This is a genomic window from Nonomuraea longispora (genome assembly GCF_004348345.1).
GTDB lineage: Bacteria > Actinomycetota > Actinomycetes > Streptosporangiales > Streptosporangiaceae > Nonomuraea > Nonomuraea longispora.
In genome coordinates, this window is sequence record NZ_SMJZ01000063.1 from 1 (window position 1) to 41673 (window position 41673).

The 41673-nt window shown below is 70.3% G+C and carries 44 protein-coding genes and 1 pseudogene; 22 read left to right on the plus strand and 23 right to left on the minus strand.

Going from position 1 to position 41673, the window contains the following annotated elements:
• Positions 1–126 precede the first annotated feature (126 nt).
• Entirely contained in the window at positions 127–519 is a 393-nt protein-coding gene (locus E1267_RS47275; RefSeq protein WP_281283655.1) for an SLC13 family permease, read from the plus strand.
• On the plus strand, positions 489–1073 hold the full coding sequence (locus E1267_RS47280; RefSeq protein WP_220449546.1) for an ArsB/NhaD family transporter: 585 nt from the start codon (positions 489–491) through the stop codon (positions 1071–1073). Before E1267_RS47275 ends, E1267_RS47280 begins: the two co-directional genes overlap by 31 nt.
• Positions 1074–1423: 350 nt before the next feature.
• On the opposite strand, the gene E1267_RS18165 is transcribed toward E1267_RS47280, so the two are convergent.
• On the minus strand, positions 1424–1786 hold the full coding sequence (locus E1267_RS18165; RefSeq protein WP_132333762.1) for an IS3 family transposase: 363 nt from the start codon (positions 1784–1786) through the stop codon (positions 1424–1426).
• Positions 1787–1865: 79 nt separating this feature from the next.
• Positions 1866–2297 (minus strand): alpha/beta fold hydrolase, encoded by a 432-nt coding sequence (locus E1267_RS18170; RefSeq protein ID WP_220449547.1) that lies wholly within the window; start codon positions 2295–2297, stop codon positions 1866–1868.
• 228 nt (positions 2298–2525) lie between these two features.
• Here E1267_RS18170 and E1267_RS18175 point away from each other — a divergent pair, with 228 nt between their 5' ends.
• Positions 2526–3584: an FUSC family protein gene (locus E1267_RS18175; RefSeq protein WP_132333763.1), complete on the plus strand. Its 1059-nt coding sequence runs from the start codon at positions 2526–2528 to the stop codon at positions 3582–3584.
• A gap of 68 nt (positions 3585–3652) precedes the next feature.
• Positions 3653–4640: pseudogene (locus E1267_RS18180) on the plus strand (IS5 family transposase).
• Here the strand turns inward: E1267_RS18180 and E1267_RS18185 are convergent.
• From E1267_RS18185 to E1267_RS18200, 5 genes are all read right to left on the minus strand, one after another.
• Entirely contained in the window at positions 4528–5259 is a 732-nt protein-coding gene (locus E1267_RS18185; RefSeq protein WP_220449548.1) for an ATP-binding cassette domain-containing protein, read from the minus strand. The pseudogene E1267_RS18180 and the gene E1267_RS18185 sit on opposite strands and share 113 nt — an antisense overlap.
• Positions 5142–5522, minus strand: coding sequence for a hypothetical protein (locus E1267_RS45680; protein WP_220449549.1), 381 nt, complete (start codon positions 5520–5522; stop codon positions 5142–5144). Before E1267_RS45680 ends, E1267_RS18185 begins: the two co-directional genes overlap by 118 nt.
• A gap of 252 nt (positions 5523–5774) precedes the next feature.
• A complete protein-coding gene (locus tag E1267_RS18190) occupies positions 5775–6605 on the minus strand; it encodes a TIGR03943 family putative permease subunit (RefSeq protein WP_132333765.1) in 831 nt (276 codons plus the stop codon).
• Positions 6606–6615: 10 nt separating this feature from the next.
• Positions 6616–7305, minus strand: coding sequence for a TIGR03943 family putative permease subunit (locus E1267_RS18195; protein WP_165959669.1), 690 nt, complete (start codon positions 7303–7305; stop codon positions 6616–6618).
• Entirely contained in the window at positions 7302–8237 is a 936-nt protein-coding gene (locus tag E1267_RS18200) for a permease (protein WP_425465085.1), read from the minus strand. Before E1267_RS18200 ends, E1267_RS18195 begins: the two co-directional genes overlap by 4 nt.
• 328 nt (positions 8238–8565) lie before the next feature.
• Here E1267_RS18200 and E1267_RS18205 point away from each other — a divergent pair, with 328 nt between their 5' ends.
• From E1267_RS18205 to E1267_RS18215, 3 genes are read left to right on the plus strand one after another with little or no spacing between them, the layout of a single operon-like run.
• On the plus strand, positions 8566–9588 hold the full coding sequence (locus E1267_RS18205) for a FecCD family ABC transporter permease (protein ID WP_132333766.1): 1023 nt from the start codon (positions 8566–8568) through the stop codon (positions 9586–9588).
• Entirely contained in the window at positions 9588–10385 is a 798-nt protein-coding gene (locus E1267_RS18210) for an ABC transporter ATP-binding protein (RefSeq protein ID WP_132333767.1), read from the plus strand. Before E1267_RS18205 ends, E1267_RS18210 begins: the two co-directional genes overlap by 1 nt.
• Positions 10382–11362 carry an ABC transporter substrate-binding protein gene (locus E1267_RS18215; protein ID WP_132333768.1) on the plus strand — a complete coding sequence of 327 codons (981 nt, stop codon included), beginning with the start codon at positions 10382–10384 and terminating at the stop codon, positions 11360–11362. The genes E1267_RS18210 and E1267_RS18215 overlap by 4 nt, the downstream gene beginning before the upstream one ends.
• Before the next feature lie 41 nt (positions 11363–11403).
• Here E1267_RS18215 and E1267_RS18220 read toward each other — a convergent pair whose 3' ends face one another.
• Positions 11404–11802, minus strand: coding sequence for an ABC transporter ATP-binding protein (locus E1267_RS18220; protein WP_132333769.1), 399 nt, complete (start codon positions 11800–11802; stop codon positions 11404–11406).
• A gap of 62 nt (positions 11803–11864) precedes the next feature.
• On the opposite strand from E1267_RS18220, the gene E1267_RS18225 reads away from it, so the two are divergent.
• The 3 genes from E1267_RS18225 (at position 11865) to E1267_RS18235 (ending at position 15084) form a co-directional block, all read left to right on the plus strand.
• Positions 11865–13094 (plus strand): MFS transporter, encoded by a 1230-nt coding sequence (locus tag E1267_RS18225; protein ID WP_132333794.1) that lies wholly within the window; start codon positions 11865–11867, stop codon positions 13092–13094.
• 2 nt (positions 13095–13096) lie between these two features.
• The gene (locus E1267_RS18230; RefSeq protein WP_132333770.1) at positions 13097–13564 is read left to right on the plus strand and encodes a hypothetical protein; all 468 of its coding nucleotides are present in this window, start codon (positions 13097–13099) and stop codon (positions 13562–13564) included.
• Between the two features lie 320 nt (positions 13565–13884).
• Positions 13885–15084: a coiled-coil domain-containing protein gene (locus E1267_RS18235; RefSeq protein ID WP_132333771.1), complete on the plus strand. Its 1200-nt coding sequence runs from the start codon at positions 13885–13887 to the stop codon at positions 15082–15084.
• Between the two features lie 400 nt (positions 15085–15484).
• Here the strand turns inward: E1267_RS18235 and E1267_RS18240 are convergent, their stop codons facing one another.
• Entirely contained in the window at positions 15485–16135 is a 651-nt protein-coding gene (locus tag E1267_RS18240) for an SRPBCC domain-containing protein (protein WP_246063988.1), read from the minus strand.
• A 34-nt stretch (positions 16136–16169) separates the two neighbouring features.
• Positions 16170–16538 (minus strand): ArsR/SmtB family transcription factor, encoded by a 369-nt coding sequence (locus E1267_RS18245; RefSeq protein ID WP_132333773.1) that lies wholly within the window; start codon positions 16536–16538, stop codon positions 16170–16172.
• Between E1267_RS18245 and E1267_RS47285 the strand changes: the two genes are divergently transcribed.
• From E1267_RS47285 to E1267_RS18250, 3 genes are all read left to right on the plus strand, one after another.
• Entirely contained in the window at positions 16533–16667 is a 135-nt protein-coding gene (locus E1267_RS47285) for a hypothetical protein (protein WP_281283653.1), read from the plus strand. The genes E1267_RS18245 and E1267_RS47285 overlap by 6 nt on opposite strands.
• Before the next feature lie 418 nt (positions 16668–17085).
• Positions 17086–17232, plus strand: a complete 147-nt coding sequence (locus E1267_RS44410; protein ID WP_165959670.1) for a hypothetical protein — start codon at positions 17086–17088, stop codon at positions 17230–17232.
• A 73-nt stretch (positions 17233–17305) separates the two neighbouring features.
• The gene (locus E1267_RS18250; RefSeq protein WP_132333774.1) at positions 17306–17563 is read left to right on the plus strand and encodes a hypothetical protein; all 258 of its coding nucleotides are present in this window, start codon (positions 17306–17308) and stop codon (positions 17561–17563) included.
• Positions 17564–17625: 62 nt separating this feature from the next.
• On the opposite strand, the gene E1267_RS18255 is transcribed toward E1267_RS18250, so the two are convergent.
• The 4 genes from E1267_RS18255 to E1267_RS18275 form a co-directional block, all read right to left on the minus strand.
• Positions 17626–18495, minus strand: coding sequence for an SDR family oxidoreductase (locus E1267_RS18255; RefSeq protein WP_246063989.1), 870 nt, complete (start codon positions 18493–18495; stop codon positions 17626–17628).
• A 270-nt stretch (positions 18496–18765) separates the two neighbouring features.
• The gene (locus E1267_RS18265) at positions 18766–19512 is read right to left on the minus strand and encodes an SDR family NAD(P)-dependent oxidoreductase (RefSeq protein ID WP_132333775.1); all 747 of its coding nucleotides are present in this window, start codon (positions 19510–19512) and stop codon (positions 18766–18768) included.
• Positions 19509–20186, minus strand: coding sequence for a VC0807 family protein (locus E1267_RS18270; RefSeq protein ID WP_220449550.1), 678 nt, complete (start codon positions 20184–20186; stop codon positions 19509–19511). Before E1267_RS18270 ends, E1267_RS18265 begins: the two co-directional genes overlap by 4 nt.
• Positions 20183–20809: a TetR/AcrR family transcriptional regulator gene (locus E1267_RS18275; RefSeq protein WP_132333776.1), complete on the minus strand. Its 627-nt coding sequence runs from the start codon at positions 20807–20809 to the stop codon at positions 20183–20185. Before E1267_RS18275 ends, E1267_RS18270 begins: the two co-directional genes overlap by 4 nt.
• A gap of 111 nt (positions 20810–20920) precedes the next feature.
• Between E1267_RS18275 and E1267_RS18280 the strand changes: the two genes are divergently transcribed.
• Complete coding sequence (locus E1267_RS18280) at positions 20921–21205, plus strand: Tn3 family transposase (protein WP_165959671.1); 285 nt, start codon at positions 20921–20923, stop codon at positions 21203–21205.
• A 16-nt stretch (positions 21206–21221) separates the two neighbouring features.
• On the opposite strand, the gene E1267_RS18285 is transcribed toward E1267_RS18280, so the two are convergent.
• Both E1267_RS18285 and E1267_RS18290 read right to left on the minus strand, forming a co-directional pair.
• On the minus strand, positions 21222–22220 hold the full coding sequence (locus E1267_RS18285; protein ID WP_132333778.1) for a phosphotransferase family protein: 999 nt from the start codon (positions 22218–22220) through the stop codon (positions 21222–21224).
• A gap of 205 nt (positions 22221–22425) precedes the next feature.
• A complete protein-coding gene (locus E1267_RS18290; RefSeq protein ID WP_132333779.1) occupies positions 22426–23661 on the minus strand; it encodes a GNAT family N-acetyltransferase in 1236 nt (411 codons plus the stop codon).
• Positions 23662–23731: 70 nt separating this feature from the next.
• Between E1267_RS18290 and E1267_RS18295 the strand changes: the two genes are divergently transcribed.
• Entirely contained in the window at positions 23732–26473 is a 2742-nt protein-coding gene (locus E1267_RS18295) for a helix-turn-helix transcriptional regulator (RefSeq protein ID WP_246063992.1), read from the plus strand.
• 319 nt (positions 26474–26792) lie between these two features.
• Positions 26793–27260 carry a dihydrofolate reductase family protein gene (locus E1267_RS18300; RefSeq protein WP_132333781.1) on the plus strand — a complete coding sequence of 156 codons (468 nt, stop codon included), beginning with the start codon at positions 26793–26795 and terminating at the stop codon, positions 27258–27260.
• A 29-nt stretch (positions 27261–27289) separates the two neighbouring features.
• Here the strand turns inward: E1267_RS18300 and E1267_RS47290 are convergent, their stop codons facing one another.
• Positions 27290–27415, minus strand: coding sequence for a hypothetical protein (locus tag E1267_RS47290; protein ID WP_281283654.1), 126 nt, complete (start codon positions 27413–27415; stop codon positions 27290–27292).
• 20 nt (positions 27416–27435) lie between these two features.
• Between E1267_RS47290 and E1267_RS18305 the strand changes: the two genes are divergently transcribed.
• The gene (locus tag E1267_RS18305; protein WP_246063990.1) at positions 27436–27726 is read left to right on the plus strand and encodes a hypothetical protein; all 291 of its coding nucleotides are present in this window, start codon (positions 27436–27438) and stop codon (positions 27724–27726) included.
• Between the two features lie 71 nt (positions 27727–27797).
• On the opposite strand, the gene E1267_RS18310 is transcribed toward E1267_RS18305, so the two are convergent.
• Positions 27798–29348 (minus strand): FAD-dependent monooxygenase, encoded by a 1551-nt coding sequence (locus E1267_RS18310; RefSeq protein WP_132333782.1) that lies wholly within the window; start codon positions 29346–29348, stop codon positions 27798–27800.
• A 61-nt stretch (positions 29349–29409) separates the two neighbouring features.
• Positions 29410–30432, minus strand: coding sequence for a glycoside hydrolase family 113 protein (locus tag E1267_RS18315; RefSeq protein WP_132333783.1), 1023 nt, complete (start codon positions 30430–30432; stop codon positions 29410–29412).
• A gap of 101 nt (positions 30433–30533) precedes the next feature.
• Between E1267_RS18315 and E1267_RS18320 the strand changes: the two genes are divergently transcribed.
• Positions 30534–31187, plus strand: coding sequence for a TetR/AcrR family transcriptional regulator (locus tag E1267_RS18320; RefSeq protein ID WP_132333784.1), 654 nt, complete (start codon positions 30534–30536; stop codon positions 31185–31187).
• A 20-nt stretch (positions 31188–31207) separates the two neighbouring features.
• Here E1267_RS18320 and E1267_RS18325 read toward each other — a convergent pair whose 3' ends face one another.
• A complete protein-coding gene (locus E1267_RS18325; protein WP_132333785.1) occupies positions 31208–32344 on the minus strand; it encodes an adenylyl-sulfate kinase in 1137 nt (378 codons plus the stop codon).
• A 99-nt stretch (positions 32345–32443) separates the two neighbouring features.
• Here E1267_RS18325 and E1267_RS18330 point away from each other — a divergent pair, with 99 nt between their 5' ends.
• The 3 genes from E1267_RS18330 to E1267_RS18340 are packed head-to-tail and all read left to right on the plus strand — an operon-like array spanning position 32444 to position 35532.
• A complete protein-coding gene (locus tag E1267_RS18330) occupies positions 32444–33340 on the plus strand; it encodes a class I SAM-dependent DNA methyltransferase (RefSeq protein ID WP_132333786.1) in 897 nt (298 codons plus the stop codon).
• A 36-nt stretch (positions 33341–33376) separates the two neighbouring features.
• The gene (locus E1267_RS18335; RefSeq protein ID WP_132333787.1) at positions 33377–34897 is read left to right on the plus strand and encodes an MBL fold metallo-hydrolase; all 1521 of its coding nucleotides are present in this window, start codon (positions 33377–33379) and stop codon (positions 34895–34897) included.
• Positions 34894–35532: a TetR/AcrR family transcriptional regulator gene (locus E1267_RS18340; protein WP_132333788.1), complete on the plus strand. Its 639-nt coding sequence runs from the start codon at positions 34894–34896 to the stop codon at positions 35530–35532. Before E1267_RS18335 ends, E1267_RS18340 begins: the two co-directional genes overlap by 4 nt.
• Before the next feature lie 7 nt (positions 35533–35539).
• Here E1267_RS18340 and E1267_RS18345 read toward each other — a convergent pair whose 3' ends face one another.
• On the minus strand, positions 35540–37933 hold the full coding sequence (locus E1267_RS18345; RefSeq protein ID WP_132333789.1) for an ATP-binding cassette domain-containing protein: 2394 nt from the start codon (positions 37931–37933) through the stop codon (positions 35540–35542).
• A gap of 310 nt (positions 37934–38243) precedes the next feature.
• Here E1267_RS18345 and E1267_RS18350 point away from each other — a divergent pair, with 310 nt between their 5' ends.
• The gene (locus E1267_RS18350; RefSeq protein WP_246063991.1) at positions 38244–39212 is read left to right on the plus strand and encodes a hypothetical protein; all 969 of its coding nucleotides are present in this window, start codon (positions 38244–38246) and stop codon (positions 39210–39212) included.
• 364 nt (positions 39213–39576) lie between these two features.
• Here E1267_RS18350 and E1267_RS45685 read toward each other — a convergent pair whose 3' ends face one another.
• Positions 39577–39879 (minus strand): PNPOx family protein, encoded by a 303-nt coding sequence (locus E1267_RS45685; RefSeq protein ID WP_220449551.1) that lies wholly within the window; start codon positions 39877–39879, stop codon positions 39577–39579.
• 339 nt (positions 39880–40218) lie between these two features.
• Positions 40219–41589, minus strand: a complete 1371-nt coding sequence (locus E1267_RS18360; RefSeq protein WP_132333791.1) for a glucose-6-phosphate dehydrogenase — start codon at positions 41587–41589, stop codon at positions 40219–40221.
• Positions 41590–41673: the final 84 nt, after the last annotated feature.

Genomic DNA, 41673 nt, shown 5'->3' on the forward strand with positions numbered 1-41673 from the left:
CGCTTCGAAACGTGATCACCCGAAGCGTCGAGGGAGCCCCACCGAGACAAGAACGATCTCTCTCGGCGAGTCGCTCACCTGGCAAATTTCACAGAGCAGGTCTGGTCAGATCTTCGAAGCGCCATCATCGCCTCGGTGACCACGGCGGTACTCAGCCTGGACGCCACGGTCGTGCTGCTGACCCCTGTGGTGTTTGCCACCGCCGCCAGGCTCGGCGTCCGCGCGAAACCGCACGTGTACGCCTGCACACACTTGTCGAACACCGCCTCCTTGCTGTTGCCGGTCTCGAACCTGACCAATCTGCTCGCGTTCGCGGCCAGCGGGCTGAGTTTCGTCCGCTTCGCCGCCGTGATGGTGCTGCCTGGCTGGTCGCGATTGCCGTCGAGTATCTGGTATTTCGCCGCTTCTTCGCCATCGACCTGGACGCGGGCACATCACCTCCACCCACCGTGCCGGCTCCTCCGCTGCCGCTGTTCGCACTGGTCACCGTGGCCGGCACGCTCGCGGGATTCGCCTTGACATCCGCGCTCGGGATCGACCCCGCCTGGGCGGCCGCCGCCGGCGCCCTGGTACTCGCAGCCCGGGCTCTGGGCAAGGGCCGCATCACCGTCGCCGGCATCGCCCGGGCCACTGCGGTCCCGTTCCTCGCCTTCGTCCTGTCGCTGGGCGTGGTGGTTCGCGCGGTACTGGACAACGGGCTCGCCGAAGCGCTGGACCACCTGACCCCCCGCGACGCCACGCTGCCCACCTTGCTCGGTGTCGCGGCGCTTGCCGCCGTACTGGCCAATGTGGTCAACAATCTGCCTGCAGTCCTTGTCCTGCTGCCGCTGACCGCGCCCGCCGGTCCGGGCGCGGTGCTGGCGGTGCTGCTTGGCGTGAACATCGGCCCGAACCTCACCTACGCCGGTTCTCTGGCGACCCTGCTGTGGAGGCGCATCATTCGCCAGCATGAACATATTGTGGATCTGAGGGAGTTCACCTGGCTGGGCCTGCTGACCGTGCCTGCCGCGGTGGCGCTGTCGACCCTGGCATTGTGGGTCTCGCTGAACGTCGTCGGAGGCGGATGTTCATGACCGTGGTCGCCTGGATCGTCGAGGGAACGTGATCCGCTTGTGTGGCCGCCGCCCGTCCTACGCCACGCAAGGTGCGGAGATCGTTCTCTGCACGTCGGCGGGCCTGACGTGCTCGGCATCGCGGCACGGTGTCTACGCGGGCCTACGCGGCCGCGCCTGCCAAAGCCCCTGCCGAGGACAACGCCGCGACCTCGGCCGGTCCGGCGTGTAGCACCTGGATCGCGATCAGCGGGAACGCGCCGAAGGTGAGCCACGCGGGGTGATGCCCCGGCCGCGCAGGAAGGTTCGCAGGTGGGGACGATCGTCGACCTGAAGTTGCCCCGGTTCGGTGGACACATCAGGGCTTGCGACTACGCGGCAGCACAGTCGAGATCTTGGGCGTTCTTGAGCTCGTGTCGGCGTTCGTATTCGGCGGGGCTGAGGTAGCCGTTGGCGGAGTGGCGGCGTCGTGGATGGTAAAAGCCTTCGATATAACTGAAGATAGCCCGTTCGGCTTCTGAGCTGGTGTGGAAGGTGCGCCGGTCGAGGAGTTCGCACTCCAGTGAGGCGAAGAAGCTCTCGGTGACCACGTTGTCGAAGCATGTGCCGGTGCGCCCTGTCGACGGGCGCACCTCGGCCTGCTCACACCGCTGGCCGACGGCGATCGAGGCGTTGCGACGACCAGTTGAATCCACCTTCCCGGGGCGATTCAGCATCCGCACCGCGCGGGCCATCTGCTCCCACCCGAGCGGGCGGCAGCCAGCGAGTGGCTCAGGCCCGCCCCTACCTAGCGGTTTCAAAACTGGCTCTCCCTCAGCCAGCGGGGACCGTCTCGCCGAGGAATCGGATCAGCAAGTCAGTTACCACCGCAGGTCGCTCCAGGCTGGGCAGGTGGCCAGCCCAGGGCAGTTCGAGGTGGCGGGCGCCGGCGATTCGTTCCGGCAGGCCGACGGCGATCTCTCGGAAGTCAGCGAGATCGTGCGCTCCCGACACAGCCAGGCAAGGGGCTGTGATCCGCGCCAGGTCGACCGGCGCGGCGGTCGAGGCGAACTTTGCTGCCGCATGCGTCTCGACCGCATGCCGGCACATCTGCCGGACCTGTTCCCGAACTTCTCCGCTGGCTTCAGGGCCCAGCCACGTCGTGACGTTCAACTCGACGGCCCCAGCGATGTTGCCCGCCGCCAACAGCGCGTTCTTCCGCTCGGTGAACGACCGCAGTTCAGGGCCCGGCACGTGTCCGGGCATCGCGGAACAGAGCAATGCCACGGCAGTGACCGCCTCCGGCCGTGTCGCCGCCACCTCCAGCGCGACCTCGCCGCCGTGGGAGGATGATCACTGGTTACACTAAGTGATAATACGGGATGCCAAACGTAGCTGTCGTAGCTGCGGCAGGCGGGGCGACATGCGGATGGGCGGGCCAAGCCACGCCGGTCGGCGAACCATGGTGCCTCCCTACGCGTCGCTGGAGGCGAAGTGCCGCAGGAGAAAAGGCAGGAGGGCAGGGCCAGTCGGCGAGTCGCGATGATCAGGGCCCGGCTCCGGGCACTGGTCGCGGTGGAGTGGCGTCCGAAGGCGAAGGCGGATTGGGGTGCCGGCGGCGCGGCGGGCTTGGCCCTGGCTGTGCCGCTGCTGGCCGGCACTGCGGTCGGTCACCCGGACGCGGGGATCGCACTGCTGTTGCCCGTGGTGCTGGTCGCCATGCCGCTGCCGCCAGGAGCGGGTTTGCGGGAGCGTGCCCGGCGCCTGGCCGTCCGGGCGGCATGGATCACCACTGCGGGGCTCTACGCATACGTGACCGAGGAGCAACCGTGGGCGCTGGTTCCCGCCGTTGCCGTCGCAGCAGGCGTCGGCGCGCTGCTGCCCAAGGCGGGGTACACACCCGCCCTCGCGGTCCTGCTGATCGGGATCTCCAGTCACAGCGGAGCGTTCGGGTTCCCGGGCTTGCCTCAGTTGGTGGGGGCTCTGTGGGGAGGCGTGCTGACGCTGCCTCGCTGGGGGAAGAGCGCACTGGCCGACCCCGTCCCGGCGCCCGGGCCGAGCGATATCGCGCGCCGCCTGCGCCATGCGTGGCGCACAGGACTTGTGGTCGGCGGCGCCGCTGCCGTGATGGCCGCACTGCGCGGACTCACGGGCGAGGGCCACTGGCTGATCACGGGCATTCTGCTGACTCTTACCCCCACGCCAACGGGGACCCGGCTCAAAGCACGCCAGCGCATCGTCGGCAACACCTTGGGCGGCGTCGCCGCCGCACTCGTCCTGCTCGTCGACCCCGGGCCGTGGGTCGGGGCAGCGGTGGTGGGCGTGTCCGGCATCCTCGCATACGGTCTGCGGCCGGCCAACTACCTGTACTGGTGTCTGGCCTTCCCCCTTCCCCTGCTGCTCATCACGGACTTCGGGCGCCTCACACCGTGGTACACGGCTGCGGTGCGGGCGGGGATGGTCCTCGCAGGCAGCATCGTGGCCGTACTGGCAACGCACTGGCTGTGGCCGACGACCCGCGAACCCTCGCGCAGGACCGGGCCCGGGAACTAGAGCCTGTACGGAGTTGAGATCAGGAGGATTTCCTGCGCTCCGGTCCGCGATCCTGGTAGGTCTTCGCCATGGCGCGTGGTGACCTCACTGACGAGGAGTGGTCCTTGGTCGAGCCTCGCTTGCCGCTGGGTGAGCGAGGTCCGATTCCGGACCTGGGGCAGCAGTTCAATGCGGTGATGTGGGCGGTTTCGGGCCGGCAGCCCGTGGCGGGATCTGCCCGCTGCTGAGTACGGGCCCTGGTCCGCGGTCTATGACCGGTTCCGCTCGTGGGCGGTGAGCGGGGTGTTCGAGCAGTTGATGCAGGCGGTGATCGCTGAGGCTGCGGCCCGTGGGCAGGCTGACCTGGACTTGGTCAGCGTGGATTCCACCACGGCCCGTGCCCACTATCACGCTGCTGGGGTGGCGCTGGACGGCGAGCTGGCCGCAGCGCTGGGTAAGGCGGCCGAGCAGGAAAAGGGGGCTACGCCAAAGGGGCAAAACGCCGGCGCGGATGGCCTCGGCGACGGAGAGGGGATCGCGCGCCGGCGCCTGCGACGTGGGCACAGGTTCCGGCTGAAGGTGGCCAAGCTGGGTCGCTCGCGGGGGGGGCTGACCAGCAAGGTGCATCTGTCGGCTGACCGGCGATGCCGTCCGCTGTCCTTCGTTCTCACTCCCGGTCAGGCGGGAGACAGCCCGCACTTTCGCGCGGTGCTGGAGCGCATCAGGATCCGCCTGCCGGTCGGCCGTCCGCGTACCAGGCCGGGCGCGGTGGCCGCCGACAAGGCGTACTCCTCCCGCGGCAACCGCGCCTGCCTGCGCCAGCGCAGAGTCAAGGCGGTCATCCCGGAGAAGGTCGACCAGGCAGCCAACCGCAAAAGGCGTGGTTCTCGTGGCGGCCGGCCAGTCCGCCATGATCTGGATCTCTCCAAGGAGCGCAACACCGTGGAACGGTGCGTCAATCGGATCAAGGAGTGGCGTGGGCTGGCCTTCCGGTTCGACAACACCCCCGACAGCTACCTGGCCGGTCTTCATCCCCCAGGAGCCGTCTTATGGCTCCGCAGCCTCCGGCCAGCCTAAAGATCTGAACTCCGTACAGGCTCTGGGGCAGCCGCTCCCCGGCCTGGTGCCATCTGACTGGCCACCCTCTACCTCGGCACCGCGGTCGGCAACGACCGTCCCATCTACGCCCTGAGCGGTGGCCGGGTCGAGGGCGGCGGTGGCCTCCGTCCAGCAGCACGATGGGCGTGTCCTTGAGCAGGGCGCGGGCGATCGAGACGGGCTGCTTCTCACCGACGGACAGGGTGGAGCCGGCCTCGCCGACGCGGGTGTGCCAGCCGTCGGGCAGGCGTTCGACGATCTCGTCCAGGCGGGCGACGCGGGCCACCCGGTCGAGGTCGGCGTCGCTCGCGTCGAGCGCGGCCACTCGCAGGTTGTCGGCGATGGTGCCCTCGAACAGGTAGACGTCCTGGAAGACCTGCGCGGTCAGCGGGGAGGCGCCAGCGCTGCCCAGCTCGTGCACGTCCCGGCCGCCGATGCGGATCGAGCCTTCGGTGGCGTCGAAGAAGCGGCCGAGCAGTTTCAGCAGGGTGCTCTTGCCCGCCCCCGACGGGCCCACGACGGCGGTGAAGCTGCCGGCGGGGATCGTCGCGTCGATGCCGTCGAGGACGGCGGGGCCGTCGTCGTAGCCGAAGCGCACGCCGCGCAGCTCGATGCCCTGCCGGCCGGCTCGGCCGGTTCGGGCAGCGGTGGCACCGCCAGCAGGGCGCGTACGCGGCCGATGGCGTCGGCGTTGATCTGCACAGTGCCGGCCAGCTCGCCGAGCTGGGAGATGGGGTCGAGCATGCGCAGGGTGACGATGAGCACGCCGATCATCACCGGGAGGGAGATGGAGCCGTTCAAGGTCAGGCCGACGGTGAGGGTGCGGACGGTTGTGACCACCTCGTAGTCGTTGCGCCGCACGATGACTCAGGGTGGCACGAGCGGGCGCCAGCACGATGGAGCTCGAGAGACGGGCATGCCTCACCCTTCACGGTCGATGTCCCGACGAGTCGAGCACATGATAATCATTGTCGAGGGATTTCGTAACCCGTCATCTTGCTCGTGTGGATCAGGGGTGTGGCGGGCAGTCCGTAGAATTCCAGAATGTTTGCGTAAGCAGTCCGTCGCGACTGCGAGGGCCAGGCCGGTGACGGCTAGGGCGGACAGCAAGGCTCATTCATACGGTTGGTCGGGCGCAGCTATCCGCTCAACACGGGAAGCGGTCATCTCGGGCGGAGAGTAGGCGTCCGTCCTTCGGACTTTTCGCGGATTCCAGGTGCCGGTGACTCGTACCCAGGAATCGGTCGCGGGCGCGGGGGCGCCTTTCACCATGACCTGCATGGTGAGGGCGTCGGCGGCGCAGCAGCCGATCCGCATGCGCGTCAGGTACCAGCCGTCGTCCCGGCCGGACGGTACGGCGAAACCGGTCAGCCGGACGGTCTTGCCCCGCAACGATTCGCTGGGGTCGTCCCAGGCCAGGTTGGCGAAGTCGAGCATGCTCAGCACGTTCACCCGGCCGTCCTTCAGTCCGGTGGGGCGGGCCTCGACGAGAGTGGGCGGAGGCGCGTGGGAGGTCTGCTCGGCCTGCCGGACGGCGAACGAGCCGAGGGCTGGAGGAGCGACCAGGAAGATCACCGCGAGCGGGGCCACCAGTAGCCACGCCACCCGGTGCCCTTCCATGTGCTCGCGTTCGTGCTCGCGTTCGTGCTCGTGCTCGTGCTGGTGCGCGGGGGTGACCGGAGCACGGCCGACCAGCGCCGCCAGATACGCCTCCTCGGCGGCACGCGCGTGGAGGAGTTTCCTCCGGCGTGCCGCGCTCCTGCTCCTGCGGCGGTCCAGAGTCAGAGCGGCTAGGGCGAGGACGACCAGCACCACGCCCGCCGCTATCACCAGCGGCCGGAATCCCGGCTTGACGTAGTTGGCGAAGTCCGCGGAGAAGGCGGAGATCTTCAACAGCGCTCCGCCGAGTAGGAGGAGCAGCAGGTTCTGCGTGACTCGATTCACCGGCGCAACCCTATTCGTACGGCTCCGCCGGCCGCTCGACGGCGGTCACAGCGGTCGCGGCCAGGGCCGGAACCACGTATTCATCGGGCACCCCGTCCCGCCACGGAACCCAGGTGCCCGTGACCGCCACCCACGAGTCCTCCGCCGGGGCGGCAGCCCCCTGGACCGCGACCTCCAAGGCGAGCGCGTCGGCGGCGCAGCAGCGGATCCGCATCCGGGTCAGATACCAGCTTTTGCCGTCCTCGGCCGGGACGGCGAAGCCGATCAGCCTGACCTTCCTGCCGGCGAGCGACGGCCCCGACCGCGCGTAGGCGCGCCCGATGAACTCGCCCAGCGTCAGCTCCATCACCTCGCCTCCCGTCAACGCGCTGTAGCCGCCGGTCCGGACGAGCGCCGGCGGGCCGTCGCCATGCCTGGCGGCGAAGGCGCCGAGCGCGGGCGGGGCGATCAGCACGATGGCGAACACCGGCACGGCCAGCAGCCACGCCACCCGCGGCCCACGCTGGTGGGCGCCGGGCCGGTCCACCAGCCCGGCGACGACGGATAGCAGGCCGAGAACCGCCAGCACCGCACCAGCGCCCACGAGCAGCGGCCGGAAACCGGGCTTGACGTAGTTGACGTACGTCGTGGAGAACGCGGAGATGCTCAGCACTGTCGCGCCGAGGATCAGCAGGACGGCGCCCTGCGTCTGGCGGCTCACAGTAGTGCCCAGCCTGCGACGAAGCTGACCCCGATGGCGAGGACCAGCGTGAGCGGCGCGAAACGCCAGGCGAAGGCCCGGCCGAAGGTGCCCGCCTGCAGGGCGATGAGCTTCAGGTCCACCATCGGCCCGACCACCAGGAACGCCAGCTTGGCCGTGGGGGAGAACGCCGTGAACGACGCCGCCACGAACGCGTCGGCCTCCGAGCAGATCGACAGCAGCACCGCCAGGAACGCCAGTACCAGCACGGACACGACCGGCACCCCGGCCACCGTGGTCAGCCAGTCGCGCGGGATCAGCACGTTCAGGGTCGCCGCGGCCAGCGCGCCGACCACCAGGAAGCCGCCGGCGTGCAGCAGATCGTGACGCATCGCGTCCACGAACGCGCCCGCCTTGCTCTGGCCGGTCCCGGCGGTTCGGCGGGGCGTCGGCAGCCACGCGGTGCGCCCGAACCGGGCCCAGATCCAGCCGGCCAGCACGGCCACGGCCAGCGATGCGGCGAACCGCGCGACCACCATCGCGGGGTCGTCGGGGAAGGCCACGGCGGTGGCCACCAGCACGACCGGGTTGATCGCCGGGGAGGCCAGCAGGAACGCCAGCGCCGCCGGAGGTGCCACCCCGCGCGCCATCAGCCCGGAGGCCACCGGCACCGACGCGCACTCACAGCCGGGCAGCACCGCCCCCGCCATTCCCGCCACCGGCACCGCCGCGTAGGTGCGCCGGGGCAGCGCCCGCGTCCAGAACGAGGCGGGCACGAACGCGGTGATGGCCGCCGATAACGCCACTCCCAGCACCAGGAACGGCAGTGCCTGCACGCACACCGCCACGAACACCGTCGCCCAAGTCTGCAGCGCCGGATGCGTCAGGTGGGGCGCGAGCAGGAAACGCCCCGCCACCAGCAGGGCCACGAGAACGATGAACGCCCAGGGCATCCGGAACCCGGCCAAGGCCCGTTGTAACCCGGACTCCGGCGACCGGCCACCGTCCGGAACCGGCCGGTCCGCCATACTTGGCTGCGACATCACCCTCCCCACTTGCACGCAGGTACGCGGCAGCAGACTAACGCGGCTGTCTCACCGCCTACGCCCCAATAGTGCGTAAGCCATGCATGGTGGTACGGTCTGGCGGAAATGATTCTCATTTTCTGGAGTGTCCTTGAGAACGTTGCGTGAGCCGGGCCCATCGGGCTCCGGCGCGGCATCCTCACCGACGGTCCCAGGAGCCGAGGACCCATCCACCGGTAGCGCGGCGGGGCCGGCCATGGCGCTGATCGTCGTTCTGCTGGCCGGTGTCCTCGCGGTGTCGGTGCTGCTGGCGATAGGGCTCGGCTCCGCCGCGGTGCCGCCGGGGGAGACGCTGCGCTTCCTGTGGGCGGCGGTGACCGGCGGCTCGATCACGGCCGAGGAGGTCACCGCGTACCAGATCATCTGGCAGGTACGGACCCCGCGCGTGCTGCTGGCGGTGCTGGTGGGGGCCGGGCTCAGCGTGGTCGGGGTGGCGATCCAGGCGATGGTGCGTAACGCGCTGGCCGACCCGTTCGTGCTCGGTGTGTCCTCGGGGGCGTCGGCCGGGGCGGTGCTGGTCAGCGCCACCGGCGCGCTCACCGCGCTGGGGATCTACGCGGTCTCGGCCGGCGCGTTCCTCGGCGCGCTGCTCGTCTCCGCGCTGGTCTACCTGGCCTCGCGCGGTGCCGGCGGGCTGATGCCGCTGCGGCTGGTGCTCACCGGGGTGGCGATGGCGTTCGGGTTCCAGGCCTTGATGAGCCTGATCGTGTACTTCGTCCCGGACGGGGAGTCGACGAGCACGGTGCTGTTCTGGTCGATGGGCGGCTTCGGCGCGGCGACATGGGGAGCGCTGCCGGTCGTGGCAGTCGTCACTTTGGTCACCGTCGTGGCGTTGCGCCGCTTCGCCCGCAGCCTCGACGTGCTCGCCCTGGGCGATGAAACGTCGGTGAGCCTGGGCGTGGACACCGTCAGGTTCCGCCGGGGCCTGTTCGTGCTGACGTCGCTGGCGACCGGCGCGATGGTCGCCGTCAGCGGCGCGATCGGCTTCGTCGGGCTGGTCATGCCGCACCTCGTGCGGCTGTGGGTGGGGGCGGCACACGTCCGCGTGCTCACCATCGCGCCGCTGGCCGGGGCGATCTTCATGGTGTGGGCCGACCTGGTGGCCAGGACGCTGGTGGCACCGCGCGAGCTGCCGCTGGGCGTGATCACGGCGCTGGTGGGCGTGCCGGTGTTCGTCCTACTGCTGCGCCGCCGTGGCTACCTGTTCGGAGGCCGCTGATGACCCGCCTGCTGCTGGACGATCTCTCGGTGTCCATCGACGGCGCCGCCATCGTCAACGAGCTGGCGCTCGCCGTCGGCGACGGAGAAGTGGTGGGGCTGGTCGGGCCCAACGGATCAGGCAAGACCACGGCCCTGCGCTGCGTGTACCGGGCGCTGCGGCCGTCGGACGGCGCGGTGTGGATCGACGGCCAGGAGCTGACGCGGATGCCGCTGCGCGACAGCGCCCGGGTGATCGCCGCCCTCACCCAGGAGGGCCGGGCGGACCTCGACTTCACGGTCGAGGAGGTCATCGCCCTCGGCCGCGCCCCCCACCTGCGCGGCAACCAGGCGCTCAGCGTCCGCGAGCGGGAGCTGTGCCGTGAGGCGATGGCGCGGATGGAGGTGCTGCACCTGGCCGAGCGCGGCGTGCTGTCGCTGTCCGGTGGGGAACGCCAGCGCGTCCTGGTGGCCAGGGTGCTGGTGCAGGAGCCGCGGCTGCTGGTGCTCGACGAGCCGACCAACCATCTCGACCTGCACCACCAGATCCGGCTGCTGTCGATGCTCAGGGGCGCCGGGCTGAGCGTGCTGGTCACCCTGCACGACCTCAACCTGGCCGCCTCCGCCTGCGACCGGCTCGCCGTACTCTCCCACGGCGCCCTCGTCGCGTGCGGCCCGCCCGCCGAGGTTCTCACCGAGGAACTGCTCCGCGAAGCGTTCGGCGTCGAGGCGAGCGTCGTCCCCCATCCGTTCACCGGGGTCCCCCAGGTGCTCTACGACCTGGGCACGGCCACGACCATGAAAGGAAACCCGAAGTGAAAGGACGCACTTCCGCCGTGCTCCTGGCCGGCGCGCTCCTGCTCGCCGGATGCGGCGCGCAGGTGGAGGGCGGCGGCAGCGCCGCGCGCACGGTGACGGTCAAGAGGTGCGGCGAGGACGTCCAGTACACCACCCCCCGCCGGGCCGTCGTCTACGAGGGCGGCAGCGCCGACAAGCTGTTCGCTCTCGGCCTGGCCCAGCATGTGCACGGCTACGTGATGCCGCCCGCCAACCCGTCCGTCGAGGAGTCGCCCTGGGCGGCCGAGTACGCCAAGGTCGAGTTCCTCAGCGACGACCTGCTCAACCGTGAGCTCGTCGTGGACGCCAAGGCCGACTTCGTGGTCGCCGGCTGGCGCTCGGGCTTCAGCGACCAGCGCGGCATCACTCCCGAGATCCTCGACGGGCTGAAGATCCAGAGCTTCATGCACACCGAGTCGTGCTTCAACTACCCCGGCTACCCTGAGCGGGTGGCGCCGTTCGAGGCCCTCTACACCGACCTCGAACGCCTCGGCAAGATCTTCGGCGTCGAGGCCAAGGCCCAGGAACTGATCGCCGGCTACCGCAAGCGCGTCGAAGCGGTCCAGGCACAGGTGCCCAAGGCCGACCCGACTCCTGTCTTCCTCTACGACTCGGGCACGGACAAGCCGTTCACCGCGGGCAGCCAGGTGCCGCCCACCGACATCATCCGCTTCGCCGGCGGCCGGAACGTCTTCGGTGACCTGGACGCGCGCTGGGGCGAGGTCACCTGGGAGGCCGTGGTCGAGGCCAAGCCGGAGGTCATCGTCATCCTGGACTACGGTGACAAGCCCGCTGCGGAGAAGATCAAGTTTTTGAAGGAGTTCCACACCACCAGCAAGCTGCCCGCCGTGGTCAACGATCGCTTCTACGTCCTGGACTACAACGAGGGCATCAGCGGGCCGCGCAACATCGACGGCCTGGAAGGGTTCGCGAAATACCTGCGCGAGCTCCGGACGTGACGGGTGAGCGGCACCCCCGGGGCGGTTCCCGGTCGTGTGTGTCAGGCCCGGTGAGGCAGGGAATTCCCTGCCTCACCGACACGGGCGTAGGCGACCGTCAGGTTGCCCAGCGGGTCTGTGGCGATATGGGCCTCGACTCCGAAGACGCTCCGCAGTCGTTCCGGGGTGCGGACCCCGTCCGGTGGCCCGTCGGCGATCAGCGTGCCGCTCATCAGGACGAGGCGGTCGCAGTGGCGGGCGCCCAGGGACAGGTCGTGCAGGGCCACCAGGATCGTCTGGTCGGTGGACGCCAGCAGGTCCACCAGGTCGAGCTGGTGTCGGATGTCCAGGTGGTTCGTGGGTTCGTCGAGCAGAATGCACCAGGGTTGCTGGGCGAGGGCGCGCGCGATGTGGGCGCGCTGGCGTTCGCCGCCGGAGAGCGTCTTCCAGTCTCTGGACATGTTGTAGACCACGAATCTCGTTCGTCCTGGTCCCCTGGAGGAGTCCACCTGTGATCGCACCGATGCCCACCGACTCGGACACGTCGCCGTCCGCGGCACGGTCCATCCTGCGCGAGAGGCGGTTCCTCCGGCTGTGGTGCGGCACCACCGCCTCAGGGCTGGCGACCTGGGCGCTGCCGTTCGTGCTGGGGCTCGCCGTGCTGGACCGCGAGCTCACCGCCGCAGGTCTCGGGATCGTGCTGGCCACCAGGACCGTCGGCTTCCTCGCCGCGGTGCCGATCAGCGGAGTCCTGGCCGACCGGTACTCGCGCCGCGCCGTCGTGTGGTGGGCCGGGCTGGCCGCCGCGCTCGCCACCCCGTTCATCGCGCTCGGGCTCGGCCGCTCCGTCCCGCTCATGGCCGTGGCGGCGGCGGTCGTCGGCGCGGGCCAGGGGGCGTGCCGGCCCGCGTTCCAGGCGCTCACGGCCGAGGTCGTGGACGCCGGCAGGCGCCGGCAGGCCAACGCCGCCATGACGCTGGCCGTGCGCGTCACCACCCTCGTCGCGCCGGCGGGCACGGCGTTGCTGGCCGCCCTTCTGAACACCTGGTGGCTGTTGATCGGCACCGGACTGCTGTGGCTGGTCGCCGCCGTACTGCCGCCCCGGGCGCTGCCTGCCCCGGCCCGCGAGGCGGACGGCGCACGGTTCTTCGCGGAGTTCGGCGAGGGTGTGCGCGAGGCGCGCCGGCATCCATGGTTCCTGGCCGGTCTTGGCGCGCTGGCCGCGGTGATCTTCACCGGCTACTCAGCGACGGGCGTGGCGCTGCCGCTGGTCAGCCGCGACCGCTACGGCACCGAGGCGGTGCTCGCGGCGGCGCTGACCGCCTACACGCTCGGCGCGCTGGCCGGGGCGCTGCTCGTGGCCCGGTGGCAGCCACGCGCGCAAGGCTGGGCCGCGCTGGCCGGCCTGGCGCTGTACGGCTTCGCGCCGCTCAGCCTGCTGCTGCCGGTGCACCCCGCAGTGGTGTTCGCCGCCTACGCGCTGGCCGGGCTGGGCATCGAGCTGTTCAACGTGCCCTGGTTCACCGCCACACAGCGCGAGGTGGAGCCACGCCTGCTCGCCCGAGTCTCCTCGCTCGACTTCCTCGTCTCCTACGGCCTGGCCCCTGTCGGCCTGGCCTTCCTCGCCCCCGCCATCGACGCCTTCGGCTGGCAGCCGGTCCTGGCCGGATGCGCGCTGGTGTGCTTCCTCGCCCCCGCCGCCGCGGCCCTGGCCCCCAGCAGCCGCGGTTTCTCCCGACCTGGGAAGCCCTGAAGGTGTCCTTCGGCATCCTCCCCGATCGTGTCGAGGGCCGGGACACCGATCGCGTCCGTCACCTGCTCACCGAGACAGGTGCGGCCATCCTCACCGGTCTCGCTGCCACTCGCCACGCGCTCGTCGTCACCGCGGCGCTCACTCTCGGCCACCGGTTGCGGCAGGTGTTCCCGTACCGCAGCAGGCCGTCCCGCGACGCCGACCCGGTGCACCTGCATGCCGACAGCTTCGACGTGGTCGTCGATATGGAGGCGTCCCTGTTCGCAGACGCGACCCCGACGAGGACTACGTCTTCATCCAGGCCGTCCAGACGCCCGCATCGGGCGGCGAGCCGTTCGTCGCCGACGCCCACCGCTTCGCCGACGACTGCGAGCAACGCGACCCGGGCCCTCCTCGGAGAGGCCGCCTTCGCGAGTTACGGAACGATTCTGAAATATCTCGCCTTCGAGGGATTCATCGCGATCAACTAGCTGCGCGCGCGTCGGCCAAGGGCCACGTCAGCGGGCATCGGCGCTACGCACGGTCAGGATCCGAACGAGACGCTCCCTGCTGTCCCCGTCGCGGCCGTGCCAGCAGCGGTAGTTGTCCAGTGCCAGGAATCTCGCCCTCGGCCAGGGCGAACCTGGGCAGCGCCGACTCCGCCTCCCGCACGGCCTCGTGGCCACGAACGTGCCCGCTCAACTTGTGGGAATTCTGCCTTCTCGCAAGTTGTCCACGATCACTGACTGCGGTGGAGATCCGAATTTCTGATTTATGTTTTCTGGAAAATAAAAAATGTTACGCTGTCACCGTGACAGAAGAGGTCAGTGTGGTGACGCCTTGTAAGCACTGCGGTGCGCCGATCGAGCAGCGGCGGGGGAGGGGCCGCCCCAGGGCGTACTGTCCTGAGAAGGACTGTCAGGCCGCCGCCAAACGCGAACGTGAATTGCGGCGGGCCACACCAGGGCTCGAAGGCGCGCTGGCCAGGGCAGAGCAGCTGTACGACCGGATGGAAAGCGGGCTGGCGTCGGCCATCGAGCCGTTGGCGCGGGCGCTGGCCGACGAGCTGAGCCCAGCCGGGGTCGAGGCGAAACTGAGCGCGGTGCAGGCGGAGGCGCACACGCGGGTGGCGATCGCGCGCACGGAGCGTGAGCAGGCGTTCGAGCAGGTACGCCTGGCCCGTGAGGCCACCGAGCACGCTCGCCGGCAGACAGCTGACATGCGGTCGCGGCTGGAGGGGGCGGAGCACGAGCGCGACACCGCGCTGGCCGACGCCGAACGCGCCCGCGAGCAGGCACTGGCGGCGTTGCGCGAGGCGGCCAGCACCGAAAGGCAGGCGCTGCAGTCGGCGGAGGAGGCGCAGCGGCGCGCTGAGGCGGCCGAGCGGCAGGCCGCGGAGGCGGCTCACCAGATGGAGGTGGCCGAGGAGGCGAGGGATCAGGCCGTACGGGAGCTCGCGGAGCGGGTGGAGCTTGCCGAAGGGCGGATCGCTGAGGCTGGGGCGCAGGCCGTACGCGCTGAGCAGGCCGCCGGCCAGGCACGGGGGGAACGTGACCGCGCGCGGGAAGAGACGGCGGCGGCCGTGCGAGCACGGGAGCAGGCCGAACGTGAGGCGGTCGGCGCGAGGGCCCGGGAGGCGGCGGCGGCGCAGGAACGCGACCGGGCCGTGGAGCGGGCCGTCAGAGCGGAACGGGCCGCAGCCGCGGCCGAGCGGGACCGGGCGGTCGCGCTCCAGGAGGCGGCGCAGGCCGCCGGTGAGGTGGAGCGGCTGACCGCCAAGACGGCGGGGATCGAGGAGGAGTCGGCGGCGGCGCTGTCCCGGGAGCGCAAGCTGGTCTCGCGGGAGAAGTCGCGGGCCGACGCGGCGGTCAAGGAGCGCGACCGGCTGCGGGGAGAGCTGCGGCTGGAGCGGGTACGGCTGGAGGACGTGCGGGCCGAGCTGGAGGCGGCGCGGGCGGAGGCGGCGCAGCTGCGGGAACGCGCGGTGGCGGCCGAGCTGCGGTCGGGCTGAAGGCGGGTCGCCGGGCCCGAGCCTCAGAGGCCTTGGGATTGGCCACACCAACGAACGGTTTCGTACGGTAAGGGCCTCCCCGCAGGCTCCGCTTGTGATCGCGATCCGCCGGGCGGGGCAAACGAAGCCACGACGGGTCGTACGTGAACGGCGGCACCGAGGGTTCAACCCTGGCCATGGACGACGGCCGGCATAGACCTGGTGCTGCCCGGTCCCGGGCGCTACCCCCGCTCAGGGGCCGGCGCGAACCACGCCGTACGGGCGGACTGAACGACAAGGAAGGCTGCCATGCGGATTCTCGTCTCCGGCGCCGGCGCCAGCGGTCCGGACGGCAAGCCGCTCAACGCTGCTCTGCTAACGGGACTTTTCGTTCGGATGCTCGTCATGCCCCGGGCGTACTTCATCGCGCGTCCCCGGTGGGCAGATAGAACGCGGTGGTGGCCTCGACCGCGGCCGCGACGTGGCCCGGTTCGCCGCCGCCGGCCAGGTGAGCCTCGCCCCAGGCGGCGGCGCTGCGCCGGCTGAACTCGCGTCCGGCGGGCGATGCCCTGAACTTTTCGTGGTCAAGAACCTCGCCGTCGCCCAGGAAGCCGGCGAGGGTGAGGAGATGCAGGTCCCAGCCGACGCCGCCGGCACCGGGACCGTAGGTCGGGAACATGGGCTCTCCGACGGCCGCAGCGTGGACCAGTTCGAACTCGGTGTCCCCGGCCGAGCCAGGAGACAGGCGCACCTCGACCTCGCTCGTGCCTGGCCACTCGTCCGCGCCGGGCCCGAACATCCAGGACACCCGCAGCAAGCGCGGCGGCTCGCACCGGAGGATCTCGCCATGCTCGCCGCCGTCCAGCTCGAATGCCCCGCCGAGGCGCAGGTCGCCGGTGACCGGCTTCATCCAGCGACTCAGTCGCTCGGGGTTGGTGATGGCGTCCCACACGGCATCGAGGTGCGCGTCGTAGCGACGCCTCAGCTCCATCGTGTAGGCCTCACCAGCGGGCAGGGTCGCCGTGCCCATCTTCCGGCGGGCCGCGGACAGTTCGTCGAGTACATCCTTCATCGTCATGCTCCGTTCGGTAGGGAACCTCTCGTGCCTACGCTTCTTCGTTGGGCCTGCCGGGCTCGTCGTTGGCGGGTTTCCGGGTGATACGCCTGCCGCGGGCGAGCTCGGTCTCCAGTGCGTCGAGTCGCTGGTCCCAGAACCTGCGGAACCGGTCCACCCACGCGTCAATCTCGCTCAACGGCCCGGCCTCCACGGCGTAGAACCGACGAGCCCCCTCAGCCCGGACCGACGCGAACCCGTTCTCACGCAGCACGCGCAGGTGCTGGGAGACAGCCGGCTGGGAGATGCCGAACTCCGCCCGGATGATCTCAGTGATTGCGCCGGAGGTCTGCTCACCGTCGGCGAGCAGCTCCAGAATGCGTCGGCGCACGGGGTCACCGAGTATGTCGAAGGCGTGCACGACAGCGACTATACCGGCTTTTGCTTATATAATAAATCGCTGATTCTTAGCGTCGCGCTGGTCTGCCGGCACAGCTTCGACCGCACCGCGCAGGCCCGGTTCCTGGACGAGAACGGCGGACTGCTGTGAGCCGCGGCAAACCTCACGCCAGGCACCCCGCAGGGCTTCACGACACGACGCGATGATCTGGCTGCGCTGCAACCACGGCCGCGAGGTCAGCTACGCCGACGTCGCCACCGGCATCGAGATCCCTGACGGTCACCGGCTGCGGGGGCCGTCAGCGTCGTCCGCGTCGTCCGCGTGGTCGCGGCCAACCGGGGCGACCGCCTGGAGCGGTTCATGCCCTCAGCCGACCCTGCCCGGTGCGGCCCTGACCAGCGCCGGTCTTTGTCACCCGTTACATGCGCTCAGGGCACGGCGATGAGTTCAGCGCCCGCGACGCCATGTCCGCCGCCCGCGCGCCGATGACGTCGGTCAAGGACATGCACCGCGCCACCACCTTCGAGGCCGCCAACCCCACTCCATCGCCCCCAAGGAGTTCACCACCATGGCCCAAGCCGCCGCCGAGTGCATTACCAAGGTCGCCGGCATCGAGGTGGCCGGCCCGCAGGCGGTCCGGCGCGAGAACACCAGCCTGCCCACCCAGATGATCACCGACCTCGAAGCCCGGCTCACCGAGCCGTCAGCAGGCTGACCAAGGACGCCTCCATGCCCTGTCACCATCCCCGAACGCGCCACACGCCCAACGGCCAGCCAGGAGCCCCGTCATGACCCCGCTCGAACGCACCCTCGCCCAATCCCTTACCGAGGTCGTCATCAGGCTGGACCTCAGCGACGACGACGCCATCACGCCTGCGGCCACGATGCAGGTGATCGAGCCGGTGGCCGTCCTCCTGCAGGACCTGTCCGAGCAGGACCGGCAAGCTCTCGCTGACCTGATCAACCAGTTCTCGCAGCAGGAAACCGACCCTGAGTGGCATCTGACGGCCTGGGAGGCGCCCGAAACCCTGGGCCTCCTGGCCTGAGGGCATCCCAACCCTTCAGGCTCCTCCGGCAGGTCACGGCTCACAGTCTTCCACCAGTACTGTCATTTGACCCAGCGCCGGAACCCGCCCTCGGAGTTGATCACCTGTCCGGTGATCCACGCCGCCTCGTCCGAGGCGAGCCAGCGGACCAGGCGAGCCACCTCCTCCGGCCGGCCCCACCGGCCCGCGGGCAACGCGTTGGCGACCTGCCGGGTCAGTTCGGGGCTGGCCCACCCAGTGTCAACCGGACCAGGATTGACCGTGTTGACGGTGATGCCGCGATCGACGAGCGCCTCGGAGAGGCTGGCCGTCATCTGGTGGATCGCGCCCTTGCTGATCGCATACGGCAATTCCAGAGACATCGGGGCCAGATGCTGACCGGACGTGAACAAGATCACCCGTCCGCCGGGCCGGCGATCATCATGCTGAGCAGCGAACGCCTGAGTCAGCAGCACGCTGCCGCGAGCATTCACCGCCCAGGCCAGATCGAGCTCGGCCGCGGTCACCTGCTCCAGTGACTGCTTCGAGCTGCGGGCATGGTTCGCGACCAGCACGTCAACGTGCCCGAACCGCTCGACAGCCTGCTCGATCACCCACGCCGGCTTCAGCGGATCGGCGAAGTCGGCCAGGACATGCGCCAATTGGTCGCCCAGCCCGCCCAGAGCCTCCAGCACGCCAGCCATCCCTGCCGGGTCACTGCCCCATACCTGATCAGCGTCATGAGGTGTCCAGGACTGCACCAGCACCCTGGCACCTGCGGCCAGCAGTTCCCGTGTCAGGGCGAACCCGATCCCGGCCTGCCGACTCACGCCGGTCACCACCGCAACACGGCCGGCCAGAGGACCTCGCTGCGCATCTGCGCTCTCATCAACGGTCATCTGGAGATGATCGCCGGTCCGGGAGAACGCCATCACCCCCTTGTCGTCAGACAACCCGGACCTCCGTCCGGCAGCACGGCCAACCACTTGCCTGACATGCCTTACAAGCCTTCATGCGGCTGACCAGCTACTTCGCTCGAGAAACTAGATAACGATGGAGCCGACTGGCCACGTCCGCCTCGGCTACGCCCGCGCCTCCACCGCCCGGCAGTCCCTCGACGCCCAGCTCGACTCCCTCGCCGCGAGTCCGCGGGGACAGCGCGCTTGTCCACTCGCTGGCCCGCAGTAACGGTAGCTCGAGCGGACCTCGGGACACCACCAAATTTATCGCCCGTGCCCGGAGGTTTCGCCTGTTGTGCCGGCGATCGTCACCCGCGGGTACTCGACAGGTGCCGCAGCCTGTCCCGCCTGTGCCACCCAGGCAAGCCCTGTGCGCTTGTCGGCCAGGATCAGTTCCACCGTCTCGGCGATCTGGTCAGGATCGGCGATCACGAGGCCCGCGTCGACGAGAGACTGGCGGAACGGCGCGATGATCGGGGTGTCCGCCAGGCCGGGGCAGAGCGCGTTCACCCGGATGCCGTCGGCGGACACCAGCATGGCGGCCGACCGCACGAGTCCGATCAGGGCGTGCTTGGCGGCGGCGTAGAAGATGTCAGGGGAGGAGGCCAGCCCGGCGAGGCTGGAAACCACGACGACGGAGCCGCCTCGCGGGCGGAGCGCGGGGACGCAGGCGTCGAGGCCATAGACGACGCCGTCCAGGTCGATGGCCATGGTTTCGCGGTAGCGCTCCGGGGTGAAGTCGTGGAGGCCACACTGGCCGGGGACGCCGGCATTGAGCACGGCCACATCCAGCCGCCCGTACACGGAGATCGTCTTTGCGACGGCGGCCTGGTTGTCCTCCGGCCTCGTCACGTCCAGAGGGATGAAGAGGCCGCCGACCTCTTCCGCGACGGCGGCCCCCGAGACGGCGTCACGGTCGGCCACGGCCACACTCATGCCGGCACGGGACAGCCTCCGTGCGATGGCCGAGCCGATCCCGCCGCCTGCGCCCGTGATGAGTGCCACGGTCATGACCGCTCCTCCTCGTCGAGCCGGTGGACCTCCACGCCGCCGCGTATGGCGAGGCCATGCTTGCGCAGGTAGCGCGGCCCCCAGAAGCGCTGCAGAGCGATCAGGGCCAGCAGGGTGACCACCAGCAGGACGTCGTCGAGCACGGGGACCAGGTCGATGGGCAGGGTCAGCGCCATGAGCACCCGGATCGCCGTGTCCACCGCGAACGCCACCCCCCAGATGGCCGTGAACACCCTGAGCGCGCGCCGGAACCCGGAGAAGTCCTCCCAGCTCGCCTTCCAGAGCGCCTGCTTCTCCCGGTCCATGAACATCCGGGCCTCGTACAGGAGAGGCTTGGGCCGCAGCAGGCTGAGCAGCAGCCACAGGGCCATCGCGGCGCTGCCCCAGGCATTTCGGACGAGGAGCACGCGGGCGCTGCCCGTCACGAACGACATGGCGATCGTCAGCGACATCGTGCCCAGCACGAACAGGGTGACGCCGCTGACCCGCCGCTCCTTGACGATGCTGTGCACGGCTCGCCCGGCGGGCAGCACGCCGCCCGCCAGCAGGGCCAGCCACTGGTTCACACCGGCGGCCCGGAGCCCGTAGAAGATCGCCAACGGGCCCGCCACCTCGAAGCCGAGCACGCTGTACATGGCCCTGCGGGTGGCCGCAGCGCCGGAGAGGGATGTCATCGCGGCGACTTCCCCGTGGTGGCCGCCAGGAAGGTGGAGACGATCTCGCGGGTGTACGAGTCCATGTCGATCGCGTGGCTCCCGCTCACCCGGGACGCCGCCGCCTCGATCGCGCCGCGGATCAGCACAGCCATGGACCTGGGGTCGAAGTCGCGAAATTCCCCGGTACGCTGCCCATCCCGCAGCAGCTTCGCCAGCCCTTGTACGCCGGGCTCCTGGTGTTCGGCCGTCGTAGAGCGCTCGCCTGAGGGGTTGCGAAGGTGTGAGCCGAGCTCCGTGAGCGCCGCGATCTCCGTGGGGTGGTCCCTCAGGAACTCCAGATTCGCCTCCAGGTACGCCTTGAGCCGCCCCGGCGCCGTTTCCTCCGCCTCCATCCTGCCCAGGATGAACGCGGCGCCCGACTGGTAGACGTCCTGCACGATGGCCTTGATCAGGTCGTCCTTACCGGCGAAGTGATAGGAGATCAGCCGCGGGCTGCTGAGCCCGGCCCGCTCGGTGATGCGGGCGAACGACGCTCTGTCGTAGCCCAGGTCGGCAATGGTGTCGATGGCCGCCTTGATGATCTGTGCGCGGCGGGTGACGTTGATGGCGGAGTCGCGTGACGCCTTCCGTTTTATCTGCATAGATAAAATGGTATGCGCAGATAAATACCGATGTCCAATTCCTTGCCGTCGTGGGGGCCTGGCGGCTGGCCGAAGGGGGTCCCGGTAGCCGCGCGCTGGAATGAGGACCTGGTGGCTGAGTGCTGGCGGGACTTGCTGCGGATGGCCGGGTCGCCGAAGTACGGTCAGGCGACCGCCTCGCTGATTGCCCAGCAGGGCACGATCGCCCGCCCGCATCTGGAGCGGCAGACCGAGCAGGCGTGGTGCCTGACCCTGCCGGCCAACTCGGTGGTCGCGTGGACGACCGAATATTATTCGAGAGCGGTGCTGGAGCTACGTTCGCAGGGCCGGGAGGTGAGCAACGAGATCTTGTCGCACATCTCGTTATTCGGGTGCAGGTCACGATGTCCCGTGTAGGGGCGAAGACGACGACCTACCAGACGAGTCCATCTAGATGGTTATGGCCGGAAAGCAGGCGAGCGATGCGGTCCTGCGCCGCTTCGCGTATGTCAGGCTGCGGGTGGTGTGCGTATAGCGCGAGCTCCACGTACATGTCATAGAAGAGCAACCGCTCGCGCAGATGCTCGCGTTCGAACAGCTCCGGATACGCGCCGTGCAGCCATCCGGGGACTCCTGTGAGTGTGGTCTCGTCGAGCCCTCGTTCGTCGGGGGTGGGTGGATACTCTCGCGCCTTCGCGCACCAGCGCAGGATGGTATCGAGTTCGACATCCGCCGGCTGAGCCACTGCCTCCGCGAAGTCGATGAGACCGGTGACGCGTCCTTGGTCGACCATCACGTTGGATCCATGCAAATCACCATGGACGAGGACGGGTTCGTCGGCGGCGAACAACGCCAACCGCTCCTGGATCCAATCGGCGACGTCCGCGAGCAGGCGCGAGTCATGACCGGGCAGTCGCCGGGCAGCCTCGACCTGCCGGAGCGCCGCACTCACTACGGGTGGGTGAAACGCAGGCCACGGCTTGCCGGCGAGCGCGTCGGCCAGCCAGGGCGGCAGCAGGTCGGCCGTGACAGGAACACGGTGAAGTGCGCGCAGCGCAAAGCCGAGGCTTTCGATCATTGCTTGGCGCGTGTGCGAGTCCGCCGCCGGCCATACCTCGTACATGGTTCGGCCGGGCACGCGTTCGGAGACACACCACGGCCCGTCCGGGCCGTCGCCGTGGGCGAGGATCTGGGCGTGTGGGACCTCGCTGCCGGCGAGCAGCTTGGCGACTGTGGCCTCGTGGCGAAACGAGTCGCGGAACTGTCCGTTGCTCAGTCGTACGACGTATTCGTCGCCGACCCACACGCGGCTAACCCAGCCGGCCTTTGGAAGAAAGCGCCCGTTTGCTGGCAGACCAGCGGCCGCCAACGTCCTCAGCAGCGCCGGATCGGTAGCCGGCGCGTCGACGAACGGTGTTGACTGGTCGCACACGTACCAAGCTTCGCACGGCGTTGTAGACCTGGCTGTCGGAGCGGGCGATCACAGTCCTGGTGGCGCCCTCGGCCGCCGCGTGGGGCGAGGGCGGTGGCTTCCGGCCGGACATCGTGCTGGTTTCGTGTCAGGACGGCGCACGGTGTGATGCGGACCGATCCGGTGCCTTGCCGGGGTCGTGTCCAGCCGCGGAACGTGACGGTCATCAGAAGGCGGGGAAGGCCGAGCCCGAGGGGTGGAAGGGCTCGCGCTCGCCGCGAAAGGCGAGCGAGGCGGCCGTGACCGCGCCGAGGCGCAGTTCCTCGACCCGGCCAACGGCTGCCAGGGACGACAGGGTGGTGCCGCCCAGGTAGGCCGCGCCCAGTTCGGCGGAGGTCAGCCGCAGGTCGGGCCGGGCCGGCGTACGTTCGCAGGTGACGGACTCCTCGTCGGCACGCAGGTGGTAGCGGCCCGCGTTCCACGGGCAGAACGTGTCCTGGACCTCGAGGACCAGGTCCAGCGAGGTCGAGTACCGGCGTGCCGCCAGCGCCCGCTCCACGTCCACCAGGCGGACCCAGAGGTTGTCGACCACGGTGGTGCGAGCCGCGCGCGGGTCGGCCAGCAGGTGCTTCAGCGGTTCGTCGACGGCGCCGTCGTAGGTGAGACCGGCGTGAGCGTCGAGATCGATGAGGTAGCGCCACAGGGCGGCGTACGACTGCCTGGTGGTGGCCGCGACCTCGATGACCTGCACCAGCTCCTGCTTGGAGCGGTAGAGGGCGTAGCCGGTGATCTCGCCGCCGGGCTCGGTGTGGAAGGCGAAGCGCAGTGCCGTCCCGCCCTCACGCGCACGTTCGCCGTCGGCCAGACGGGCCGCCCAGAACGTCTCCGTACGGTCGACCCAGCCGACCCCATCACGGCGGGCGGTGTCGTAGACCTTCTCCAGCAGCGGCCGGGCCTCCTGGCGGCCGAGCAGGTGAATCGTTCCGTCGCCGAGGTCGGTGCCCGGCCGCAGAGCCATGAACCTTTTGTCCCCCCGGATCTGGGCCACGTGGCTGGCGACGCCGTACCCGAAGCGGCCGTAGATCGTCGCCTCGGCGGCGTTGAGCGCGGCGATCGGTTCGCCGCCCGATTCGTACAGGTCGGTGAGCTGCTTGCGCATCATCGCGGTGAGGATCCCGCGACGCCGGTGCGTGGGCAGGACCGCGACGAGCGTGATTCCGGCCACGGGAACGGACACGGGCGCCGCCGAGCCTGGGACCGTCATGACGCGGCCGTAGATCGCCGCGCCGCCGACGATCGCCTCGCCGTCGTAGGCGGCGATCGTGCGTCCGGGGTCGATGGAGGAGGCGGCGTTCCTGAGGCCGCCCTCGTACCAGTCCTGGCCGTAGGTCGTGGTGACCATGCGAGCCCACGCGTCGAGCTCATGGGCGCCGATGGTCCGCAGTGGGTGGGTGACTGTCATGCTTCGAGCGTGGCCGGGTGAACAGGCGCCGCACATCAGGTGATCTGTGTATTTATATGCTGGCGCGGTGATGGCGGAACGCGTGGTCAGTCCGGTGTTCGTCGGCCGGAACGAGGAGCTGTCGGAGCTCGCGGCGGCCCTGGACACCGCTGTCGAGCAGGGTCCGGCAGTGGCGCTGGTGACCGGAGAGGCCGGGATCGGCAAGTCGCGGCTGCTGGCGGAGTTCGCCAGGTCGCTGGATCCGGCCGTGCGGGTGGTCGAGGGCACCTGCACGGAGCTGGGCAGTGACAGCCTGCCGTACGCGCCGTTCGTGACAGTGCTGCGCAGGCTGATCCGGGTCGAAGGGGTGCTGCCAGGGCCCTACCGCCAGCTCGCCCGCTGGTTCCCGGAGCTCGGCGAGGCCGGCGACGCGGAAGGCGGCAAGCACCAGCTGTACGAGGAGGTCCTGACGCTGGTCGAGCGGGTGGCCGCGGACCAGCCGCTGGTCATCGCCATCGAGGACCTGCACTGGGCCGACGCCGCCACCCGCGAACTGCTCGGCTTCCTGGCCAGGAACCTCACCCAGGCGGGCGTGCTCCTGGTGATCACCTACCGGTCACAGGAAACCGGCGACGGGCTGCTCGGGCCGCTGCTGTCCGAGCTGTCCCGCCGCCCGCGCACCACCGCGCTACGGCTGGACCGCCTGGACCGGCAGGGCGTGAGCCGCCAGCTGGCCGCGATCCTCGGCGCCGAGCCGGACGCGGCCACCGTACGCCGTGTCCACGAACGCAGCGACGGCAACCCGCTGTTCGTCGAGGCCCTCGCCCGCGCCGGCGAGCGGACTCCGGACAGCCTGCGCAACCTGCTGCTCCACGGTGCACGGTCGCTGCCCGGCCCGGCTCGCGAGCTGCTGCGCATCGCTTCCGTGGCGGGCGGCCGGGTCGGCCACCGGCTGCTGGCGGAGGTGGCCGGGCAGGACGGGGTCGGGCTCGACGCCCTGCTGCGCGAGCTCGTCGACCGCAGCCTCCTCCGCACGGCAGGGGACGGCTACGACTTCCGCCACGCCCTGATCCGGCATGTGGTGTACGAGGAGTTGCTGCCGGGCGAGCGGGCACGCCTGCACGCGCGCTACGCCGAGGCCCTGCGCGATTCCGGCGCCCACGCGGAGCTGACGGCGCACGCCTACGCCGCCGGGAATCGCGGGCTCGCGCTGTCCGCCGCGCACCTGGCCGCGTGCCGGGCGGGCGGCACCCACGCCTACGAGGAGCAGGTCCGCCTGCTGGACCAGGTCCTCGAACTCTGGGACCCGGACGTGAACCTGGAGGTCGACAGGATCGACGTCCTGACCGGCGCGGCCGAGGCCTGCATGCTCAGCGGCGACTACGTCCGCGGCATCGACCACGCCACCGCCGGGCTGGCCGCCGTGGACGAGCGGCGCGAGCCCGAGCGGGCCGCCCAGCTGCTGGAGCACCGGGGCAGGCTGCGGCACCGGCTGGACGCGACCGGCGTCTCCGACTGGGAACGAGCCCTGGAGCTCCTGCCCGCCGCTCCCGACAGCGTCCAGCGGGGGCGGCTGCTCGGGGTGCTGGCCATGGGCCTGCTGCCGGAGGTGGACAGGGCTCGCGAGCCGTTCGAGGAGGCGCTAAGGATCGGCCGGTGCACCGGCGATTCCACGGTCACGGTCCGCGGGCTGCTGGGCGTCGGTTCGATGACGCGCGACCTCGGAATGCTGGCGCAAGCCCGTACGCTCGCCGAGCGGCTCGACAGCCATGACCTGCTCATGACCGTCCCCATGTACGAGGCCATGCTGCACGCCAAGGCCGGCGACCAGCGCCGCGCCATCGCCGCGGCCCGCGACGGCATCCGCCACGCCCGCCGGTACGGGCTGGGCCGCAGCCGCGGCGCCGAACTCGCGCGCTACGCCGGGCGCAGCCTGATCCTGGCCGGGCAGTGGGACGAGGCGGCCGCCGTCCTGCGGGAGAGCCTCCAGGACGATCCGCCACCGCTGTCGCGGCAGGCCCTGCTCGTCCTCGCCGGCTACCTGTCGCTGCTGCGCGGGGATGTGTCCGCGGCGGCCGTGGAGCACGACGGCGGAGGCAGCCTGTTCCTCCGCCATCAGCTGCTCTGCCTGCTCGCCGTCGCCCAGGGCGACCCGGAGCGGGCCGACCTGCTCCTGGACCGGGCGCTGGCCGATCCGGCGCTCACCCGGATCTACAGCAGCGACGCCCGGCCGGTTCTGGTCGCCGGCGCGCTGGCGCAGCGGGCACGCCTCGCCCACGGCGCCGGCGAGGGACTGCGGCATCGGGTCGCGGAACGGCAGGCCGAACTCGCCGCGGCCGATGCGACGCTCGGTGTGGACGGGCGGCTCGACCGGGCCTGGCAGATCATGTTGCACGCGCTGATCGAGGACGACGGATGGGACGGCGCGGCGGAGTCCTGGCGGGAACTGCGGCAGCCGTACGAGCTGGCGTTGAGCCTGTACCACGGCGCTCGGGCCGCGCTGGCGGCAGGCGACCGGCCGGACGGAACGGCCCGCCTCAGGGAAGCCGCGCGGCTGGCCGCGTCCCTGGGCGCCGCGCCGCTCACCCGGGAGATAGCCCTGCTGAGGCGGCCCCGGCCCGCCCAGGACGGGCTCACGGAGCGTGAGCACGACGTGCTCAGGCTGATCGCCGAAGGCCTGAGCAACCGGCAGATCGCCGCCCGGCTGCACATCTCGCCGAGCACGGCGGGCGTGCACGTCTCCCACATCCTGACCAAACTGGGCGCGGCCACCCGCACGGAGGCGACGGCCATCGCCTTCCGCGAAGGGCTGGCGGGCTCCGCCCCGGCCTAGCCCAAAGGTGAGTCGTTGGGCGGGGACGAACGGTGGGAAACAGGCCGTACTCACCCTTGTCGAACGGCTGTCAGCAGGACATGCCTTTCGGCTGCACCCCTGATCGAGCCGGACGCGCTCACCACGCCGTATGCGGCGTCGCGTGGTGCGAGCACTCTTTGCAGATCGCCAGAGAGAAGTTGTGGCAGGACGTCGAGAACCCGCGTGCGGTTCCGTCCCCGAGAAGAAGAACCGCTGCAGTTCCTCCGGCGCGTGTCACGAAGGCTCCGTACCGGCGGATCTGCTCAATCCGGCAGACACTCGAAAGGCACCGTCAGTGATGAGGAAGCTCATAGTCCAGCAGTGGGTCACCGTCGACAACATCGCCGCGGAGGAGGACGGCGGCCTCGGCTTCGTGTCAGGGGAGCCCTTTTCCGAGACCACCAACTCCGCGTTCCAGGCGAAGGTGACGGGGTTCGTCGACAGGGTCGACACGCTGATTCTCGGCGCGAACACCTACGCCCAGTCCAAGGACTACTGGCCGTACGCCGACGAGCAGGGCGAGTACGGCGAGAAGCTCAACAACCTCACCAAGTTCGTCGCCTCGTCGAAGCTGGACGGCGCTCCCTGGGGAGATTTTCCCGCCGCGACGGTGACGCGCGATGCGGGCGCCACCGTTCGTGAGCTCAAGAAGCAGGACGGCAAGGACATCTGGATGTGGGGGAGCTTGACCCTCATGCGCTCCCTGCTGGACGCCGGCGTCGTCGACGTAGACGATCACCACGCCCGGCCGGGACGAGCTGGGTGATGGCGCAGCACCCTGTCCGGCGAGCCGGGCTACGTCGGGAGGCCGACGGCGTTGGACGCGTCGGCCTCGAAGTACTCCGTCGTGGCGCACCCGGCGGTGTGGTCCTCGAAGAAGCTCCTGACGCCGTCGATCGAGTCATGGACGATGACGTTCACCGCCTTCGACCAGCGAGCAGATGAACGACAGCGGCCTCACCGACGCCGCCGTCCGCGACGCGCTGACGGTGCTGGCCGCGCTGGTGCACGCCGCGCGGCCCCTCACGGCGGACGAACTCGCTGCGGCACTCGACTGGCCCGTCCAGCGAACGGCCGGCGCCCTCCACACGATCAGCCGTCGTCCCGCCCTCTCCGACCCGCTCACCGTGGAGCAGGTCGGGCGCGACGCCTACGCCACCGCCCCGAGGCCGGACCGCCTGAGTCCCGCACAACGCGTCGCGCTGCTGGTCAGTCCGGGCTCGCGAACGTGACGAAGTCGTACGGGTGAAGAGGCTCCTGACGTGCTGGTTCCCGTCGGAGCGCCTTGCACGGCGGGCGGCCGCTACGGCGATGGCGCGAACCATCGCCGCAAGGCCGCCCGGAGGATTTCGATCTCCATGGGATCCGGCCGGGGCGACGCGGATGCCCAGGCCACATAGCAGTCCGGTCGAAGGAGCAGGGCGGTGGGCGCCGGGCTCTGGGAGCGCGCCGTGACGATCTCGACCTGGTCGTCCCGCAGCGCGAGCGTCTTCCCCAGTGATGCGTCCTCGGTCAGGTCGAGCAGCAGCGGGCGTGCGGTTCTGGTCAGCTCGGCGAGCCGTACCGGCCCGTCGGGGGTGTGCAGGTCCAGGTCCGGGGCGAACCGGCCGGCGAGCGGGTGCGCGTCGCCCGCGCCCATGTCGTAGTGGACGTCGGCGCCCGCCGTGAGTCCGGCCAGGCGCCGTACGGTGTCCGGGTCGCGCAGCAGTTCGCCGAACACCTCGCGCAGTCCGGTGACGTCGCTGCCGGGCGCGATCAGTGCCGCCTGTGCCTGCGCGTTCAGCACCATGCGCCGGGCGGCCGCTCGGCGCTCTGTCTCGTAACTGCTCAACAATCCGTACGGGGCGTTTCCCCGGATCTCGGCGGCGAGTTTCCAGCCGAGGTTGACGGCGTCCTGCAGGCCCAGGTTGAGCCCTGGACCGCCTCCCGTGGCGGCGTACACGTGGGCGGCGTCGCCGACCAGGAACACCCGGCCGTCGGCGAACCGTTCCGCGACCCGGGTGTTACCGCCGCTCAACCGGCGCAGCGCGTGCGGTCCCTGGCCGTCGGGCTGGCCGAGCGGCATGTCGACGCCGAGCACGCGGCGGATGCTCGCCCGAAGCTCCTCAAGGCTCATCGGAGCGTCGGGCGTGGGCTGGTCCCACTCCGTCGTGCTGAGCAGCGGCGGGTGGCCGGGCATCGGCGCGTAGGAGAACCCTCCGCGCTCGGTGCGGTGGGGCAGGAACGGTGGAACAGCGCCGTAGCCGGGCACGTCCAGCGCGCCGGTCACAGGATCGACCCAGCCCGCCGGGACGGTCGCATGCGCTGAGCGCACGGTCATCCGGTCGTAGGTGACACCGGGGAAGGCGATGCCGGACAGTTTTCGCGTGGTGCTGTGCGCTCCGTCCGCGCCGGCGAGGTACCGGGCGCGCATGCGGTACGCCCCGCCCGGACTCGCGACGTCGATGGTGACCGCGTCGTCGTCCTGCGACAGGCCGACGACCTCGTGACCCCGCCGGATCTCCACACCCAGTTCGACGGCGCGCTCCTGCAGGACCTGCACGATGCGCCGCTGCGGCACCGGCAGGGCGTAGACAGGGCTGTCCTCCAGCAGGCTCAGGTCCAGGCCCATCGCGCCGAACATGAAGTACGCGGAGTTCGGCTGCGGCGGTTCCGGGCTACCGCTGAGGGGTTCGCACAACCCCCGGCGGTCGAGCATCTTCACGACCTGGCCGAGCAGTCCGTTCGCCTTCGGTTCCTCGCTCGGCTCCGGCAACCGCTCCAGCACGACCGGCCGGACGCCCGCCAGGCTCAGCTCGCAGGCCAGCATCAGCCCGTTCGGACCGCCGCCGGCGATGACGACATCTTTGATCATGTGTACTCCTTGTTCGCCCGCAGTTCGCCCGTACAAGGGGCAGGACGGATGAAGCGCCCGGTCAGCCGCGGTAGTGCTCGGCGAGGGCGGCGAAGGCGGCCTTGGGTTCCCAGGGCATGCCGGGGTAGGTGTCCCCGCGGCGGTCGTCCAGGACCTTGACGATGCCGGGGCTGGCCAGGTCGAGGTCGTCGCGGGGATCGCCGTCGGGGCGGTGCGGGAAGTTGTCGATGGCGAAGAGGAAGACGAAGGCGCTGTCGACCCCTGCGTCCTCGTAGATCTCCAGCAGCTCCCGCAGGTACGTGGCCTGGCCGGCCTCGTCGCGGACGCACTCTCTGTTCAGCCGGACCGGCGCGCCGGTGTCCTCGTCGAATTCGAGGACCTCCAGAACGCGGCCGCCCCTGTCGCCCGCCCCGCGGTAGGCGGCGGTGCCGAACTCCGTGATCGCGACCGGCTTCCCCTGCGCCACGAGGGTGCGCACGCCCTCGGCGAACCGGTCGGCGACCTCGGCCGACCGGTAGAGGTCCACGCCCACGAGGTCGAAGGGGACCCAGTCGATCCGCTCGAGCGGTATGGCGGCATACGTGATGCGTCCGCCGAATCGCTCGCGAACGAGCGCGACGGCGCGGGCGAGGAAGTCGTTGACCCGTGTGCTGAGTTCGGCAACCCGCTCGGCCAGGCGATCTCGTTGAGTCAGCAGTCCGAGCCTGTCCTCCTGGGTGTCGCCTGGCAGGAATCCCTTGTTCATCAGGCTCAGCTCGGCGCCGGTGACGAACACGACCTCGGCGCCGCGCCGCCGGATCCGCTCCGCCCGCTCAGCGCAGTCGGCGAACAGCGACAGCGTCTCCTCGCCGGTCAGCTCCAGGGGGTATGGCGAGAACCAGACCTCCAGGCCGAGGTCGGCGGCGTACGTCGCGGCCAGTTCCAGCCGCTCGGGATCACCACCGATGACGCGGACCGCGGTGCAGTGGAGGTCGTCCCGGATGATCTCCAGCTCACGCCTGACCACGTCCGGGTCGAAGCGTTCACGGGAGAACCCGCCGTTGCGGAGCAAACCGGTGTCGTAGGTGATGCCCTTGGCCCTCATCGCGGTGATCCTTTCCTGAGGGATGAGGACGCTCAGGCTAGACAAGAAAAGTGCGTGTACGCAAGTTTGCGTACACGCATCAAAGCTGGAATGCTGGGCCGGTGACGACGAGACGGACGGGGCTGCGCGAGCAGAAGAAGCAGGCCACCCGTGACGCCTTGCGGGCGGCGGCCCTGCGGCTGGCACTTGAGCGTGGGCCCGACAACGTGCGCGTCGACGACATCGCCGAAGCCGCCGGCGTCTCACCGAGGACGTACAACAACTACTTCCCCAGCCGCGAACACGCGATCGTCGCCGCCGTCGCCGCCGAGCGGGAGGTGCGAGTCGCGGCGGCGGTGGCCGACCGGCCCTCCGGCGTCGGCCTCGCCGACGCCGTCATCGAGGCGATCGCGGATCAGTACACCGCCCCGGACGATTCCGGCCGGGACGCTCTGCTGCTGATCACCACGCACCCCGCGTTGCGGGACGCATTCGTCGATACCACGACCGCGATCGAGCATCCCCTCACCGACGCGATCGCCGAACGGCTCGGCGATGACGACCAGCACACGGCACGGGTGCTCGCGGCGAGCGTGGCCGCCGCGGTGCGCGTGGCGATCGAGCAGTGGCTGCAGACAGCGGCCTCGTCCATGACGAACAGCGGGCTCGTCGTGCCGTCCGGCTCGCTGGCGGACCTCCTTCGCACCACGCTCGCACCCCTCACCCCCGCACTCGACGCCGCCGAGCAACGAGCGCTCCGCCGCCCCCACGAATGACCGCCCGTGCTGCGAGAACGTCAGGTGAGATGGGGCCAGCCACCACTGCGGGCCAGTACGTCCGCCGCCACCTCCTGCACCGAGCGGCCGTCGGTGTCGATGCGCAGATGGCCGACCTTCGGGCGGTCGAGCGCCTCGGCCTCGCGCGCCGCGCGTCCGGCGGCGCGGCTCAGGGCGTCGGCGTCCAGCCCTCTCAGCTCGTCACCCGGGATGGCAGGACCTCCTCCCCGGCCGCGCTGCGCGACCCTCTCGGCCAGCGTTTCCGGGCCGGCGTGCAGGCGGCACACGGTGATCTCCGCTCCGGGGAGCCGGTCGGCGTAGCCGCGGACGGTGTCGTCGGCCTCGCCGGAGACCACCAGGCACCGGGCGCCCATCGCGCGATGGCCGCTCCAGACGGCGGCGAGGTTGCGCGCCTTGAGAGCACGGTGGTCCGCGCCGGGGCCCAGCGCGCTGATCTGCTTCACGTCGACGTAGGCGGCGCGTACGCCGCTCCGGTAGATCTGCGTGAAAAGTTCGTAGCCGGCCGTCGACTTCCCCACCGCCGTGGCGCCGCAGACCCACAGCACAGGAAACGGCGCGTCGTCGGCCGGCGGACGGCTGCGCCGGCCGGCGGCGTCCCCGAGTGTCGCGGCGGGAAGGTCGCCAGGCCATCCGCCGGCCCGCTCGCGGACCAGCCTGGCCGCCTCGGGCACCGTCAATCCGCCGGTCGGCACGCACAGGTCGGCGTAGTCGCTGTGATCCAGGGCCCGCGCCTCGGCTACCGCGTGCTCCACCAGCTCCGGACGCCATCCACGTGCGAGGAACCGTTCTTTGAGCTCGGCGCTCTCGACGCGCAGCCGGCACACCGTGAAGCGGAGGCCGGGCAGCAGGGTCGTGTACTCGCGCACCTCCTCGGGGGTGTGGACGAAGCCGGCGAGAACGAGGCATCGCCCCCCTTCCTGCTGGAAGTTCCGCCACATCGCAGCGAGGTTGCGGGCGCGAAGGCGATGCGTCATGCCCTCGGGCATGGGATGGCACAGGCTGATCTGGTCGGCGTCGACGAACGCCGTCTTGACGCCGTTCCGGCTCAGCAGCGCGAACACCTCCCAGCCGATCGTGGACTTCCCGACTCCCGACGGCCCTGACAACCACAGCAGAGGCGGACGTACATCTCCCATTCGCGCGACCCTAACCGGCACCTGGCGGGGCGAGCGAACGGATTTCCCCCAGCGATATCGGGTGGTTCGGGCCCGGCCGCGGTACGTACCATCCCCGGCATGCCTTTTCACGTACACCCGCTGGCCTGGCTTCTGGCGCTCGAAGGCGTCGCGCTGCTGCGCGCCCAGGCAGGTGACATCGGCGGCGAGGAGAACTTCGTGGCGCGGCGGATCGCCGAGATCCGCAGGTTGTGCGCCGACCCGGAGCTGGCACGCCGTACGGGCGCCGTCGTCGGCCACGCGAGCACGGTGGAGGGGTACGCGCAGTGGGCCGGCTCGTACGACTCCGAGGAAAACCCGCTGATCGCGGTGGAGGAGCCGCAGGTCCGGCGCATCCTCGCCGCTTTGCCCCCGGGCAGGGCCCTGGACGCCGCATGCGGCACGGGAAGGCACGCCGCGTTCCTCGCCGGGCTCGGGCACGAGGTCGTCGGTGTGGACTCGTCGGCGGAGATGCTCGCCCTGGCCCGCGCCAAGACCCCGGACGGCACGTTCCACGAGGCGGACCTGCACGACCTGCCGATCGAGCCGACGAGCTTCGACCTGGTGGTCTGCGGGCTGGCGCTGACCCACCAGCCGGCTCTCGGGCCTGCGTTGCGCGAGTTCGCCAAGGTGGTCAGGCCGGGCGGCCACATCGTGTTGTCGGACATCCACGTGCTCTCGCTCTACCTCGGCGGCGTGGCCAAGGTGACCGGGCCGGACGGCGGTCTGCGGGCGATGCCGGCCGGCCGCTTCCTGGCCGGCGACTACATCGCCGCGATCCGGGAGGCCGGGCTGGAGATCGTGGCCTGCCACGAACCCAGGTGGGGCGAGGCGCCGGGCGGGCACGGCGGCCCGCTCGCCCAGCAGTGGTGTCCCGAGGCGGCCGAGCTGGCCTACCGCGACACCCCCGCAGTGATCATCTGGCACCTCCGCCGCCCCCTGGCCGGCGCTTCAGGACCATTGGGTCCTAATATGTAAACGCATCCGTATGCGTTTACGAAATGAGGTGACCGAATGCTGAAGCTCCTGGGCAAGATCGGGTTACTCGTCTGCGCCCTCGCGGCCGGCGCTGTCTGGCTCGTCATCCTGCGGCTGAAGAACGTGCCGGTTCCGCTGCTGGTGGCGTACGGGCTGGTGCTGGGTGTTTTCGTGGTCGCGATGGCGTGGCCCGGTGTGCTCGGCCGGCTGTCCACCCGGCGCCGGGTGGCGGCGTTCGCCGGAATCCCGGCCGGCCTCGGCACCCTCGGGCTCTACCTCGCGGTCGTGTACCACGTCACGGACCTGCCCGTGCTGCCGGCCCTCGCCGCCGTGGCCTGCCTGGCGTGGGCGGTGGCCGCCCTCCTGCGCGGGCGCCGTACGGCGGGCGACCCGGGCGCCCGCCGGACCAGGCGGGCCTTCCTCCTCGGCGGTGCCGGCCTGGTGCTGGGCGTGATGAGCGGGCTGTCGGTCAGCCGGGTGGAAGGCCGGCGCCGCGAGGTGCTCGCCGGGCTAGAGCGGCAGAGGCAGGCGGCCGTACGCGCCGCGGGCACGCGGAAGCGGGTCGCCGACGGCGCCGTACGGGTGTTCCCGATCCACACCGGCGACACCATCGTCACCTACGGCCAGTTCTACGGCGGACTGGACGGCTGGGAAGGGCTGAACGGCTACGTGCGCACCCTGGTGGACAAGGCGCAGATCGCCGTACCCGTCCACGCCTACCTCATCGACCATCCCCGGCACGGGCTCCTCCTGGTCGACACCGGCGTCAACAGCGAGCAGGCCTGGGATCATGACGGGTACTACGACATGACCTCGCGCCTGCTGACCGAGCGCGACGAATACCGGATGACCCCCGAGCAGGACCTGCGCGTACAGTTGGCCCGGCTCGGCTACGACGCCGAGGAGATCAGCACCGTGTTCCTCACCCACGTTCACGACGACCACGCCGGAGGGCTGCGCCACCTGCCGCGGGCGACGGTGGTGATGGACCGCCGCGACTGGGAGCACGGCGTGTTGTATCCGCACTCCTTCGAGCTGGTCAAGGACAACCTGTCCTTCCCCGCCTTCGACTCCGGGCCCTTCGGGCCCTTCCCGGCCGGCCAGGATCACTTCGGTGACGGCAGCGTCATCCTGCTGCCCACCCCCGGCCACTCTCCCGGCCACATGTGCGTGCTGCTGCGTCTGGACACAGGCGGCGTGCTGTTCATGGGCGACACCCTCTACACGCTGCCCCACCTGGCCGTGGACCAGGTCCGCCAGATGACCATCGGCGGGGCCGACACGGTCCGCCAGATCGGGGCGGCCCGGCGCATCCAGAAGATGCTGGCCTCCGACCCCGGCGTCGTGCCGCTGTTCGCCCACGACAACACCCGCTACCAGTCCGAGTTGGTCGCCTCCGCCTTCGCCGACGGCACGCCCGGCGAGGAGGGGCTGCGGGCGTTGCGCGCCCACATGGACACCGTTCTCACCCCCGGCTGGCGGTTGCGGCCCGGGCACGCACCGCATTTCGTACCGCCGGCGGCCGGTACGGCGCGAGGGCGGGTGGAGTTCCGATGACCTCGACGCGGCGCACCCGGGGCAGACCGCGCGACCCCGAGGCCGACGAGGCGATCATGAAGGCGGCACTGGAGTTGTTCGTGGAGCGCGGCCTGGAAGGCGCGAACGTCGAGCAGATCGCCAAGCGCGCCGGCGTGGCCAAGGTGACCGTGTACCGGCGCTGGTCGTCGAAGGAGGAACTGCTCACGCAGGCGATCGAGCGGGCCCGTACGCTCGCCCCCGAGGCCGACCTCTGGGCCGGTGCCGACGCCGCGGCGTCGCCGGCCGACGAGCGGCTCATGGACTCCTGGGTACGCACCTTCGGCGACCCCCGTTTCCGGGCGGTCCTCGCCCAGCTCATCGGCTCCAGCGTCACCCGGCCGTCGCTGCTGGCCACCTACCGCGAGCAGCACATCGAACCGCGCCGCAGGCTGATCCACGCCGCGCTTGAGCGGGCCCGCCGCGACGGCCGGGTGGACGCCGACGCCGACCTCGACACCGTGATCGACATGGTGGTGGGCGCGGCGATGTACCGCATGCTCATCGACCCGGACGCGCCCGCCGCCCCCGACGCCACCCGCGCGTACCTGGAACGGGTGCTCCGCCAGGTCGACCGGCTGCTGCGGCGCCCCGACCCGCCCGAAGGGAGCACGTGAGCGGCGGTCAGGCCCCGACGTACGCCGCGAGGTGCTCACCCGTAAGGGTGGAACGGGCGGCGACGAGGTCGGCCGGGGTGCCCTCGAAGACGATCCGGCCGCCGTCGTGCCCCGCGCCGGGGCCGAGGTCGATGATCCAGTCGGCGTGCGCCATGACCGCCTGGTGGTGCTCGATGACGATGATCGACTTGCCGGAGTCGACGAGCCGGTCGAGCAGCGCCAGCAGCTGCTCGACGTCGGCGAGGTGCAGGCCGGTGGTGGGCTCGTCGAGGATGTAGACGCCGCCCTTGTCCGCCATGTGGGTGGCCAGCTTGAGCCGCTGCCGCTCGCCGCCGGACAGCGTGGTGAGCGGCTGGCCGAGGCTGAGGTAGCCGAGCCCGACGTCGGCGAGCCGGCCGAGGATGGCGTGCGCGGCGGGCGTGCGGGCCTCGCCGGTGCCGAAGAACTCCGCGGCCTCGGTCACCGGCATCGCCAGCACCTCGCTGATGTCACGCCCGCCGAGGCGGTATTCCAGCACCGACGCGTCGAACCGCTTGCCCTCGCACTCCTCGCACGTGGTGGTGACGCCGGACATCATGCCGAGGTCGGTGTAGATGACGCCGGCGCCGTTGCAGGTGGGGCAGGCGCCTTCGGAGTTGGCGCTGAACAGCGCCGGCTTGACGCCGTTGGCCTTGGCGAACGCCTTGCGGATCGGGTCGAGCAGCCCGGTGTACGTCGCCGGGTTGCTGCGTCGCGAGCCGCGGATGGGGGACTGGTCCACGGAGACGGCGCCGGCGGAGGCGGGGATGGAGCCGTGGATCAGCGAGCTCTTTCCGGACCCCGCGACGCCGGTGACCACGCAGAGCACGCCGAGCGGGATGTCGACGTCGACGTCCTGCAGGTTGTGGCGGTCGGCGCCGCGGATCTCCAGCCTGCTCTTGGGCGTGCGTACGGACTCCTTCAGCTGGGCGCGGTCGTCGAGGTGGCGGCCGGTGATGGTGCCGCCGGCCCGCAGACCGTCGACGGTGCCCTCGTAGCAGATGGTGCCGCCCGCGGTGCCCGCGCCGGGGCCGAGGTCGACGACGTGTTCGGCGATCGTGATCGTCTCCGGCTTGTGCTCGACGACGAGCACCGTGTTGCCCTTGTCGCGCAGCCGCAGCAGCAGGTTGTTCATGCGCTGGATGTCGTGGGGGTGCAGGCCGATCGTGGGCTCGTCGAAAACGTAGGTGACGTCGGTGAGCGCGGAGCCGAGGTGGCGGATCATCTTGACGCGCTGCGCCTCGCCGCCGGACAGCGTGCCCGCGGGACGTTCGAGCGAGAGGTAGCCCAGCCCGATCTCCACGAACGATTCGAGGGTGTGCAGCAGCTTGGCCAGCAGCGGCGCGACCGGCGGCTCGTCGAGGCCGCGGATCCACTCGGCCAGGTCGCTGATCTGCATCGCGCAGGCTTCGGCGATGTTGACGCCCTTGATCCGCGAGGAGCGGGCCTCCTCGCTGAGCCGGGTGCCGTCGCAGTCGGGGCAGATGGTGAAGGTGACCGCACGGTCCACGAACGCCCGGATGTGCGGCTGCATCGCCTCCCGGTCCTTGGACAGGAACGACTTCTGGATCTTCGGGATCAGGCCTTCGTAGGTGAGATTGACGCCGTCGACCTTGATCTTGACCGGCTCCTTGTACAGGAAGTCCCGCAGTTCCTTCTTGGTGTAGTCGCGGATCGGCTTGTCGGGGTCGACGAAGCCGGACTCGGCGTAGACGCGTACGGTCCAGAAGCTGTCGGACTTCCAGCCCGGGATGGTGAACGCGCCTTCCGAGAGCGACTTGGAGTCGTCGTAGAGCTGGGTGAGGTCGAGGTCGGTGACCGTGCCGCGGCCCTCACAGCGCCCGCACATGCCGCCGATGCGGGTGTAGGTGGCCTTCTCGGCCTTGCGGTTGTTGCCGCGTTCGACGGTGATGGCGCCGCTCGCCCTGACCGTGGGGACGTTGAAGGAGAAGGCCTGGGGCGAGCCGATGTGCGGCTCACCGATGCGGCTGTAGAGGATGCGCAGCATCGCGTGGGCGTCGGTGGCGGTGCCGACCGTGGAGCGGGGGTCGGAGCCCATCCGCTGCTGGTCGACGATGATCGCGGTGGTGAGCCCGTCGAGGACGTCGACCTCCGGCCGCGCCAGCGAGGGCATGAAGCCCTGCACGAACGTGCTGTAGGTCTCGTTGATCAGCCGCTGCGACTCCGCGGCGATCGTGCTGAACACCAGCGAGCTCTTGCCCGAGCCGGAGACCCCGGTGAACACCGTCAGCCGGCGCTTCGGGATCTCGACGCTGACGTCCTTCAGGTTGTTGACGCGCGCGCCGTGCACGCGGATCACGTCGTGGGCGTCGGCGGTGTGCGGCGCAGGCGACCGCTGCTCTTCCCTCGTGGTCCGGCTCATCGTGTAGATCCCTTTCTCGCGCGGTCGCCGTCGTGACTTTCGTCCGCGTCGCCTGGCTGCGGTTCGACCAGTCATGAGCGTACGTGTGGTTGTCCTGTACCTCTGTCACGCGGGCCCGGGGGCGGAGCCCGTGTGAGCGGTGAGGTCCACGGCGCCACGTTAGGCGAGGGCAGAGGGCCGGCGCTTCTCGGATCCTGCCCGGTCCGCGCGAGAACTCCTCACCGCCGAGGTTCGTCGTTAGTGTGCAAGAATGCGATTAACCTCCCGATCTTCTGGCGCGTCAGCGTTCGTGGCGGCTGCCGTGGCCGTCATGGGCACCGCATCGGCCTCGGTCGCCCAGGCGGGCGACGTGAGCGCGGGCGCTACTGACCGAGTGCTCCGGGTCTACACCAACAACATCGAGAACCTCGTCAGGAACAACGCCGACGGTTCGTGCACCCGGATCTCGGGCCCGGACCACCTCACCTCCATGCTGGTCGACGACGGCGGCAGAACGGGCACCTCCGGCGTACAGGCTCCGGACCTGCTGATCGTGCAGCAGGTCCGCGGCACGGGACAGGCAACGGCCTACGCCGACCAGCTCGCCGCGAAGTTCGGCCATCCGGCGGGCACGTACAGGGCGATCGTGGCCTGGGACGACCCCGAGCCGTGGGGCGGCTCGCACCACTGCAACCGGCAGTCGCTGGGCGACCTGAAGAAGAAGCAGACGAACGCGATCATCTACAACACCAGAACGCTGAGCCTGGCGGCGGGCGACGTCTCGAAATACTGGAGCGCGGGCTGGCTGAAGCCCGGCACCGCGTACGCCGGCGGAGCCGGATGCACGCTCTACAAGCCGCCGAACAACGACGACGGCGCGGCCAACCGGCACAAGTGGAAACGTACGAGCGCCATCGCGGCGAAGTTCTCGATCAAGGAGACGGGGACGACGGTCTTCGCCGCGACCATGCACCTGCCCGAGCAGAACGGCGCGAATGCCTGCGCGGGTGCGGGCACGACCGGCGTCGCCGGTTCCGGCATCCACGTCGGCGCGGACGCCACGCGCCTGATGAACGCCTCGACGATCCGGGTGATCGGCATCGACGCCAACCGGAGGAACATCGCCTCCTCCACGCTGAGCGGCTTCGGCATGACCGGCTACGGAGCGCGGCCGACCTTCGGCACCAGGAAGATCGACTACCTGTTCGTCAAGGGCACGGTGCAGCCGTCGGCCATCGATCACACCGTGAGCAGCACGAAGTCGGACCACCTGGCGCTGTACGGGTTCATCGCGTACTGAGCTCGCACCCCAGGCGGGGTGGCGGGTGCCGTGCGCCCGCCACCCGGATCAGCGGGTGAGGAGGCGGACGCCGACCGGCTGCACTATTCACTGCGCTTCATGTCGGCGGTGACGGTGGATGGAGGACCTGGTATGTCCAGATCGTAGGTGGGTACATCGTGCGTGCGGTCAACCCTTTGCAGGCGGCGCTCACGACTGCCGGCCCGAGTTTGCGGCACTTGGAAGCAACCTTCGCGGCGCACGGTTCGTTCTACGCGGCCCGCGGTCGCCGGACCACGGCACTGACCTCACCACGGCCTGACCAGAGTAGCCCCGCACGTCACACGGAAGCGCGATATGAGCACAACACATGGCGGCGCGGGAGTTAAGGCATGGCACGCATCGCTTCGCTTCCTGCTGTCGGTCTGGCTGCTGTCGATACTCCTAGCCCGTAACCCTGCTCAACAACAGCGACAGACCTCAGGAACTCGACGGCGTCAGCACCGTACACGCCAGAAGGGTCGAATACCGCGCGAGCCCGTCCGCCCCCCGGCAAGCCGGAGAAGTTGCCGTCGTCGAGTTCGAAGCTCGCCGTGACCACGTCCGGTTGCCCGTCCGCGGAGACGGTGGCGATGCGAACGAGCGGCTGCGACTGCAGATATGCGAGCTCTTCTTCGGTGAACGACATGGATGAATTCCCCCTGCGCTTCACGCGGACTGCGGCTTCAGATTCTCCAAGTCTTCAACCTCAACCACTGTCGAGGTCAACCCGAGTCCGGCCGGTTTCGTTGGTCGCTAGCGACGGCGGCTGCCGCGACGGCCACACCTCACGGTCACTACGCCGAGCCCTGAGTCACCACGCTGGTGTGGTTCGCGGCTGAACAGCGACTGGCGGCCGTCGAAGGAAGCCCCAGTACGGTCCTCCGTAACCGGATCGCCCGGGTCAACGCGGCCTTCCGAAGCGGCAAGGTCGATGGACGACCTGCAACGCGACCTCGAAGCTCAGCAAGCCGCCCGCGAGGCGGAATCAGTTGCTCCTCACTCGGGCGGGCCCGTCCGATCCGGCCGGATATTCAGCAAGCGGCACCAGATCCCTGGACCAAGCCGACATGACCGGTTCGAGAACCCGCCAGGCCTCTTCGGCCTCGTCGGCACGGATGGACAGCGCCGCGTTCCCGAGCAGCACATCCGCCAGCAGCCGGCCGTAGGCAGGCAGTTCGGAGGGCGCCGGCTGCGCGGTGAGGGTGAGCGGGGCGAGAGTGCGGGCGTTGCTGCCGATCCCGGCAAGCGCCAGGGTCATGCTCTCCGGCTCCAGCCCGAAGCGCAGCACGTTGGGCACGACCTCCTCGTCGAGGCCAAGGGGCAGGTGCGGTACGGGCCGGAAGCGCACTGCGACCTCTTTGCGGTCATGGCCGAGCGCCTTGCCGGAACGGAGCCGGAAGGTCGTGCCGGACCAGCGCCAGCTTTCCAGCGCCAGCTCTACCTCGGCGAAGGTCTCGGTACGGCGCCGCGGGTCCACGCCCTCCTCCTCGGCGTAGGAGGGGACGTCGCGGTCGCCGACGCGGCCGGCCAGGTAGCGTGCGCGGTGAGTGCGGCGTACGACGTCGTCGTCGGTGAGCGGGCGCACCGAGCGGAGCACGTCGATCTTCCGGTCCCGCAGGTCGCGTTCGCCGAGGCTGAGCGGCGGTTCCATGGCCACCAGGCACAGCACCTGGAGCAGATGGTTCTGCACCATGTCCTTGAGCGCCCCAACGCCGTCGTAGTAGCCCGCCCGGCCCTCCAGGGCCAGGGTCTCGTCCCAGACGATCTCCACCTCGGAGATGTGGGAGCTGTTCCAGATGGGCTCAAGGACGCGGTTGGCCAGCCGGCTGCCGAGCACGTTCTGGACGGTCGTCATGGCGAGGAAATGGTCGACGCGGAACACCGCATGCTCGGGCACGACGCCCGCCAGTAGCCGGTTCAGCTCCACCGCGCTGGCGAGGTTTTCGCCGAACGGCTTCTCCAGCACGATCCGGCTGCCCGGCGGCAGGTTCGCAGCGCCGAGGGCGGCGACCGCGCCGGGGAAGATCCCCGGCGGGAGGGCGACGTAGACGGCGACGGGCCCGCCACCGGCGACGAGCGAGGCCATGTCGGCGGCGTTGGTGGCGTCCGCCTGCCGGTATCGGGCGGAGTCGGCGATCGCCTTCCTGGCCTCGGTGGGCTCCATCACAGCGTGCCGGTCGAGCTGGGCGGACGCCCAGCGGCGGAACTCCTCGTCGGTCCAGCCTTGCCGGTCGGCGCAGGTGAGTTCGAACCGGTCGGCGAGGTGTCCGCCCGCGCGCAGGGCGACCAGAGCCGGCAGCAGATAGCGGGCGTTGAGGTCGCCGGTTGCGCCGAGGATGACGAGTCGGTCGATCATGCCGTGCTACCCGCTCTCGCTCGTGCGAGGTTGACGCCGCTGGCGATGATCCCGATGTGGCTGAACGCCTGCGGGAAGTTGCCC

Bases quoted from the DNA above. Each gene is read 5' to 3' on its own strand.
- E1267_RS18165 (WP_132333762.1), bottom strand. From the start codon at position 1,786: ATGGCCCGCGCGGTGCGGATGCTGAATCGCCCCGGGAAGGTGGATTCA.
- E1267_RS18170 (WP_220449547.1), bottom strand. From the start codon at position 2,297: ATGCCCGGACACGTGCCGGGCCCTGAACTGCGGTCGTTCACCGAGCGG.
- E1267_RS18200 (WP_425465085.1), bottom strand. From the start codon at position 8,237: ATGCCCTGGGCGTTCATCGTTCTCGTGGCCCTGCTGGTGGCGGGGCGT.
- E1267_RS18205 (WP_132333766.1), top strand. From the start codon at position 8,566: ATGGCGCTGATCGTCGTTCTGCTGGCCGGTGTCCTCGCGGTGTCGGTG.
- E1267_RS18210 (WP_132333767.1), top strand. From the start codon at position 9,588: ATGACCCGCCTGCTGCTGGACGATCTCTCGGTGTCCATCGACGGCGCC.
- E1267_RS18220 (WP_132333769.1), bottom strand. From the start codon at position 11,802: ATGTCCAGAGACTGGAAGACGCTCTCCGGCGGCGAACGCCAGCGCGCC.
- E1267_RS18225 (WP_132333794.1), top strand. From the start codon at position 11,865: ATGCCCACCGACTCGGACACGTCGCCGTCCGCGGCACGGTCCATCCTG.
- E1267_RS18240 (WP_246063988.1), bottom strand. From the start codon at position 16,135: ATGAAGGATGTACTCGACGAACTGTCCGCGGCCCGCCGGAAGATGGGC.
- E1267_RS44410 (WP_165959670.1), top strand. From the start codon at position 17,086: ATGGCCCAAGCCGCCGCCGAGTGCATTACCAAGGTCGCCGGCATCGAG.
- E1267_RS18250 (WP_132333774.1), top strand. From the start codon at position 17,306: ATGACCCCGCTCGAACGCACCCTCGCCCAATCCCTTACCGAGGTCGTC.
- E1267_RS18265 (WP_132333775.1), bottom strand. From the start codon at position 19,512: ATGACCGTGGCACTCATCACGGGCGCAGGCGGCGGGATCGGCTCGGCC.
- E1267_RS18270 (WP_220449550.1), bottom strand. From the start codon at position 20,186: ATGACATCCCTCTCCGGCGCTGCGGCCACCCGCAGGGCCATGTACAGC.
- E1267_RS18275 (WP_132333776.1), bottom strand. From the start codon at position 20,809: ATGCAGATAAAACGGAAGGCGTCACGCGACTCCGCCATCAACGTCACC.
- E1267_RS18290 (WP_132333779.1), bottom strand. From the start codon at position 23,661: ATGACAGTCACCCACCCACTGCGGACCATCGGCGCCCATGAGCTCGAC.
- E1267_RS18295 (WP_246063992.1), top strand. From the start codon at position 23,732: ATGGCGGAACGCGTGGTCAGTCCGGTGTTCGTCGGCCGGAACGAGGAG.
- E1267_RS18300 (WP_132333781.1), top strand. From the start codon at position 26,793: ATGAGGAAGCTCATAGTCCAGCAGTGGGTCACCGTCGACAACATCGCC.
- E1267_RS18305 (WP_246063990.1), top strand. From the start codon at position 27,436: ATGAACGACAGCGGCCTCACCGACGCCGCCGTCCGCGACGCGCTGACG.
- E1267_RS18310 (WP_132333782.1), bottom strand. From the start codon at position 29,348: ATGATCAAAGATGTCGTCATCGCCGGCGGCGGTCCGAACGGGCTGATG.
- E1267_RS18315 (WP_132333783.1), bottom strand. From the start codon at position 30,432: ATGAGGGCCAAGGGCATCACCTACGACACCGGTTTGCTCCGCAACGGC.
- E1267_RS18325 (WP_132333785.1), bottom strand. From the start codon at position 32,344: ATGGGAGATGTACGTCCGCCTCTGCTGTGGTTGTCAGGGCCGTCGGGA.
- E1267_RS18330 (WP_132333786.1), top strand. From the start codon at position 32,444: ATGCCTTTTCACGTACACCCGCTGGCCTGGCTTCTGGCGCTCGAAGGC.
- E1267_RS18335 (WP_132333787.1), top strand. From the start codon at position 33,377: ATGCTGAAGCTCCTGGGCAAGATCGGGTTACTCGTCTGCGCCCTCGCG.
- E1267_RS18340 (WP_132333788.1), top strand. From the start codon at position 34,894: ATGACCTCGACGCGGCGCACCCGGGGCAGACCGCGCGACCCCGAGGCC.
- E1267_RS18345 (WP_132333789.1), bottom strand. From the start codon at position 37,933: ATGAGCCGGACCACGAGGGAAGAGCAGCGGTCGCCTGCGCCGCACACC.
- E1267_RS18350 (WP_246063991.1), top strand. From the start codon at position 38,244: ATGGGCACCGCATCGGCCTCGGTCGCCCAGGCGGGCGACGTGAGCGCG.
- E1267_RS45685 (WP_220449551.1), bottom strand. From the start codon at position 39,879: ATGTCGTTCACCGAAGAAGAGCTCGCATATCTGCAGTCGCAGCCGCTC.
- E1267_RS18360 (WP_132333791.1), bottom strand. From the start codon at position 41,589: ATGATCGACCGACTCGTCATCCTCGGCGCAACCGGCGACCTCAACGCC.